This is a genomic window from Sphingopyxis sp. UBA6723 (assembly GCF_002454115.1).
Classification (GTDB): domain Bacteria; phylum Pseudomonadota; class Alphaproteobacteria; order Sphingomonadales; family Sphingomonadaceae; genus Sphingopyxis.
Window position 1 is genome coordinate 57,177 of sequence record NZ_DKIH01000010.1, and the last position, 56,141, is coordinate 113,317.

At 64.4% G+C, this 56,141-nt stretch carries 56 protein-coding genes (1 of these 56 only partly in view); 23 read left to right on the plus strand and 33 right to left on the minus strand.

Annotation, left to right across the window (positions count from 1 at the left end; all coding sequences use genetic code 11):
* The 5 genes from B4F07_RS08765 to B4F07_RS08785 form a co-directional block, all read right to left on the minus strand.
* Nucleotides 1–577: the 5' portion of a riboflavin synthase gene (locus B4F07_RS08765; protein ID WP_293701482.1), read on the minus strand. It extends 38 nt beyond the left edge of the window; the window shows 577 of its 615 coding nt (coding positions 1–577); the start codon lies at nt 575–577; the stop codon falls past the left edge of the window.
* Nucleotides 578–586: 9 nt separating this feature from the next.
* On the minus strand, nt 587–1,561 hold the full coding sequence (gene ribD / locus B4F07_RS08770) for a bifunctional diaminohydroxyphosphoribosylaminopyrimidine deaminase/5-amino-6-(5-phosphoribosylamino)uracil reductase RibD (RefSeq protein WP_293701479.1): 975 nt from the start codon (nt 1,559–1,561) through the stop codon (nt 587–589).
* 4 nt (nt 1,562–1,565) lie between these two features.
* The gene (locus B4F07_RS08775) at nt 1,566–2,033 is read right to left on the minus strand and encodes a hypothetical protein (protein WP_293704729.1); all 468 of its coding nucleotides are present in this window, start codon (nt 2,031–2,033) and stop codon (nt 1,566–1,568) included.
* Nucleotides 2,034–2,295: 262 nt separating this feature from the next.
* Complete coding sequence (locus tag B4F07_RS08780) at nt 2,296–2,757, minus strand: acyl-CoA thioesterase (RefSeq protein WP_293701474.1); 462 nt, start codon at nt 2,755–2,757, stop codon at nt 2,296–2,298.
* A 7-nt stretch (nt 2,758–2,764) separates the two neighbouring features.
* Nucleotides 2,765–4,591, minus strand: a complete 1,827-nt coding sequence (locus tag B4F07_RS08785) for an aminopeptidase P family protein (RefSeq protein WP_293701471.1) — start codon at nt 4,589–4,591, stop codon at nt 2,765–2,767.
* A gap of 69 nt (nt 4,592–4,660) precedes the next feature.
* Between B4F07_RS08785 and B4F07_RS08790 the strand changes: the two genes are divergently transcribed.
* Together B4F07_RS08790 and B4F07_RS08795 are read left to right on the plus strand one after the other, a co-directional pair.
* Nucleotides 4,661–6,823, plus strand: coding sequence for a S9 family peptidase (locus B4F07_RS08790; protein WP_293701469.1), 2,163 nt, complete (start codon nt 4,661–4,663; stop codon nt 6,821–6,823).
* 7 nt (nt 6,824–6,830) lie between these two features.
* Nucleotides 6,831–7,268, plus strand: coding sequence for a DUF4279 domain-containing protein (locus B4F07_RS08795; protein ID WP_293701466.1), 438 nt, complete (start codon nt 6,831–6,833; stop codon nt 7,266–7,268).
* On the opposite strand, the gene B4F07_RS08800 is transcribed toward B4F07_RS08795, so the two are convergent.
* From B4F07_RS08800 to B4F07_RS08825, 6 genes are all read right to left on the minus strand, one after another.
* Complete coding sequence (locus B4F07_RS08800; RefSeq protein WP_293701463.1) at nt 7,250–7,864, minus strand: HAD family hydrolase; 615 nt, start codon at nt 7,862–7,864, stop codon at nt 7,250–7,252. The two genes, B4F07_RS08795 and B4F07_RS08800, sit on opposite strands and share 19 nt — an antisense overlap.
* A gap of 97 nt (nt 7,865–7,961) precedes the next feature.
* On the minus strand, nt 7,962–8,087 hold the full coding sequence (ykgO, locus tag B4F07_RS08805) for a type B 50S ribosomal protein L36 (protein ID WP_003046794.1): 126 nt from the start codon (nt 8,085–8,087) through the stop codon (nt 7,962–7,964).
* Between the two features lie 274 nt (nt 8,088–8,361).
* Complete coding sequence (rpoN, locus tag B4F07_RS08810) at nt 8,362–9,831, minus strand: RNA polymerase factor sigma-54 (protein ID WP_293701461.1); 1,470 nt, start codon at nt 9,829–9,831, stop codon at nt 8,362–8,364.
* 139 nt (nt 9,832–9,970) lie between these two features.
* Nucleotides 9,971–10,789: an LPS export ABC transporter ATP-binding protein gene (gene lptB / locus B4F07_RS08815; RefSeq protein WP_293701459.1), complete on the minus strand. Its 819-nt coding sequence runs from the start codon at nt 10,787–10,789 to the stop codon at nt 9,971–9,973.
* Between the two features lie 224 nt (nt 10,790–11,013).
* Nucleotides 11,014–12,396: a phosphoglucomutase/phosphomannomutase PgmG gene (gene pgmG / locus B4F07_RS08820; RefSeq protein ID WP_293701458.1), complete on the minus strand. Its 1,383-nt coding sequence runs from the start codon at nt 12,394–12,396 to the stop codon at nt 11,014–11,016.
* A 28-nt stretch (nt 12,397–12,424) separates the two neighbouring features.
* On the minus strand, nt 12,425–13,234 hold the full coding sequence (locus tag B4F07_RS08825) for a division plane positioning ATPase MipZ (protein WP_414711715.1): 810 nt from the start codon (nt 13,232–13,234) through the stop codon (nt 12,425–12,427).
* A 97-nt stretch (nt 13,235–13,331) separates the two neighbouring features.
* Between B4F07_RS08825 and panC the strand changes: the two genes are divergently transcribed.
* A complete protein-coding gene (panC, locus tag B4F07_RS08830; RefSeq protein WP_293701453.1) occupies nt 13,332–14,171 on the plus strand; it encodes a pantoate--beta-alanine ligase in 840 nt (279 codons plus the stop codon).
* Nucleotides 14,172–14,311: 140 nt separating this feature from the next.
* The gene (locus B4F07_RS08835) at nt 14,312–14,626 is read left to right on the plus strand and encodes a hypothetical protein (RefSeq protein ID WP_293701451.1); all 315 of its coding nucleotides are present in this window, start codon (nt 14,312–14,314) and stop codon (nt 14,624–14,626) included.
* Between the two features lie 114 nt (nt 14,627–14,740).
* Here B4F07_RS08835 and B4F07_RS08840 read toward each other — a convergent pair whose 3' ends face one another.
* Genes B4F07_RS08840 through B4F07_RS08855 form a run of 4 tightly spaced genes read right to left on the minus strand, consistent with a single transcriptional unit; the run spans nt 14,741 to nt 17,268 of the window.
* A complete protein-coding gene (locus B4F07_RS08840) occupies nt 14,741–15,889 on the minus strand; it encodes a GNAT family N-acetyltransferase (protein ID WP_293701449.1) in 1,149 nt (382 codons plus the stop codon).
* Complete coding sequence (locus B4F07_RS08845; protein ID WP_293701446.1) at nt 15,890–16,354, minus strand: RidA family protein; 465 nt, start codon at nt 16,352–16,354, stop codon at nt 15,890–15,892.
* Nucleotides 16,355–16,366: 12 nt separating this feature from the next.
* Complete coding sequence (locus B4F07_RS08850) at nt 16,367–17,008, minus strand: HAD family hydrolase (RefSeq protein WP_293701444.1); 642 nt, start codon at nt 17,006–17,008, stop codon at nt 16,367–16,369.
* Nucleotides 17,005–17,268: a DUF3572 family protein gene (locus B4F07_RS08855; protein ID WP_293701441.1), complete on the minus strand. Its 264-nt coding sequence runs from the start codon at nt 17,266–17,268 to the stop codon at nt 17,005–17,007. The genes B4F07_RS08850 and B4F07_RS08855 overlap by 4 nt, the downstream gene beginning before the upstream one ends.
* 89 nt (nt 17,269–17,357) lie before the next feature.
* Here B4F07_RS08855 and B4F07_RS08860 point away from each other — a divergent pair, with 89 nt between their 5' ends.
* Complete coding sequence (locus tag B4F07_RS08860; protein ID WP_293701438.1) at nt 17,358–17,720, plus strand: response regulator; 363 nt, start codon at nt 17,358–17,360, stop codon at nt 17,718–17,720.
* A 342-nt stretch (nt 17,721–18,062) separates the two neighbouring features.
* On the opposite strand, the gene rpmG is transcribed toward B4F07_RS08860, so the two are convergent.
* From rpmG to B4F07_RS08885, 5 genes are all read right to left on the minus strand, one after another.
* Nucleotides 18,063–18,230 (minus strand): 50S ribosomal protein L33, encoded by a 168-nt coding sequence (rpmG, locus tag B4F07_RS08865; protein WP_058818055.1) that lies wholly within the window; start codon nt 18,228–18,230, stop codon nt 18,063–18,065.
* A gap of 214 nt (nt 18,231–18,444) precedes the next feature.
* Nucleotides 18,445–19,176 carry an energy transducer TonB gene (locus tag B4F07_RS08870; RefSeq protein WP_293701435.1) on the minus strand — a complete coding sequence of 244 codons (732 nt, stop codon included), beginning with the start codon at nt 19,174–19,176 and terminating at the stop codon, nt 18,445–18,447.
* Nucleotides 19,177–19,325: 149 nt separating this feature from the next.
* Complete coding sequence (gene gltX / locus B4F07_RS08875; RefSeq protein WP_293701432.1) at nt 19,326–20,636, minus strand: glutamate--tRNA ligase; 1,311 nt, start codon at nt 20,634–20,636, stop codon at nt 19,326–19,328.
* A 52-nt stretch (nt 20,637–20,688) separates the two neighbouring features.
* Nucleotides 20,689–21,108, minus strand: coding sequence for a DoxX family protein (locus B4F07_RS08880; protein ID WP_293701431.1), 420 nt, complete (start codon nt 21,106–21,108; stop codon nt 20,689–20,691).
* 97 nt (nt 21,109–21,205) lie between these two features.
* A complete protein-coding gene (locus tag B4F07_RS08885; RefSeq protein WP_293701429.1) occupies nt 21,206–22,873 on the minus strand; it encodes an NAD+ synthase in 1,668 nt (555 codons plus the stop codon).
* A gap of 145 nt (nt 22,874–23,018) precedes the next feature.
* On the opposite strand from B4F07_RS08885, the gene B4F07_RS08890 reads away from it, so the two are divergent.
* Nucleotides 23,019–23,954 carry a ribose-phosphate pyrophosphokinase gene (locus B4F07_RS08890; protein ID WP_293701428.1) on the plus strand — a complete coding sequence of 312 codons (936 nt, stop codon included), beginning with the start codon at nt 23,019–23,021 and terminating at the stop codon, nt 23,952–23,954.
* A 4-nt stretch (nt 23,955–23,958) separates the two neighbouring features.
* Here the strand turns inward: B4F07_RS08890 and B4F07_RS08895 are convergent, their stop codons facing one another.
* Nucleotides 23,959–24,501 (minus strand): TetR/AcrR family transcriptional regulator, encoded by a 543-nt coding sequence (locus B4F07_RS08895; RefSeq protein WP_293701425.1) that lies wholly within the window; start codon nt 24,499–24,501, stop codon nt 23,959–23,961.
* Between the two features lie 116 nt (nt 24,502–24,617).
* Here B4F07_RS08895 and hisN point away from each other — a divergent pair, with 116 nt between their 5' ends.
* Nucleotides 24,618–25,400 (plus strand): histidinol-phosphatase, encoded by a 783-nt coding sequence (hisN, locus tag B4F07_RS08900; protein ID WP_293701423.1) that lies wholly within the window; start codon nt 24,618–24,620, stop codon nt 25,398–25,400.
* A gap of 18 nt (nt 25,401–25,418) precedes the next feature.
* Here hisN and B4F07_RS08905 read toward each other — a convergent pair whose 3' ends face one another.
* Entirely contained in the window at nt 25,419–27,629 is a 2,211-nt protein-coding gene (locus tag B4F07_RS08905) for an AsmA family protein (protein WP_293701420.1), read from the minus strand.
* 158 nt (nt 27,630–27,787) lie between these two features.
* Between B4F07_RS08905 and rpmI the strand changes: the two genes are divergently transcribed.
* The 8 genes from rpmI (at nt 27,788) to B4F07_RS08945 (ending at nt 37,053) form a co-directional block, all read left to right on the plus strand.
* Complete coding sequence (gene rpmI, locus B4F07_RS08910; protein ID WP_106000796.1) at nt 27,788–27,991, plus strand: 50S ribosomal protein L35; 204 nt, start codon at nt 27,788–27,790, stop codon at nt 27,989–27,991.
* A gap of 13 nt (nt 27,992–28,004) precedes the next feature.
* On the plus strand, nt 28,005–28,370 hold the full coding sequence (rplT, locus tag B4F07_RS08915) for a 50S ribosomal protein L20 (protein ID WP_293701417.1): 366 nt from the start codon (nt 28,005–28,007) through the stop codon (nt 28,368–28,370).
* Nucleotides 28,371–28,884: 514 nt separating this feature from the next.
* Nucleotides 28,885–29,787, plus strand: a complete 903-nt coding sequence (locus B4F07_RS08920) for a helix-turn-helix domain-containing protein (protein ID WP_293701414.1) — start codon at nt 28,885–28,887, stop codon at nt 29,785–29,787.
* 79 nt (nt 29,788–29,866) lie between these two features.
* The gene (pheS, locus tag B4F07_RS08925) at nt 29,867–30,964 is read left to right on the plus strand and encodes a phenylalanine--tRNA ligase subunit alpha (protein ID WP_293701412.1); all 1,098 of its coding nucleotides are present in this window, start codon (nt 29,867–29,869) and stop codon (nt 30,962–30,964) included.
* Nucleotides 30,961–33,348, plus strand: a complete 2,388-nt coding sequence (gene pheT, locus B4F07_RS08930; RefSeq protein WP_293701409.1) for a phenylalanine--tRNA ligase subunit beta — start codon at nt 30,961–30,963, stop codon at nt 33,346–33,348. The genes pheS and pheT overlap by 4 nt, the downstream gene beginning before the upstream one ends.
* Before the next feature lie 113 nt (nt 33,349–33,461).
* Nucleotides 33,462–34,460 carry a GlxA family transcriptional regulator gene (locus B4F07_RS08935; protein ID WP_293701407.1) on the plus strand — a complete coding sequence of 333 codons (999 nt, stop codon included), beginning with the start codon at nt 33,462–33,464 and terminating at the stop codon, nt 34,458–34,460.
* Nucleotides 34,461–34,685: 225 nt separating this feature from the next.
* Nucleotides 34,686–35,093 (plus strand): helix-turn-helix domain-containing protein, encoded by a 408-nt coding sequence (locus B4F07_RS08940; RefSeq protein WP_293701404.1) that lies wholly within the window; start codon nt 34,686–34,688, stop codon nt 35,091–35,093.
* A gap of 172 nt (nt 35,094–35,265) precedes the next feature.
* Nucleotides 35,266–37,053, plus strand: a complete 1,788-nt coding sequence (locus B4F07_RS08945) for a putative bifunctional diguanylate cyclase/phosphodiesterase (RefSeq protein ID WP_293701401.1) — start codon at nt 35,266–35,268, stop codon at nt 37,051–37,053.
* Between the two features lie 124 nt (nt 37,054–37,177).
* On the opposite strand, the gene B4F07_RS08950 is transcribed toward B4F07_RS08945, so the two are convergent.
* The 4 genes from B4F07_RS08950 to B4F07_RS08965 are packed head-to-tail and all read right to left on the minus strand — an operon-like array spanning nt 37,178 to nt 39,385.
* Nucleotides 37,178–38,149 (minus strand): NAD(P)H-dependent flavin oxidoreductase, encoded by a 972-nt coding sequence (locus B4F07_RS08950; RefSeq protein WP_293701398.1) that lies wholly within the window; start codon nt 38,147–38,149, stop codon nt 37,178–37,180.
* Nucleotides 38,150–38,152: 3 nt separating this feature from the next.
* Nucleotides 38,153–38,374: a tautomerase family protein gene (locus B4F07_RS08955; RefSeq protein ID WP_293701395.1), complete on the minus strand. Its 222-nt coding sequence runs from the start codon at nt 38,372–38,374 to the stop codon at nt 38,153–38,155.
* A 10-nt stretch (nt 38,375–38,384) separates the two neighbouring features.
* On the minus strand, nt 38,385–38,762 hold the full coding sequence (locus tag B4F07_RS08960) for a nuclear transport factor 2 family protein (RefSeq protein WP_293701392.1): 378 nt from the start codon (nt 38,760–38,762) through the stop codon (nt 38,385–38,387).
* Nucleotides 38,759–39,385: a glutathione S-transferase C-terminal domain-containing protein gene (locus B4F07_RS08965; protein ID WP_293701389.1), complete on the minus strand. Its 627-nt coding sequence runs from the start codon at nt 39,383–39,385 to the stop codon at nt 38,759–38,761. Before B4F07_RS08965 ends, B4F07_RS08960 begins: the two co-directional genes overlap by 4 nt.
* A gap of 120 nt (nt 39,386–39,505) precedes the next feature.
* Here B4F07_RS08965 and B4F07_RS08970 point away from each other — a divergent pair, with 120 nt between their 5' ends.
* A complete protein-coding gene (locus B4F07_RS08970; RefSeq protein ID WP_293701386.1) occupies nt 39,506–39,868 on the plus strand; it encodes a winged helix-turn-helix transcriptional regulator in 363 nt (120 codons plus the stop codon).
* 657 nt (nt 39,869–40,525) lie between these two features.
* Here B4F07_RS08970 and B4F07_RS08980 read toward each other — a convergent pair.
* The 7 genes from B4F07_RS08980 to B4F07_RS09010 form a co-directional block, all read right to left on the minus strand.
* Nucleotides 40,526–42,199: a flavin-containing monooxygenase gene (locus B4F07_RS08980; RefSeq protein ID WP_293701380.1), complete on the minus strand. Its 1,674-nt coding sequence runs from the start codon at nt 42,197–42,199 to the stop codon at nt 40,526–40,528.
* 57 nt (nt 42,200–42,256) lie between these two features.
* Entirely contained in the window at nt 42,257–43,414 is a 1,158-nt protein-coding gene (locus B4F07_RS08985; RefSeq protein ID WP_293701377.1) for a CaiB/BaiF CoA transferase family protein, read from the minus strand.
* A gap of 263 nt (nt 43,415–43,677) precedes the next feature.
* Entirely contained in the window at nt 43,678–44,382 is a 705-nt protein-coding gene (locus tag B4F07_RS08990; protein WP_293701375.1) for a TetR/AcrR family transcriptional regulator, read from the minus strand.
* A complete protein-coding gene (locus B4F07_RS08995; protein WP_293701825.1) occupies nt 44,379–46,010 on the minus strand; it encodes a long-chain-fatty-acid--CoA ligase in 1,632 nt (543 codons plus the stop codon). The genes B4F07_RS08990 and B4F07_RS08995 overlap by 4 nt, the downstream gene beginning before the upstream one ends.
* Nucleotides 46,010–47,041, minus strand: a complete 1,032-nt coding sequence (locus tag B4F07_RS09000; protein WP_293701374.1) for a phosphotransferase family protein — start codon at nt 47,039–47,041, stop codon at nt 46,010–46,012. The genes B4F07_RS08995 and B4F07_RS09000 overlap by 1 nt, the downstream gene beginning before the upstream one ends.
* Nucleotides 47,029–47,727: an SDR family NAD(P)-dependent oxidoreductase gene (locus B4F07_RS09005; RefSeq protein ID WP_293704731.1), complete on the minus strand. Its 699-nt coding sequence runs from the start codon at nt 47,725–47,727 to the stop codon at nt 47,029–47,031. Before B4F07_RS09005 ends, B4F07_RS09000 begins: the two co-directional genes overlap by 13 nt.
* Before the next feature lie 47 nt (nt 47,728–47,774).
* On the minus strand, nt 47,775–50,036 hold the full coding sequence (locus tag B4F07_RS09010) for a TonB-dependent receptor (protein ID WP_293701369.1): 2,262 nt from the start codon (nt 50,034–50,036) through the stop codon (nt 47,775–47,777).
* 276 nt (nt 50,037–50,312) lie between these two features.
* On the opposite strand from B4F07_RS09010, the gene B4F07_RS09015 reads away from it, so the two are divergent.
* The 7 genes from B4F07_RS09015 to B4F07_RS09045 all read left to right on the plus strand — a co-directional run bounded on the left by B4F07_RS09015 (nt 50,313) and on the right by B4F07_RS09045 (nt 56,113).
* Nucleotides 50,313–51,065: an SDR family NAD(P)-dependent oxidoreductase gene (locus tag B4F07_RS09015; protein WP_293701367.1), complete on the plus strand. Its 753-nt coding sequence runs from the start codon at nt 50,313–50,315 to the stop codon at nt 51,063–51,065.
* 31 nt (nt 51,066–51,096) lie between these two features.
* Nucleotides 51,097–52,389: an acyl-CoA dehydrogenase family protein gene (locus tag B4F07_RS09020; protein WP_293701364.1), complete on the plus strand. Its 1,293-nt coding sequence runs from the start codon at nt 51,097–51,099 to the stop codon at nt 52,387–52,389.
* Between the two features lie 25 nt (nt 52,390–52,414).
* Nucleotides 52,415–52,882, plus strand: coding sequence for a nuclear transport factor 2 family protein (locus B4F07_RS09025; RefSeq protein ID WP_293701362.1), 468 nt, complete (start codon nt 52,415–52,417; stop codon nt 52,880–52,882).
* An 8-nt stretch (nt 52,883–52,890) separates the two neighbouring features.
* Complete coding sequence (locus tag B4F07_RS09030; protein WP_293701360.1) at nt 52,891–53,697, plus strand: alpha/beta fold hydrolase; 807 nt, start codon at nt 52,891–52,893, stop codon at nt 53,695–53,697.
* A complete protein-coding gene (locus B4F07_RS09035; RefSeq protein WP_293701358.1) occupies nt 53,694–54,839 on the plus strand; it encodes a 12-oxophytodienoate reductase in 1,146 nt (381 codons plus the stop codon). The genes B4F07_RS09030 and B4F07_RS09035 overlap by 4 nt, the downstream gene beginning before the upstream one ends.
* A 159-nt stretch (nt 54,840–54,998) precedes the next feature.
* A complete protein-coding gene (locus B4F07_RS09040; protein WP_293701356.1) occupies nt 54,999–55,526 on the plus strand; it encodes an alpha/beta hydrolase in 528 nt (175 codons plus the stop codon).
* A 362-nt stretch (nt 55,527–55,888) separates the two neighbouring features.
* Entirely contained in the window at nt 55,889–56,113 is a 225-nt protein-coding gene (locus B4F07_RS09045; protein ID WP_293701822.1) for a GMC oxidoreductase, read from the plus strand.
* Nucleotides 56,114–56,141 lie beyond the last annotated feature (28 nt).

Below are 56,141 nucleotides of genomic sequence, written 5' to 3' on the forward strand. Positions count from 1 at the left end.
GAATGTCGATCTCCAGATTGACCGGCCGCCCCGCCGCCGCTTCGTCGAGCGTTGTCATCGCCTGCGTGTGCGGGATGATGTTGAGGGTGAAATAAGCGCTGCCGTCGGGCTGGTCGGTGACGTCGTTCACGGTCAGCGATACCCCGTCGACGGTGATCGATCCCTTCGGCGCGATATGCGCCGCCAGCGCAGCGGGCGCCGCGACGGTGACGGTCACGCTGTCGCCGATCGGCACGACCGACACGATCGTCCCCACCGCATCGACATGCCCGGTAACGATATGCCCGCCCAGCTCATCGCCGACCTTCAATGCACGCTCGAGGTTCAGGCGGCGCCCCGCGTCCCACATGCCCGGCGCGGTACAAGCGAGCGTTTCGGCGCTGGCGTCGATCGCAAACCAATGCCCGTCTGCATCGGCGCCCTTATCGACCACGGTCAGGCACGCGCCCGAACAGGCGATCGACGCCCCCAGATCGACGGTGGTGGTGTCATAGGTCGTGCCGATGATCAGCCGCGCGTCGCCGCGATCCTCGCGCGAGCGAACAGTGCCGATGTCGGTGATGATGCCGGTGAACATGGGGAGCGCTTATCCTTCTCTGACCCGCTCGTAAACGTCGAGCCGGTCGCTGCCAAGCGGGCGGCTGTCGGTCTGGCGCCAGCGGCCATGCGCGTCGGCCAGATCGGTCAGGCCGATGTCGCCGAGCGCGGGCTTGCCGCCGCCGATCAGGATCGGCGCGCGGTAGAGCAAAAGCCGATCGACGCGGTCGGCGGCGAGGAAGGCCGCAGCCGCCCCGGCGCCGCCCTCGACCAGCACCGAATCGACATCGTCGATCGCTTCGGGCGAAGAAACCGCACTCCAGCCTTCGGGCGCTTTGCCCGAGGTCAGCAGCAGCTTCGCCGGGCTGCGATCTTCCAACCCCACCAACCGCACATTGAGGCTGGGGTTGTCAGCCACCAGCGTGCCGCGCCCGACGAGGATCGCCTGATGGTTCGCGCGTTCGAGGTGGCCGTGCGCGCGCGCGCGCTCCCCGGTGATCCAGCGGCTCGATCCGTCGCCCATCGCAATGCAGCCGTCGAGCGAGGTCGCCAGCTTGAGCGTGACGAAGGGCCGACGGGCCGCCTGCCGGGTCCACCAGGGCGCCATCGCGGCGCGCGCCTCGGCGGGCAGGACGCCCTCGATGACCGCGATCCCCGCCGCACGGAGGCGCGCGATACCCTTACCGTCGGTGCGGGCATCGGGATCCTGCGCCGCGACAACGACGCGCGCGATGCCCGCGGCGATCAGCGTGTCGCTGCACGCCGGGCCGCGCGGGCTGGCGTGCGCGCAAGGTTCCAGCGTGACATAGGCGGTGGCGCCGCGCGCTGCTTCGCCCGCTGCCGCCAGCGCAACCGCCTCGGCATGGGGGCGCCCGCCCGCTTGCGTCCAGCCGCGCGCGACAACGCGGCCGTCGCTCACGATCAGGCAGCCGACATTGGGATTGGGCGCCGACGCCGGGCGACCGCGCCGCGACAGCGCGATGGCGGCCGCCATCCAGTCGGCATCGGCGGGCGGGCGCTGCATGCGCTCAGTCGGCGGCTTGGGCTTGCGGTCCGCGCGCCGCGCGCTCGGCGAGGGTCGAGCGCGGGACGGCCACCGGCTTTTTTTGCTTGGCCGCCGCCGCCTCGGCTTCGCCCAGCGTTTCGCGGGTCACCTTGTCGGCTTCGGCCGAATCATATTCGACCCCCATCATGTCGGCCAGCCGCTGATACTCGGCGCGCTTTTCGGCATTGGCGCGCGTCGTGGCCTTGGCGCGCGCGACCCATTCGGCGCGAATCTCTGCCGCGCTGCGGTCTTGCGTCCAGTTTTCGAAATAGATGATCTTGGTCTTCTCTTTCTCATATGGGATGAGATGCTCGGAAAAGCCGTAGAAGATCACGATGGGCAGGGTGATCGCCACCCCCCAGCTGGCCCAGCGATGCGGGCGTGGTTCGCGGATATAGGCCCAGAAATCCGACAGGCCGCCACCGACATCGACAGTGTTGAACATTCCCATGCGACCAATTTAGGCGATCTTGTCGCAATTTGCGAGAGGGCGGGCGATTGCGCCGGACGATTGCAAACATGCTGACGATTGCAAAAAATGCAAGTGCAGATGCTTATTTCGCAGTTGCACAATTTTTTGTGCGCTGCAATATGAGCATGCCTTTTAGGCATCCTCTCCCAAAACTTTCATGGGCCACCCTCGGGTGGCCCTTTTTTTTCGACCTTTTTGGTTGAGAGATGGGGATATTCTCCATCGGCCGGTGATTCGCGAATCACGCCTGAAGCGGTGTCCGCTTTTCGAAGCGGCGCACTTCGGCGATAAAGCTGCCCGGCAGCGCGGTTGCGCCACCACTGTCGAGGTCGATATGCGCATAGCTGATCGCGATATCGGTCAACCGTTCGGCATCGCGAAAAATCGCGCAATGCACCGTGAAACTGCTCCGTTCAAACCGGCTCACCCGTGCCGCGATGGTGATCCGCTCATCGAGCCGCGCGGGGGCATGATATTCGATTTCGCACCGCGTCTCGCGAATGTCTGTACCATATTGGTGAAAATAGGGGCCAGGCTGCCCTTCGCCCAGAGCGCGGAAATACTCGGTCACTCCGATATCGGCATAGACCAGATAATTGCCATTGAAGACGATGTTCTGGCCGTCGATCTCGTTGAAACGTACGCGCACCGTTTCGCGGACGCGAAAATCGTCCAGCGGCACGTCCCAGTTGCTGCGGTCCATCACCGCGTCAGGCCGCGAGCGCCGCGGGGGTGCGATCTAGCGGTGCGCACGCCGCTTCGAGCCAGGCCCGCTCGTCTGCATCCATTCCCGGCGACAGCTTGGCGAACACCGCGGCATGATAAGCGTCGAGCCAGTCGGCCTCGGCGAACGACAACAACGCGGTTTCGACCAGATTCTGGGCGATCGGGGCAAAGGTGATCGTCTCGAACCCCAGCATATCCTCTTCGGCGCCGTCGATACTGACCGGGACGACGATGACCAGATTTTCGATCCGGATGCCGAACGCGCCCGCCTTGTAATAGCCGGGCTCGTTCGACAGGATCATCCCCGCGTGCAGCGGCTCCTCGGTCCCCGCTTGCCCACCCGCGGGCTTGGCGATGCGCTGCGGCCCCTCATGGACCGCCAGATAGGCGCCGACGCCGTGGCCGGTGCCATGCGCATAATCGACCCCGTCGGCCCACAGATATTGGCGCGCGAGAATGTCGAGCTGGCTGCCGCGCGTCCCCTTGGGAAAGCGCGCGGTGGCGAGCGCGATATGTCCCTTGAGCACCTGGGTGAAGCGACGGCGCATTTCGGCGGTCGGCGCGCCGATCGCGATCGTGCGCGTGATGTCGGTCGTGCCGTCGGCATATTGCCCGCCCGAATCGACCAGATAGAGCGTGCCGGTCTCGATCGCGCGGTTGGTCGTCGCATCGACCTTGTAATGCGGCAGCGCGCCGTTCGGCCCCGCGGCCGAGATCGTGTCGAACGACAGGTCGACAAGCCCGCCGCCCTCCTCGCGAAATTCGCGCAGCTTCGCCGCGGCGCCGAGTTCGTCGAGCCCGCCCTGCGGCGCAACATCCTCCATCCATTGCAGGAAGCGCGCCACCGCGACGCCGTCGCGGACATGCGCGGCGCGCGTACCGCCCAGTTCGACATCGTTCTTGATCGCCTTGGGCAGCACCGCGGGATCGCGATGGCGCTCAATCTTCGCGCCGGCCGCTTCCAGCGCGGTAAAGATCGCGGCGACCGCGCGGTCGGGATCGACCGCGACTTGTCTGTCCTTCAGGTTAGCAAGCGCCGCCTCGAACGCATCGCGGTCATGGATCCGCACGCTGTTGCCCAGATGCGCGCGCACCGCGTCGGTGACCTTCTCGGGCGCAATAAACAGGTCGGCGGTCGCGTCGGCGTGGAGCAATGCGAAAGCCAGCCCGACCGGCGTGTGGCTGACGTCGGTGCCGCGAATGTTAAAGGTCCAGGCAATCGAATCGAGCGCGGTCATCACCGTGGTATCGATGCCGTTGGCTTTCAGCCAATCGGCGATCACTTCGCGCTTCTCGACCGCGCTCTGCCCCGCGAGCGCGACATCGTGCACAGCGATCGGCGCAGTGCTCGGTACCGGCTGGTCGTCCCACGCCGCGTCGAGCGGATTAACATCGACCGCAACCAGCTGCGCGCCCTTGGCGGTCAACGCCCGGCTCAGCGACCGCGCCCAGTCGATCCCGTGGAGCCAGGGATCGAAGCCGATCTTTTGTCCCGCGCGGACATGCGCCCCCAGCCATTCGGCAACGCTCGACTGCGGCACGCCGACATAATCGAACAGCGACCCGTCGACCTGGTCACGCACCTGCACCGTATAGCGCCCGTCGATAAACACCGCGGCCTTGGTCGGCAGCACCGCCGCCGTCCCCGCCGAGCCGCCAAAGCCGGTCAGCCACGCCATGCGCTGCGCATAATCGCCGACATATTCGCTCATATGCTCGTCGCTGATCGGCACGACAAAGCCGTCGAGGCCGCGCGCGGCGAGTTCGGCGCGGACGCGGGCGAGGCGTTCTGCATGGACGGGGCTGGACATGACGCGTTCCTTGTTCCTACATCGCTTACGATCCTGCCCAAATCGGGCGACACCGCAGGGGATTTATCGATGCGCACTATTTGGATGTTTCTGGCGGCAATTGCCACCCCGCTTGTCGCGTCATCGCCCCTGCTTGCTCAACAGAAAGACCCCGCCTTGACCAGCCCGACGCCTGCCCTGCCCGCCGCCCCGGTCGCCGAGAAGCGCCCGCACGAGACGGTGCTGCACGGCAAAACACTGTCCGATCCCTATCACTGGCTGAAGGACGAGAGCTATCCGGTGATCGATGACAAGGACGTGCTCGATTATGTGAAAGCGGAAAACGCCTATTTCGATGCCGCAATGAAACCGCATGCGGCACTCGTCGAAACGCTGTTCCAGGAAATGAAGGGCCGGATCAAGGAAGCCGATTCAAGCGTGCCGCAAAAGGACGGCGATTGGATCTATTGGGTCGAATATGAGGACGGCGCCGAATATAAGAAATGGTATCGCAAACCCGTCGCGGGCGGTGACGCGGTCCTGATCCTCGACGAAGTCGCGATGGCGAAGGACAAGGAGTATTTCCGCCTGTCCGACGTGGCGGTCAGCCCCAATGGCAAGCTGATGGCCTATGCGGTCGACGACAATGGCTCCGAACGCTTCGAAGTCCGCTTCACCGACCTGACCACCGGCAAGGCGCTGCCCGACGTCATCCCCGGCACCCTGTCGTCGCTGGTGTGGACCGAGAACAGCGACGCACTGCTCTACGGCCTCGCCAACGAAAACTGGCGCACCGATAATGTCCATGTCCATTATCTTGGTACCCCGGTGAGCGAGGATGTCCGCATCTACAAGGAAGCCGACATCGGTTTCGGGGTCGGCATCGGCAAGACCGCCGACGATGCCTATATCGTGATTGCGACCGGCGATAACGAAACCAGCGAGGTCTATCTGCTCCCCGCCGACGACCCGGGCGCCGAGCCGATGCTGGTGTCGGCGCGCAAGAAAGGCCGCGAATACAGCGTCGATGTGCGCGAAAAAACGCTCTATATTTATACCAACGACGAACATGCCAATTTCCGCATCGCCACGGCCAGCCTCGACAAGCCCGGCGAATGGAAAACGCTGATCCCCGGTTCGGACGCGACCTACATCACCGGGCTCGCGATCTTCCGCGACTATTTCGTCCTCGAGGCGCGCGAAAAGGGCGTCGATCAGGTCGATATCCGCAAATATGACGCGCCGCTGACCCCCGGCCGCATCCAGTTCCCCGAGACGACCTATGTCGCAGGGCTGGGCGACAATCCCGAATATCATCAGGACAAGCTGCGCCTCGATTATGAATCGATGGTCACCCCCGACACCGTGTATGATTTCGACATTGCGAGCAAAAAACTCGAAACGCTCAAGGTTCAGGAAATTCCATCCGGTTATAATCACGACGACTATGTAACCGAATTGGTGAACATCCCCGCGCGTGATGGCACGCCGGTGCCGGTATCGCTGGTGTACAAGAAAGGCACGCCGCGCGACGGCAGCGCGCCGATGCACCTCTATGTCTATGGCAGCTACGGCTATCGCGTGCCGCCGGGTTTCTCGACCACGCGCCTCAGCCTCGTCGATCGCGGCATGATCTATGCCATCGCGCACGTCCGCGGCGGCGACGATCTGGGCCGCGCCTGGTATCTCGCGGGCAAGACCACCGCGCGCAAGAACACCTTCAACGATTTCATCGACGTCGCCAAAGGCCTGATCGCCGCGAAATACACCAGCGCCGGCAAAATTTCGATCGAGGGCCGCTCGGCCGGCGGACAGGTGATGGGCGTCGTCTATAACGAAGCGCCCGAATTGTGGGGCGCGGTGCTCGCGGGCGTCCCCTTTGTCGATGTGATCAACACGATGGTCGACGAAACGCTGCCGCTGACCCCTGGCGAATGGCCCGAATGGGGCAATCCGATCACCGACAAGGCGGCGTTCGACTTTATGTTGAGCTATAGCCCCTATGACAATGTGACCGCCAAAGCCTATCCGCCGATGCTGGTGTCGGCGGGGCTCAACGACCCGCGCGTGACCTATTGGGAACCGGCAAAATGGGTCGCCAAGCTGCGCGCGACGCGCACCAACGACGCGACGTTGCTGCTGCGCACCAACATGGGCGCAGGCCATGCGGGCAAATCGGGCCGCTGGGGCGCGCTACGCGAGGATGCCGAGGAATTTGCGTTCGTGCTGACGCAGTTGGGGGTGGAGAAGTAGCAGCAATATGGTCGGGATACATGGAACAGCGGTCTCGCTGGGCTTCTTTGGCGACGATCTCGATCCAGACGAAATTTCCAATCGCCTTGGAGCAACGCCGACTTTCGGTGTTTTGAAAGGCGCTACTTGGAGGATGCCTCGCGGCAATGAGGGAATCGCCCGCACCGGATCTTGGAGGCTGCAGGTGCCGAGATCGGTCCCCGGCGACTTGCTAGGCCAGGTAGAGGCCATTTTTGCACTGCTGACGCGCGATACCGCCATTTGGCAGGAGCTTTCCGCGCGTTTTTCCGGGCGCCTTTTCTGCGGCCTTTTCCTTGAAGAAGGAAACGAAGGATTGCGAATCTGCTCCAAGACGCTGGCTGAAATCGCAGATCGTGGCTTGTATCTCGATTTCGATATCTACGCTGCCGAGGGGAAACAAGCCGATCAAGCGGCTGATAAATAGCCCTGCGCGACCAAGTCGCGCGCTAGCGTCTCCGCATCGACGAACCTGTGCCCGGCGATCCCGACCGACTCGGCGCCCGCGACATTCGCTGCAACATCGTCGATGAACAGCGCGCCCGCGGGGTCGATGCCGAATCGCTCGATCGCGAGGCGATAGATCGCGGGATCGGGCTTCATCAGCTTTTCGGTGCCGGAGACGATAATGCCCTGGAAGCGGTCGAAGATCGGCTGGGTCGGGCGGAAGCCTTCCCAGAATTCATGCCCGAAATTGGTGATCGCGAACAAAGGCACGCGCGCGGCATCGAGCCGCTCGACCAGTTCGAGGCTGCCCGGCATCGGGCCGGGGATCGTTTCGTTGAAGCGCGCCGCATAGACATCGATCAGCGGCGCATGATCGGGAAATTCCGCTTTCAGTTCGGGCAGCATCTCGGCGAGCGGGCGGCCCGCATCGTGCTGGAAATGCCACTGCGGCGTCACGACATGGGTGACGAACCATTCGAGCTCGTCCTGGTCGGCAATCAGCTTCGCGAAGAGATAGCGCAGATCCCAGTCGAACAGGACGCGGCCGACGTCGAAAATCACGCAACGGGCAATCATGAAGCCTCCAGACACGCGAAAGCGCCGCCGGAAGCATCCGACGGCGTTACGCTGTTCAGCAAAAGCAAACGGGGCGAAAACACCCCGCGCTGGGGCATCAGCCCTGGCGCGCCTTGAAGCGGCGGTTGGTCTTGTTGATCACATAGGTGCGGCCACGACGGCGGATAACGCGGTTATCGCGGTGGCGGTCCTTCAGCGACTTCAGGCTGTTGCGAATCTTCATGATCTCTGTCCGTAAATCTTGGCGTGTTGACGCGAAGCGGCGCAACTATGGGGATGCGCCGAAAAAGTCAACTGTCGCATGGAGTGCTAACGGCTCAAAAAGTTCACGCGGAGACGCGGAGGCGCGGAGAAGAGGATATTCGCGCAGAGAGCGCAGAGTCCGCAGAGAGAGAAAAGGGCGGCAAAGCCGCCAATCTCCTTCTTCCTCCGCGGCTCTGCGGCTCCGCGTGAACCAAAATTCTCTGCGATCTCTGCGCCTCTGCGCGAATCAAATTCTATCCCGCCAGCGCTTTCTGCCGCCGCCTTTGTACCGAAGATCCAAACCCCATCGCCTCGCGGTACTTCACCACCGTGCGCCGCGCGATGTCATGGCCCTCGGCCGACAATTTCTGCGCGATCGTCTCGTCGGACAGGATCGCCTTGGCATCCTCGGCCTCGATCATCGCCTTGATCCGGCTCTTGATCGATTCGGACGACACTGCGCCGTCGCCCTCGGTCGCCGAAATACCGCTGGAAAAGAAATATTTCAGTTCGAACAGCCCGCGCGCGCAGCTGAGATATTTGTTGCTGGTGACGCGGCTGACGGTCGATTCGTGCATCCCGATCTCCTCGGCGACCTGGCGCAAGGTCAGCGGGCGCATATGCGCGACGCCGTGCAGGAAAAACCCCTCCTGTTGTTTGACGATCGCGCTCGCGACCTTGACGATCGTGCGCTGGCGCTGGTCGAGCGCGCGGACCAGCCAGTTGGCACTCGCCAGCTGTTCGGACAGCCACGCCTTGCTCTTCGCCGCCGCCCCCGTCGCCAGTTCGGTGTAGTAACGCCGATTGACGAGCAGCCGCGGCAGGGTGCCGCTGTTGATCTCGACCGCCCAGCCTTTGGCGGTCTGGCGAATGAACAGGTCGGGGACGACCGCCTGCGCCCTATCACCGCCGAATTTCAGCCCCGGCTTGGGGTCATAACCCCGCAATTCGCGAATCATGTCGGCGAGATCCTCGTCATCGACGCCGCAGATGCGTTTGAGCTGCGGAAAGGCGCCTTTGGCGACCAGATCGAGATGCGCGATCATCGTCGCCATCGCGGGGTCGTAGCGGTCGGCCTCGCGCGCCTGAATCGCGATGCATTCGGCCAGATCGCGGCCGCCAACCCCCGACGGGTCGAAACACTGCACCCCCGCGAGCACGCTCTCGACCAGCGCGAGCGGTACCCCAAGCCGCTGCGCGACCTCGGCCAGGTCGGCGCGCAGATAGCCGGTCTCGTCGATCAGCGCGACGAGCTGCTCGGCGATCATCGCTTCCAGCCCGCCGAAACGCTCGCCGACCTGCGCGAGCAGATGGCCGTGCAGCGTCTCGTCCTCGCCCGCGAAGCTGTCGAAATCGATGCCCTCGCTGTCGCTGCCCGACAGGCCGACACTGTCGCTGGCGCTGTCGTGGTGAAAGCTTTCGGCGGTCATATCGACGTCGAGATCGTTGGCGGTGCCGCTATCGGACGACAGGGCATGGTCGGCATCGAGCGCCGCCGCCTCGGTCACCGGCGCGTCGTCACCCGGACCGTCATTCGTGTCGCCCGCGCTGCCGTCGCTATCGCCGGGCGTCGCATCGAGCAAAGGATTGCCCTCGAGCGCCTCGGCCAGATAGGTTTCGAGTTCGAGGTTCGACAGCGCCAGCAGCTTGATCGCCTGCTGCAACTGCGGCGTCATCACCAGCGATTGCGACTGGCGGAGATCGAGGCGCGGACCCAACGCCATGGCGCGCTAAATTATTTCCCGCCGTGCTCCCGCGAAGGCGGGAGCCCATCGCCGGTCGGTGCCATTTCGAACCCACCGGAGATGGGTCCCCGCCTTCGCGGGGACACACGGAAACTTTTCTGGCGGCGGGCCGCAAAACTCACAACGAGAAACCCTCGCCCAGATACAGCCGCCGCACTTCGGGGTCGGCGACCAGCTCCTCGGGCGAACCCGCGAGCAGCACCTTGCCGTCGTAAATGATGCAGGCGCGGTCGACGAGGTCGAGCGTTTCGCGGACATTGTGATCGGTGATCAGCACCCCGATGCCGCGCGTCTTCAGATCGGCAACGAGGTCGCGAATGTCGCTGATCGACAGCGGATCGATCCCGGCAAAAGGCTCGTCGAGCAGCATGATCGACGGGTTGGCGGCGAGCGCGCGGGCGATTTCGGCGCGGCGCCGTTCGCCGCCCGACAGCGCCATCGCCGCCGAATCGCGCAGCCGGGTCAGGCCGAATTCGTCGAGCAATTCTTCGAGCCGCCGTTCGCGCGACACCTTGTCGGGCTCCGCGAGTTCGAGCACCGCGCTGATATTTTGCGCCACGGTCATACCGCGAAAGATCGATGTTTCCTGCGGCAGATAGCCGAGGCCGAGGATGGCGCGGCGGTACATCGGCAGCGCGGTAATATCCGCGCCGTCGAGCATGATGCGCCCGGCGTCAGGCTTCACCAGCCCCATGATCGAATAGAAACAGGTCGTCTTGCCCGCGCCGTTCGGGCCGAGCAGGCCGACAACCTCGCCCTTGCCGACCGACAGCGACACGTCGGACAATACGGTGCGCTTGTCATAGCTTTTGGCGATCGAAATCACCGCGAGGCCATTGCCCGACGCGGCGTCGTCGCGCGCGTGTGCGCGATGTTCGGCAATGCCGTGGTCGCTGTCGGCGATCAGCGTGGCCGGGGTCGCTTCGTCATGGGTCATGCTGGATCGCTTCCTGAAGACATATGCAGGGGCGTTACCCGAGGAGCGCCGCCAAGGTCAATCTGGCAAGATTTTTGCATCTCTAAAGCCCCTCCCCTTCAGGGGAGGGGTTGGGGTGGGCTCTGTCGGCGTCGCGCAAGGCCGATGGACCCCACCCGCTGCGACTAGGGAGCAAGCTCCCAAGTCTCGCTGCTCTCCCCTGAAGGGGAGGGCAAGAATTCGCCTTAATGCCCCGCCTGCTCCCCGCGGGCGATCCCCGACAGTGCCAGCTGTTCGTCGATCGCCGCCAGCAGCCGCGCCAAGGCTGCGTCGTCGTTTGCCTCGGCGCGCGCCACCAGCACATCCTGCGTGTTCGACGCGCGGAGCAGCCACCAGCCGTCGTGGGTCAGCACGCGCGCGCCATCGGTGCGATCGACCTTGGCCCCCGACGCGGTCAGCCGCGCGAGAACCTCATCCACAATGGCGAATTTGCGCACCTCATCGACCTGGAAACGCAGCTCCGGCGTGTTGACCATCGGCGCCATCGCGCCGCGTAATTCGGTGACGCTCTGCCCCAGCTTCGTCGCCGCCTCGATCAACCGCACCGCGGCATAGGGCGCGTCGTCATAGCCATAATAGCGATCGGCAAAAAACACATGGCCGCTCATCTCGCCCGCCAGCGGGCTGCCCGTTTCCTTCATCTTCGCCTTGATCAGGCTGTGGCCGGTTTTCCACATCAACGGCGTGCCGCCGAGTTCGGAAACCCGGTCAAACAGCGCTTGGCTCGCCTTCACATCGGCGATGATTGTCGCGCCGGGCATGTCCTGCAACAGCGCCGCGGCATAGATTTGGAGCAGCTGGTCACCCCAGATCACCCGCCCTTCGCCGTCGATCGCGCCGATCCTGTCGCCGTCTCCATCGAAAGCGACGCCGAAATCGAGGCTCCTCTCGGCGACGAGCTTACGCAAATCGGCCAGATTCTTCTCTTCGGTTGGATCGGGATGGTGGTTCGGGAAATGACCGTCGATGTCAGTGAACAACAAATGGTGCTCGCCCGGCAACTTTGCAGTCAGCTTTTCGATCACCGTCCCCGCCGCGCCATTCCCTGCGTCCCAGCCGACCCGATAGGCGCCGCCGGCGAAACCCTCGACCAGCCGATCGACATAAGCGTCGATGATGTCGATGCTCTGCGTGGCACCTTCGCCAACTTCCCAATCCCCCGCGGCGGCCATTTCGCCGACCCGCTGAATATCGGCACCATAAAAGGGCCGCCCCTGCATCACGAATTTGAACCCGTTATAGTCGGGGGGATTGTGGCTGCCGGTTATCTGGATGCCGCCGTCCACATCCTCGGTTGAGGCTGCATAATAGAGCATCGGCGTCGGCCCCAGCCCGACGTTCAAGGCGTCGATACCCGCGGCGTTGATCCCGGCAACCAGCGCATCGCACAGCATCGGCGACGACAGCCGCCCGTCAAAACCGACCGCCACACGCTTGCCCCCAGCGCGCGCGACCAGCGTCGCGAAGCTGCGCCCGATCGCATAGGCATCTTTGTCCGACAGCGTGTCTCCGACGACGCCGCGAATGTCATATTCGCGCAGCATCGTGGGATGGAAGATATGAGTCATGCGGGAATCCTGATTGGTAAAGAGAAATTCAGGCGGCAGCGAACAGATCGCCGTCGGGATGGAAGCGCTCACGCGTCGGCAGGTTCAACCCGCCCATCGCCTCGCGCAGTTCCTGCCGCGCCACAACATGACCGATGCCCATGCCGCCCAGATGCGCCTTGTCGAGCAAGGTCAGCCCGGCGGGGAACAGCTCGCGATAAATCACGCGTTCGCCCAAGCCAGGGATGACGCGAAAGCCGACGCGGCGGGACAGCTGGCTCAGCGCCTCACCGACGCGGCGCATATTGTGAGCGTCGACATGCTGGAGGCGGTTGCGCAGGATGATCCAGTCGATCGTCCGCCCATCAGTCTTCGCGCGCGCCTTGCGCGTGTCCCAGATCAGTTCGGAATAAAAGCTCGGTCGGGTAACCTGAAACGTCTCGGGATCGACCTGCCCGATCAGGTCGAAATCGATAAAGCTGTCGTTGATCGGGGTGACCAGCGTGTCGGCGGTCATCGCGAGGTGGCGGGCAAACACGTCATCGCGCCCCGGCGTGTCGGCGACGAAATAGTCGCAATCGGCGATCAGCCGCGCGACCTGCGCGTCGAGTTCCTCGATCGTTGTCCCTTCGAACACTTCGAACTGCGGCATCGGCAGCTCGATATCGCGGCGCTTGGCGGTGTTGGTGCGATTTTCGAGATAGCGGTGAAAGGTGCGCTGGCGCGGATCGAGATCGAGCCCGGCGACCTTCCAGCCCTGGCTGGCCAGCGCGACCGCAAAATGCACCGCGCAGGTCGATTTGCCGGTGCCGCCCTTTTCATTGGCAAAGATGATGCGGTGCGGGGCGGGTTTGGTCACGCTGTTCGTCATGGGCAGTTGCGATTTTCCGGTTGGCGGCGCATGGCGGCGGCGCGAGTGGTGCTGTTGCGCCGCCAATATCGGAGGCAGGGCAAGCGTGCAAATCATCCGTGATATCGCGACGCTGCACCGCGCCATCGCCGCGCTGAAGCAGGACGGCAAAAGCGTCGCTTTGGTGCCGACGATGGGGGCACTGCACGATGGTCACCTTTCGCTTGTGCAGATGGGGCGGCGCGTTGCCGACCATGTCGTCGTGTCGATCTTCGTCAACCCGACCCAATTCGGTCCCAACGAAGATTTCGCCGCTTATCCGCGCGACGAGGCACGCGATGCGGCGCTGCTGATTGAGGAAGGCGTGGCGCTGCTCTGGGCGCCCGATGTCGGGGTCATGTATCCGGGTGGCCACAACACCCATATCGAGGTCGCCGAACTCGGCGCCGATTATTGCGGCGCCGCGCGGCCCGGTCATTTCGACGGAGTGGCCACCGTCGTCGCCAAATTGTTCAATCAGGTCCGTCCCGACATCGCGATCTTTGGCGAAAAGGACTGGCAGCAGCTCGCGATCATCCGCCGCATGGCGCGCGACCTCGATTTCGGGCTCGATATTTTGGGAGCGCCAATCGCGCGCGATCCAGACGGCCTCGCGCTGTCGTCGCGCAATGCTTATCTCTCGCCCGCCCAGCGCAGCGCCGCTGTCGCCTTTCCGAACGCGCTCAAGAGCGCCATCGCGGCGCTAGCGAACGGCGGCGATATGTACGAAACGCTCGCCAAAGCCGAGGCGGCGATCGTCGCCGGCGGGTTCGACAGCGTCGATTATATCGCGCTCGCCGATGCCGACAGTCTGGAAAGACTGGACAGTTTTCGCGCTCCGGCACGCCTGCTGGCGGCGGCTCGCATCGGAAATACGCGGCTTATCGACAATTATCCAGTGGGCTGACGGAAAACGAAAACTTTTCAATTCAGTCTTTTAGCTGCGCTATCCACAAGAAATTACCCGCGTCGTTAACGTTTTGTTGACCATAAGCCGCAAGGGTGGACCTCGAAGCTTCCTGTGGGGGGAAGCGACAGGGGGTTTTTATGGCCAACAGTCTGAAGTCCGGGCAATATCTGATCGAAAGCCGCTTGCTTGATGCGGCGCGCGGCGACGCCAATGCCTATTTCGATTTGGGGATCGCCTTTTCCACCGGCACCGGCGGGGTCGATGTCGATCTGATCCAGGCGCATAAATGGTTCAACCTCGCGGCGCTCGGCGGCAACAAGGAAGGCCAGCAATGCCGCGCCGACCTGTCCGATGAAATGAGCCGCGACGAAATCGCCGAAGCGCAGCGCCAGGCTCGCGCCTGGCTCGACGAAACCGCACGCCGTCCGGCGGCGAGGCGGTTTGCGGCCTAGTTCAACTTATCCCACCCCGTTCGCATCGAGCGAAGTCGAGATGCCCCTCGGGCTAAGGCTTACAGACCCGGGGTGTCTCGACTTCGCTCGACACAAACGGGATTTGAGGACGCTCTAGTTGGCCCGCCGAAATGGCGTGTGCCCCTCCAGCCAGTCCATTTCGGCTTCTTCGGCGCGCCGTTCCTGTTCCAGAAAATCAGCGACTGCGCGGCGGAACCCGGGATCGGCGATGAAATGCGCCGACCAGGTCGCGACCGGGCCATAGCCGCGCGCCAGCTTATGGCCGCCTTGCGCCCCCGCCTCGACCCGCGCCAGCCCGCGTCCGATCGCGATGTCGATCGCGCGGTAATAGCATAGCTCGAAATGCAGATAGGGGATGTCGATCAAGCAGCCCCAATAGCGCCCGTAGAGCGTATCGGCGCCCAGGAAGTGCAAAGCCCCTGCCACCGGTCGCTCGCCGTCATAGGCGAGCAGCAGGATGACCTGCTCCGCCATCCGCGCGCCGATCAAGTCGAAGGCCGCGCGCGTCAGATAGGGCTGTCCCCATTTGCGCGCGCCGGTGTCCTGATAGAAGAGCCACATCGCGTCCCAATGCTCGGAGCGAATCGCGGCGCCGGTCAATTCCTCGATCCGTAGCCCTTCGACCGCCCGTGCGCGTTCCTTGCGCAACTGCTTGCGCTTGGCCGAGGTCAGCGTGGCGAGAAAATCGTCGAAGCCGGCATAGCCCACGTTGGCGAAATGAAACTGGATGTCGCGGCGCACCAGCCACCCAGCGCCTTCGAACAGCGGCATCTGCTCGGGCGCGACAAAGGTCGCATGCGCCGACGACAGCCCGTTCTGGCGCACCACTGTTTCGGCGGCGCGGATCAACAGCCGCGCGTCGTCGCTGTCCGGCGCCAGCAATCGCGGCCCCGGTACCGGTGTGAAGGGCGCCGCAATCTGTAGCTTGGGATAATAGTCACCCCCTGCCCGCGTCCACGCGTCGGCCCAGCCCTGGTCAAAGACATATTCGCCCTGGCTGTGCGATTTCAGATAGCCGGGCGCAGCAGCGACCAACACGCCAGCCTCGTCCTCGACGAGCAGCGGCGCCGCTTGCCAACCGGTCCCCGGCCCGACGCTGCCCGATTCTTCGAGCAGCGACAGGAAAGCGTGGCCGACAAACGGATTGCCGCCGTCATGCAGCGCGTCCCACGCCGCGGCATCGACCGCGGCCACCCCCGTGCCGAGCGCTATCGTCCGCGCCGGGGGATCGGACTCGGCCATTTATGCCGGGCGCACCGCGACGATCGCGTCGGCCTCGACCGCAGCGCCCAGCGGCAGCACCGCGACGCCAACCGCGGCGCGCGCGTGACGGCCAGCCTCGCCGAACAGCGTTTCGAACAGGTCCGACGCGCCATTGGCGACCTTTGCCTGATCGGTGAAGCTAGGCGCGCTGTTGACGAACACGCCCAGCTTGATGACGCGCTCGACACGCGACAGATCGCCGCCCAGCGCCTGCGCAAGCTGCGCGATCAGCATCAGCGCGACGCGCTGCGCCGCATCCTGCCCGCCCCCGACATCCATGTCGTCGCCCAGACGCCCGGTCACGACCTGTCCGTCGCGAAAGGGCAGCTGGCCGCTGACGTACAGCAGCCCGCCATGTTCGACGACGGGAACATAAGCGGCAACCGGCGCGGCGGCCTTCGGCAGTTCGAGGCCGAGTTCGGTGAGCTTTGCGGTGATATCCATGGTCGTTCCTTCTTAAACGGGTTCGGGGGCCGGAGCGGGGACATTTTCGGCGAGCCGCGCGAGGATCCAGTCCTGCGCCGCCGCCCAGTCATCGATGCGCGCATGGGCATAAGGCGACGGCGCAATCTTGTTGGCGATGGCGGGCTCGCCAACCAGATGGAGCCGCCACACGTCGGGCGCTTCCTGCGCCACCGACTGATGATGTCCTGCCAGATCGTCGATGAATACGGCGACCGACGGCCGATATTGCTCGATCAGGCGGCACACCGGCTCCCCCTTGCCGCCGCGGCTGCCGATCACCGGCGCATGAAAATCGTGCAGCGCCAGTTGCTCGATCCGCGCCTGCTGATGGTCGGGGCCGACGTTGGTCAGCACGACGATGTCGGCCTGCTCGGCGATCACCGCCATTGCCGCGAGCGCGCCCGGAATCGGATATTGCCGCGCCATCTCGCCGCGGAAAAAGGCGTCGAGTAGCGGCCAAACCTCGGCTGCTTCCAGCGGGGTCCCGCATTCCTTGCGTTTCAGCGCCCCGGCAAAGCTGGCATCCTCGATGCGGAACAGCACGCCATGTTCGGCGTCGACCCATTCGGCAAAGGGGACGACCATGTGCATCAGCACCTCGTCGCAATCGGTGATGACGAGCGGGCGGGTCATAGGGTCATTCCTTCGAGGCGCTGCGCTGCGGCGGCTAGGGTGGCAGGCGGCACCTGCAACGCACCGGCGCAGGCGACAAGGTCGTTTTCATGGGCGGTCAGGAAGGACAGGATCGCCGCCAAGGTCGCGCGTTCGCTCAGCGACGCGCGCAACTCGCCCGGCGCGAGTCCCGTCAGCGCGAGCAGCCGCTCGGCGCGCGGTTCGTCGCGCAATATCCAGCCGAGCGCTTGAAGCGCCAAGGCTGCGTCGTCGTCGTGCAAGGCATTTTTCCCTTCAACGGGAGGCAATTGTGTCATGCGGCCGATTCGCCTAAACGGGCCGCGGACGCAAGGTGGGGAAGCGAATAATCATGGGCAAGACCATATTGGTCGTCGAAGATAATGAGCTGAACCTGCGCCTGTTCTGCGACCTGCTGAACGCCCACGGCTATACGGCGCACCCGGTACGCGACGGGCGCGACGCGCTGGCCAAGGCACGCGAGGTCGCTCCCGACCTGATCATCATGGACATCCAACTGCCGCATGTCAGCGGGCTCGAGCTGATCGGGCAGATGAAGGCGGATCTGACGCTGCGCGCGGTGCCGATCATGGCGGTCACGGCCTATGCCGGCAAAGGCGACGAGGAGCAGATCCGCGCCGCGGGCGCCGAAGCCTATGTGTCGAAACCGATTTCGGTGATCAAGTTCATCGAGAGCGTTGGGGCGTTTGCCTGACGCGAACGACTGGAAGCGACCGCTTGCGGACCTAAGGCATATTCCTCTCTCCCCTTGAGGGAGAGATACGAAGGCTTGGCAGCTTGCTGCCTAGCCATAGTTGAGAGGGGTTCTTCGCCCGCTGGCGCCCACCCCCTCACCAAGCTTCGCTAGCTCCTGACGGAGCAAGCTGCGCTATCCTCTCCCTCAAGGGGAGAGGAGTTCATGTCCGCTTCCCACCCCAAAGCTGACATCTAACCGGCGCACGAAAAAGGGCGGCGCAAATGGCCGCCCCTTGATCCCGGCTTTCGCCGGGATGTCGCATTTTCAATCCTGCGCGCTTTCAGGGCGCAGGAAAACGCGTCACTTGATCTTCGATTCCTTGAACTCGACATGCTTGCGCACGCGCGGGTCATATTTGCGCACCGACATTTTTTCGGTCATCGTGCGCGGGTTCTTTTTCGTGACATAGAAAAAGCCCGTGTCGGCGGTGCTCACCAGCTTGATCTTGACGGTCGTCGGCTTGGCCATGGCCCTGTTCCTCGAAATAACTGCACATCCGCCGGAGCTCCGAAGGATGCGGCGGGACTATGGCCCCGACGTTGGTGTGAAAAAACTCAGGGGCCGCGCACGAGGCGCCGCCCCCAATATCCGCGCGCCTCTGACGGGATTCGGTGCTTCTGTCAAGCAAAAGAGCGGGCGGACGGCGCAGCACCATCCGCCCGGGAGGGGGCTCGGTGGGCGGCTAAGCGGCCCTGATCTCAAAGCGAACCGTCATCGTCTTCCAGCTTTCCTCCGCCACGCCGCCGCGCGTCGCGGGCGTGAAGCGCCATTTGGCGAGAGCGCGGCGCTTGGTTTCGGCGAAAAAGCCCGGACTGTCGGTGCTGACCAGTTCGACCGCCTTCACCCGCCCGTCGGTGCCGATCAGGACGCGCACTTTGGCAACCCCCTCGATCTCGCGCCGCTGTTCGCTTGCCGGATAGTCGGGCTGGAACGCCCCGGCGTAGCGCGGATCGAGTTCCGCGAATACCAGTTTGGGCATAGGTGGTGGATCGGCGGGCCGGGCTGGAGGCCCAAGGTTGATCGGGCCAAGGTCGACGATGACCGGCCCTTCGACCACGCGATTATCGAAGGACGGCATTGTTTCGACAAGAGGTTTCACCGTGTCGGTCGCGGACGCGGTTCGCGGTGCGGGCTTTGCGTCGGGAGTCGGCTGGGGCGGCGGTGGAGGCGTCGGTAGCTTGATCAATGTTCCGACCATCGGGTCGGACTTGGGTATCGGATCAACGATCATCGGCGACAGCGCCACCGCGACGACAAGCGCGGCGGGCAGGCCGACGGCGAGGAGCGCCGCGACCGGGTGGCGGCCGTGATCACTGCCATAGATGTTGCGGGAAATGGTCGCCGATCGACCCGCGGGGGCCGTTGTCACCTCGGGGGCAGTCAGGATGGTCGAAATCAGGGGTATCAGGGTCATGGCATCTCTCCTTGCCTATCAGACCCGGCCCCGCCGTGTTTCGACCACCGCTATCGGCCAAGTCAGATATCAGTTATAGTATATCATACCTCACATTGTCAAGCGCAGCGGTAGGCAAAAATGGTGATGCATTTTCGCAGAGGGTCGGTTTAGCTGGCTGCGAGCCGCGCGACCGCCTGATCTTTTGCGATCAGCGGCAACAGTTCGGCCATGTCCGGGCCGTGATCGCGCCCGGTCAGCGCCCGGCGCATCGGCAGGAACAACGCGCGGCCCTTTGCCCCCGTCGCCTCTTTCACCGTGGCAGTCAGCGCGTGCCAGGCGTCGGCGCTCCAGTCGATCACGGGCGCCGCGGCGGCGGCAGCGGCGAGCACCGGGCGGTCGGCATCATCGACCGGTGGCGGCGCAAGTGGCCCATCAAATACCGCCACCCAATCGGCAGCCTCGGCGACGGTCATCAAATTGGGACGAATCGCGTGCCAGCGCGTCGCGGTGATCGCAGCGGGCAGCCTGTCCGCGACCGTTTCATACGCGGTGTGGTGCAGGATTTTCTGATTGAGCAGCGCCAATTCCGCCCCATCAAATCGCGCCGGGGCGCGGCCGAATCGTGCGAAATCAAGGCTCTCGATCAGCGGCGCCAGACTGGTCACCGGCTCGACCGGGTCGCTGGTGCCGAGCCGCGCGAGCAAGGCCGCGAGCGCGATCGGTTCCATTCCCGCATCGCGCAAACTGGCCATGCCGAGCGAGCCAAGCCGCTTTGACAATTTGCCTTCGGTTCCAACCAGCAACGCTTCATGCGCGAACTGCGGCGGCGCAGCCCCCAAAGCGGCGAACATCTGGATTTGCGTCGCGGTGTTCGACACATGGTCCTCGCCGCGTACGACATGGGTAATGCCCATCGCAATATCGTCGATCACGCTGGGGAGCAGATAAAGCCAGCTGCCGTCGGCGCGGCGGATCACCGGGTCGGACATGGTGCGCGGATCGAAATGCTGGTCGCCGCGGATCAGGTCGGCCCATTCGATCGGCGCGTCGTGGTCGAGCCTGAAGCGCCAGTGCGGCGCCACGCCTTCGGGCACCGGCGCATCCACCGGCTTGCGTTCATACACCGGCGGCAATCCGCGCGAGAGCAGGACCTTGCGCCGGATGTCGAGCTCTTCGGGGGCTTCGTAACAGGCATAGACGCGCCCCGCCGCCTTGAGCTTCTCGAATTCCGCCTCGTACAACGCAAAGCGCGCCGACTGGCGCTCCTCGCCGTCGATGTCGAGGCCGAGCCACGCGAGGTCGGCACGAATCGCGTCGACATATTCCTCTTTCGACCGTTCGAGATCGGTGTCGTCGATGCGGAGCAGAAAGCGCCCGCCATGCTTGCGCGCCCACAGCCAGTTGTGGAGCGCGGTGCGGACATTGCCGACATGCAGGGTGCCGGTCGGCGAGGGGGCAAAACGGGTCACGACAGTCATAGCGCGCGCCTATAACCGCTTCGCTGCTCGCGCGCGACCCCGTCGTACAGCGTCATACCGTGCGGCGACGCTCCGGCCAATAGGCCCACGCAATAGTCAGCAGCGAGACGATCAGGATGACGCTATATTCCATCCCGTTGCGCCCCGCGCCAACAACGAACCAGCCAAAGGGCAAATGGACCATGATCATGCCGAGAGACAGGACCGCGGCGTGGCCCAGCGCCACAAGACTGGTCCAGCGGCGCGCCAGCATTAGCACAGGGCCGACCAGTTCGAACAGCGTCACGCCGAGCGCCCAGCCAAAGCCCATCGGGAAGCCTTGGGTTTCGAGCCAGACGCCGAACGGCGCAATGCCGCCTGCGACGAGACGAAAAACCCCGTGGATCAAGATCAGCAACGCCACGGTGATCCGCAGCACGTCGAGCGCCCGCTCGGCCTTTTGCGGCGGCGCCTTTTCTCCCAGCAACCCCATATCCCGCTCCCCTTATTGCAGTGTGTCGATCGGCGACCTTAGCGCCGCCACACAGCGCGACGAAGAGACACCGACGTACCAGTATCCGCAGTATGGGTCAGCCAGTGCGGAATCCATGGGTGATCGGATAACGCCGGTCGCGCCCGAAGTTGCGCGTCGACAGCTTGACCCCCGGCGGCGCCTGTCGGCGCTTATATTCGGCCAGCATCAGCAGGCGCTCGATCCGCACCACCGCGTCGCGATCGAACCCATGGCGCGCCACCACATCGTCGACGCTAGCGTCCTCTTCGACCAGCATGTGCAGCATCCGGTCGAGGTCGGCGTATGGCGGCAAACTGTCCTCGTCCTTCTGGTCGGGACGCAGTTCGGCGCTCGGCGGTTTGGTGATGATCGTCTCGGGCATCACCGGCGCCACCGGGTTGCGCGACAGCCGCGGCACATTGTCGTTGCGCCATTTCGCGACCGCGAACACCGTCATCTTGTAGGCGTCCTTCAGCGGGTTATAGCCGCCCGCCATATCGCCATAGATCGTCGCATAGCCGACACTCATCTCGCTCTTGTTGCCCGTGGTCAGCAACATCGGCCCGAATTTGTTGCTGAGCGCCATCAAGGTCACCCCGCGGATGCGCGACTGGACATTTTCCTCGGTGATATCGACCTCGACATCGGCAAAGCTGCCCGCCAGCATCGTATCGAACGCCTCGACCGCCGGGACGATCGAGATCGTGTCGAGCTTGCACCCGATCAGCTCGGCACAGCCCGCGGCATCGTCAAGACTCGCCTGACTCGTGAAGCGGCTCGGCATCATCACGCACCACACCCGGTCGGGGCCGAGCGCGTCGGCGGCGATCGCCGCGCAGATCGCCGAATCGATCCCGCCCGACAGCCCCAGCACGACGCCGGGGAAGCGGTTGCGTTCGACATAATCGCGCAAGGACATAATCATCGCGCTGTAGATGTCAGCCGGGTGCGCTTCCCATTCGGCGATGGCGCCCGCTTCGCATGTCCAGCCGTTCGCGCCCTTGGCCCAGCGCGTCACGCGCTCCTCGGCTTCCCAGTCAATTAGCCGGTGCGCGGTCGATCCATCGAGGTTGAGCACGAACGAACAGCCATCGAACACCAGCTCGTCCTGTCCGCCGACGCGGTTGAGGAAAATCACCGGCAGGCCGGTTTCGGCGACGCGGCTGGCGAACACCTGGGTCAGCCGCCGTTCGTCCTTGTCGATTTCATACGGACTGCCGTTGACCGAGATCAGCAGCTCGGCGCCCAGATCGGCCAGATGCCGCGACACGTTGGGCAACCAGCCATCCTCGCAGATCGGCAAGCCGAGCCGGATGCCGCGCCAATCGACCACATCGGGGAGCGGACCGGGCACAAAAATCCGCTTCTCGTCAAATGTGCCGTAATTCGGCAGTTCGTGCTTGCGCCGCGTCGCGACAACATGGCCCCCGTCGAGCAGCGCGACGATGTTATACAGGTCCGCCCCATCGCGTTCGACCGACCCGACCAGCATAGCCGGACCGCCGTCGGCGGTATCCGCCGCCAGCTCGGCGAGCAACGCCTCGGCGCGTTCAGCGATGGCAGGCTTCAACACCAGATCTTCCGGCGGATAGCCGATCAGCTGAAACTCGGGATAGAGAATCAGGTCCGCCTGGGGGTGCCGCGCCCGCACCGCACGCATCGCGTCGGCATTGGCGGCCAGGTCGCCCACTACCTGCGTCATCTGGGCCAGGACGATGGTAAGCGTTTCGGCAGCGTCTGTCATGCCGCCGAGCCATACCCCCCGCCGCCGCGATTGCAATGACCCAAGGGGTCGGCGACCGCGCAGCGTCAACTTCACCCTTCCCCTATCGCCCCCCGCTGGCTAAGGGGCGCGCAATCCTATCCGCCGCGAAAGGGCCGCGCACCCCATGAAACTGATCTCCGGCAACAGCAACCTTCCCCTCGCCCGCGCGATCGCGGACTATCTGGAACTGCCGCTGACCGACACCAGCGTGCGCCGCTTTGCCGACGAGGAAGTGTTCGTCGAAATCCATGAAAATGTCCGCGGGCAGGATGTCTTCATCGTCCAGCCGACCAATTTCCCGGCCAACGACAATCTGATGGAGTTGCTGATCATCACCGACGCGCTGCGCCGCGCCTCGGCCAAGCGGATCACCGCCGTCGTTCCCTATTTCGGTTACGCTCGCCAGGATCGCAAACCGGGTCCGCGCACGCCGATTTCGGCCAAGCTTGTCGCCAACCTGATCACCACCTCGGGCGCCGACCGCGTCCTCGCGATCGACCTGCACGCTGGGCAGATCCAGGGCTTTTTCGATATCCCGACCGATAACCTGTACGCCGCGCCGGTGATGAGCGCCGACATCCAGGCGCGGTTCGCAGGCAAGAATCTGATGGTCGTATCGCCCGACGTCGGCGGCGTGGTTCGCGCCCGCGCCCTGGCCAAGCGGCTCGACAACGCGCCGCTGGCGATCGTCGACAAGCGCCGCGAACGTGCGGGTGAATCCGAAGTGATGAACATCATCGGCGATGTTTCGGGGCGCTTCTGCGTCCTGATCGACGACATCGTCGATTCGGCGGGGACGCTGTGCAACGCCGCCGGGGCGCTGAAGGCCGCGGGCGCCGAGGGCGTCGTTGCCTATTGCACCCACGGGGTGCTGTCGGGCGGCGCGGTCGCGCGCGTCGAGGCGAGCGAGCTGACCGAACTGGTCATCACCGATTCGATCCAGCCGACCGATGCGGTCAACGACAGCAAAAAGGTCCGCGCGCTGACCGTTGCGCCGCTGCTCGGCGAAGCGATCAAGCGCATCGCCGACGAATCGAGCGTTTCGTCGCTGTTCGATTAATCGATCACCGCGCCAGAACGGCGCCCACAATCAACTCCAGTTCGCGGCGAAAAGTCGCATGATCGGGCGCCGCGTGGACAAGCCCCTTCGCAGTCCAGCATAGTGCCTGCGCCAGGCTGCCGGCGCGAGCGACGGCGGTGCCCGGCCCGCCACGCCGGATGGCGTTCGCCATCGCCGCGACCAGCTTGCGTTCGGCCGCACGCACTGCTTCGTCCGGCGCGGGGGCCGCCATCGGGACGACATCAATCCCGTGCGGCGAGGCGCGCAGCGTCGCCATATGCTGGCCGACCCACGCATCGAGCGCGGCCAGCAGCCGCGCAACCAGCGCGGCGGCGGGATTATCCAGATGGGCCAGCGTCTCCGCCAGTGACCGGTCAATCCGCGATTGGACTGCCCAGTCAGCCAACGCGTCTTTCGACCCGAAGCGGTTGTAAAGCGCCTGCCGCGACACGCCGGTGGCCCGCGCCAGATCCTCCATCGATGCCTTGCGAAAACCGATGCGCGCGGCGACGGCCAACAGCGAATCGGCGGAAATGCGGTTGGTCATCGTCCAATTTTACGAAATATATGCTAATTGTAAAATTGATATATTCAGCGCATGGTAGGTCGATCATAAAGGTCTGGGGCTGGCGAGAGCGTGCGTGCTGCGCTAGCGCCAATAACATGACAATCACCTCCGACCTCGCTCTCGCCCATCGCCTTGCCGACGCCGCGGGCGCCGCGATCCGTCCACTGTTCCGGTCCGACTGGACGCATGAAGCGAAGGCCGACGCCTCGCCGGTGACCGAAGCCGACCGCGCCGCCGAAGCGGCCATGCGCCGCCTGCTCGATGCCGAGGCGCCGCGCGACGGCATCATCGGCGAGGAATTTGGCGCCGAACGTCCCGATGCGGCGCGGCAATGGGTGCTCGACCCGATCGACGGCACGGTCAGCTTCATGGCCGGACGCCCAATCTTCGGCACCCTGATCGCGCTACTCCAGGACGGCTGGCCGGTGCTGGGCATCATCGATCAGCCGATCAGCGGCGAACGCTGGGTCGGCGCGCTGGGACAACCGACCTTGTTCAACGGCAAGCCCGTTCGCACGCGGGCCTGCCGCGCCCTTGCCGATGCGGCGCTCGCCACGACCGGCCCGCAATATTTCGACGATCATGACGCCGAGCATTTCATGGCGCTCGCGGCCAAGACGGCGCACAAACGCCTGATCTTTGGCGGCGACTGTTACAATTATGGCCTGCTGGCGAGCGGTCATGTCGACCTGGTCGTCGAGGCGGGGCTAAAGCTGCACGACTTCGCCGCGCTGGTGCCGATCGTCGAAGGCGCTGGCGGGGCGATGTGCGACTGGAACGGCGACCCGCTCAACGCCGACAGCGCGGGCCATGTCATCGCGCTCGGCGATCCGGCGCGGCTCGAAGATGTGATCGAAGGCCTCGCCTGCGCCCACTGATAGTCGGCGGAATCGGCGTCAGAAAATGCCGAGGAACTTCTTGCGCTGCTTGCCGCCTTCGTCCTTCGATTGCTTGCCATCCTCGCCCTTCGCCGTCGTGCCTTTGCCGACGTCGTCGCGCACTTCGCCCTTTGTCGTGCGTTGCGCACTGGCGCGCGCACCAGCGAGGATCGGACCGCATTGCGCCGACTTCGCATCGCCCGGATCGACGAAGGGAATGATCGCCGCGACCGGGGTGGCAACGATCGCCAGCCCCAGCCCTGCGCCCGCGCGGCCCATCAGCTGGTCGCTGATCGGGTCGATGCGCGGCGCCGCGAAATAGCCGCCGACGCTGACCGGCGACTGGCCCGAAAACAGGCTGAATTTCTTGCCGTCAGCGCGCACCGCCATGTCGATTGCCTCGGTGCGGAAGGAAAAGCCACCGCGCCCGACCATGACATTCTTTTGCGTGTCGATCAGGATCGGATCGGCAGCGCCGACGCCATTGCGCACCGTAAAGGCGATCACGCCGCAATTGATCTCGACCGGCTTCTTCAGTTTGTCCTCGAACAGTTTCTGCACAAAGGTGCCGACGTCGAGTTCGGCCAGCTGCACATTGCGCGTCCAGAAACTTCCTCGCGGCAGGACGAACGCCATGCGGCCATTCGAACTGGCGAGCGATTGGCGCAGGCTGTCGCCGCGACCGACCATCTGGATGCGGCCGCTGACGGTGCCGGTGGTCCCCGATTCGGCCACCCCGAAGCGGGCCAGCAGGGTGCCGAGCCGCGTCGGCGACAGGCGAAAGTCATAAGCAGTGCGTACGACTGCGGGGCGCGAATCGATCGAAATATCACTCACCACCTTGCCTCCCGCGAGCAGGAAGGTCAGCGGCTTCATCTCCATCAGCCCGCCCTTGAGCGACAGCGTCAGATCGACATTGCTGACCGGAAAACTCTCGGCGCGGACGCGGGCCACCTTGTAGCGCAGATCGGCATCGAAGGCCTTAAGCGAGTCAGCACGCAGCGGCGAGTCGGGCAGCACGCGCGGGCGACCGCCAACGGTCTTGATCACACCATCGGTGCCCATCCGGTCGAGCCGGTCGACTTCGTAACCGATGAACGGCCCGGCATCGATGATGTTGAGCGACCGGGTGGTGAGGTCGGCGTTCAGATAGACGCGCCCGTTTGGCATACTGACCGCAAACGTCCCCGCCAGGTCGCTGTCGCCAAAGACACCCTTCAGACCCGTGAATTTCCAGATCGCACCGTCGTAGCCGAGCTTCGAGGTTGCGCGGTAGCGCCGGGTATCGGGGATGGCGACCCCCAGGAAATCGAACAGCCGCGACAGGTTCGCGCCGCGCGCGGTCAGCGCCAGATCGGCCCCCACCAGTTCGGTCGGGCCGGGCAGCGTGCCGACCAGATCGACTGTATTGCCCAACCCGATCGCGCGCATCGTCAGCCGGTTCTTGCCGCCCGCGACCGTCTGGTTGGGCGACGACAACCGCCCCGTCAGCGTGAACGGCTGCGCGCGCATCGTCCCGCGCCCATTGAATCCGATCGCCTTGTCGATCCGGCTGCCCGTCGAACGCACCGTGTCGATATCGATGTCTGCGAACAGGCGCAGCCGCGGGTCGCGGTACGTCAGCCCGCTCTTGGTGATCGCGGCGCGCTCGATCGTCGGCAGGTTCAGCGGCTGGGGCGGTCGATCGGGATCGCCGAACGTCCAGCTGTTATGCTTGTTCTGCGCATCCCATTCGAGCGCCACCTGCGCCTGATCGATGTCGGCAAAGGTCATCACGCGCTTGCCGAAAATCAGCGACAGGGTGGCCAGCCGGGCATCGACCTTGCGCGCGGTAAAAAACTGCTTCGCCTGCGCCCATTCAGGATTGGCGATGCGAATGTCTTCGGCGAGAAATTTGACGTTGAACGGCGCGAAATAGAGCTGGAAGTCGCCGCTGATCGCGACCCGTCGTTCCAGCTGCGAAGACGCGACGCTTTCGAACGTCCCTTTCAAAAAGCGCCCCTTGGTGATGAAAAGCACCAGCCAGATCGTAAAGAACAGCAGCAGAACGATAACCGCGGTCCGTGCCGCGATCCGCACCGCGCGCGGGCGCTTTTCCAGCCAGCGCGGGGTCCAGATGCGGCGCGCGACGGTAGACGGGACGGTGGACCGGCGCGAAACGGGCGGCTCGCCGCTGGGATCGGCAGTCGCGGCGGGCGCATGGCCCATCTGTCCGGTGGGCAGGTTCATGCTCTGTGAACGGCTGCGAACACCCTTGGTTCCGCTGGCCCAGCCCGGTAGGCTTGCATTTGCAGGCGAATCCCCCTAAGCGCCCCGCTTCCGATTGTGTCGGCTGGCTGAAAGGGCTGCCAGGCCGATACGCAAACGGACTTCCAAAGGAGACCAAAATGCCCAAATTGAAGACCAAGAGCGGTGTGAAGAAACGCTTCAAATTCACCGCCTCGGGCAAGGTGAAGCACGGCGTTGCCGGCAAGCGTCACCGCCTGATTTCGCACAATTCCAAATATATCCGCACCAACCGCGGCACCAGCGTGCTGAGCGATTCGGATGTGGCCCATGTGCGCCTCTGGGCGCCCTACGGCCTGAAGTAAGGAGCGCTAAGGCATGTCACGCATCAAACGCGGCGTCACCACGCGCGCCAAGCACAAACGCGTATTGGAACAGGCGAAGGGCTATTACGGCCGTCGCAAGAACACCATTCGTGTCGCCAAGCAGGCGGTCGAAAAGGCTGGCCAATACGCCTATCGCGACCGCAAGGTTAAGAAGCGCAATTTCCGCGGCCTGTGGATCCAGCGCATCAACGCCGCGGTTCGCGCCGAAGGCCTGACCTATTCGCAGTTCATGCACGGCGTGAAGCTGGCCGGGATTGATCTCGACCGGAAAATCATGGCCGACCTGGCGATGAACGAAGCAACGGTATTCACCACGATCATCGCCCAGGCGAAAGCGGCGCTGCCCAAGGCAGCCTGACGCTTTTCAGCTACGCGACAAGAAACAAGGGCGGTCCCGATGGGGCCGCCCTTTTTCGTTGGAGCTTGCGGTTTGGGATGGCGGGTTGTGCGGACAAGCCGTTCGTTAAATCCCGTTCGTGTCGAGCGAAGTCGAGACACCCATAGGTAGCGCACGCCTTTGGGGTGTCTCGACTTCGCTCGACACGAACGGAAATAGAGGACGATCCGCCCCTCCCCCAAAGCCGACACTGCATCCTAGCGCTAAACGAAGAAGCGGCGCGAAGCTCTCGCTCCGCGCCGCTTCGACAATGGCTCCAGTGAGAAACCATCGCCCCCCCGCCCGTTCCGAAAAGCCGTGGGTCGCAGAAAGCTGCCGGCCGGGTGAAGTTCTCAAGAGGTTGCCCGCTGGACGACACCCCAAATCAAGGTCGGCGCAACTATGGAAGCAGCGACGCGCAGAAAATTGTACAAACCCGACAAGAAACGACGTCAAAATGTTGTTTTTCGTCGTTAATGCTCGTTAGGGGAGAGGGATGCCTGAACGCAGCGCGCCCCAGCCTGAATCATCCGACGTTCGGATCGCCACTCGCTTTTTCGGGGTATCGTCAGCGCTGCGACCCTATCTCAGCACCATCTATCTGACCGAAGTATCGGTCCCGGCGGGCACCCGCGTTGGCGACTATCTCCATCCCGAATGGGCGAACTTGCGCTTCATCGAGGGCGAGACACCGCTGGCGTCGGTCGCCGGCGCTCCTGCGGTCGCGACGCCGCATTTCGTCGCCACCGGCCCGACCAGCACCGCGACCTATTTCGCCTCCGGCAACATGCGCGCCTGGGGGATTGGGATCGTACCGCTGGGCTGGGCGAAGTTCATCCCGCTGCCCGCCGACGATCTGGCTGACCGCTTTTGCGACGGCGCCACGCACCCCGCCTTTGCCGCGATCGCACCGCTGGGGGAGGCCTTGCGCGGGGTCAACGACATCGAAGCAGCCGCGGCGATGATCGACGATCATTTCTGCACGATGCTCAACGATGCCCCGCCCGACGATCCGATGATCCTTGCCGCGCATCGCGCGCTGGTGGACGATGACCTTTCGACCGTCGCCGACTTGTCGGAAAAACTGGGGCTATCCGAACGCTCGATCGAGCGACTGAGCCACCGCGCCTTCGGTTTTTCGCCCAAGCTTCTGCTCCGCCGCCAGCGTTTCCTGCGCTCGCTGGCGCGCTTCATGCTCGACCCGTCGATGGCGTGGATCGATACGATGGATCATAATTATTACGACCAGGCCCAATTCACCCGTGACTTTGCCAAATTCATGGGGATGAGCCCGCGCGAATATGCCGCGCGCCCCAAGCCGATCCTGGGCGCCGCCGCCAAAGCGCGCGCCGCCGCGGCGGGCGCCGCGGTGCAAGGACTGCACAAGCCCGCCGGTTGACCCCCGGGGCTTGACCCACAGGTCGCCTTCGGTGCAAGCGGCGGCGCGGCTTCTGGTCGCCGCTGCAGGACAAATGACGATGAGCGATATTCAGGCCATCCAGGCCCGGTTGGTGGACGACATAGCAGCGGCGAGCGATCTCGATACGCTCGAAGCGCTGCGCGTCGCCGCGCTGGGCAAAGCAGGCGGCATCACGGCATTGCTCAAATCGCTGGGCGGTATGACCCCCGACGAGCGGCAGGCGCAGGGACCGCAGATTCATGCACTCCGCGAAGCCGTCACCGCCGCGCTTGCCGACCGCAAGGCCGCGCTGGACGCCGCCGCGCTCGACATCAAGCTCGCGGCCGAAGCGATCGACATGTCGCTACCCGCCGACACCGCGCCGAAGGGCAGCGTCCACCCGGTCAGCCAGGTGATGGACGAACTCGCCGAAATCTTTGCCGACATGGGCTTTGCCGTCGCGACCGGGCCCGAGATCGAGGACGATTGGCACAATTTCACCGCGCTCAACATTCCCGAAACGCATCCGGCGCGGGCGATGCATGATACTTTTTATTTTCCGGAAGTTGGCGAAGGTGCCGCGCAGCGTATGTTGCTGCGGACGCACACATCGCCGGTGCAAATTAGGACGATGATGTCGGAAGCGCCTCCGATCAGGATCATAGCTCCCGGCCGCGTCTATCGCAGCGACAGCGACGCGACGCACACGCCGATGTTTCACCAGGTCGAAGGTCTCGTCATCGACCGCGGCATCCATATGGGGCATCTGAAGTGGACGCTCGAAACCTTCCTGAAGGCCTATTTCGAGCGCGACGACATCGTGCTGCGGCTGCGCCCGAGCTATTTCCCCTTCACCGAACCGTCGGCGGAAGTGGACGTCGGGTACAAACAGGAAAAGGGCCGCCGGATCGTCGGCGGGCACGGCGATGATGATGGCCATGCGTGGATGGAGCTGCTCGGCAGCGGGATGGTCAACCGTCGCGTCATTGCCAATTGCGGGCTCGATCCCGACGAATGGCAGGGCTTTGCCTTCGGGGTCGGGGTCGACCGGCTCGCGATGCTGAAATATGGCATGGATGACCTGCGCGCCTTTTTCGACGGCGACCTCCGGTGGCTCAGCCATTACGGGTTCGGCGCGCTGAGTGTCCCGACGCTGAGCGGAGGGATTTCGGCATGAAGATCACCCTCGACTGGCTCAAAGAGCATCTGGAAACATCGGCGAGCGTCAGCGATGTCGTCGATACCCTCAACCGCATCGGCCACGAAGTCGAAGGCGTCGAGAACCCCGCCGACAAGCTCAAGGGCTTTCGTGTGGCCAAGGTACTGACCGCCGAGAAACATCCGCAGGCCGACAAATTGCAGGTGCTCACCGTCGATACCGGCGACGGCGGCGCGCCGCTGACCGTCGTGTGCGGCGCGCCGAATGCGCGCGCGGGCCTCGTCGGCGTACTCGGCCTGCCCGGTGCGGTGGTGCCTGCGAACGGGATGGAACTGAAGGTCGCCGCGGTGCGCGGGGTCGAATCGAACGGCATGATGTGCTCGTCGCGCGAGCTGGAGCTGGGCGACGATCATGACGGGATCATCGAGCTGCCCGACGACGCCCCCGTCGGCACCCCCTTCGCCGACTATAGCGGCGCGGGCGATCCGGTGATCGACATTTCGATCACCCCGAACCGGCAGGATTGCATGGGCGTGCGCGGCATCGCGCGCGACCTGGCCGCCGCGGGGCTGGGCACGCTGAAGCCGCTCGCCGTTCCGACGATCGCGGGCGAAGGCGCCCCCGCGACCGAAATCGCTACCCTCGATCCCGAAGGCTGCCCCGCTTTCTATGGCCGCACGATCAGCGGCGTCACCAACGGCACCGCCCCCGAATGGATGCGCCGCCGATTGGAAGCGGTCGGGCAGCGCTCGATTTCGGCGCTTGTCGACATCAGCAATTATGTGATGTTCGACCTCGGCCGCCCCAGCCATATCTATGACCGTGCCAAGCTGACCGGGCCGCTCGTCGCGCGCCGCGCCAAAACGGGCGAGACGGTCACTGCATTGAACGGCAAGGATTACTCGCTCACCGACACGATGACGGTGATCGCCGACGACTGCGGCGTCCACGACATCGCGGGGATCATGGGCGGCGAGCATAGCGGGTGCAGCGAGACGACGAGCGACGTGCTGATCGAGGTCGCTTACTTCACCCCCGAACGCATCGCGCTGACCGGACAGGCGCTGGCGCTGACCAGCGACGCGCGCAGCCGCTTTGAGCGCGGGGTCGATCCGGCGTTCCTCGACGACGCGACCGCGATCGTCACCGCGCATGTGCTGGCGATCTGCGGCGGCACCCCCTCGACCGTCACCCGCGCCGGAACGCCGCCCGCCGAGGTCAAGACGGTCGATTACGACCCGGCGCTGTCGGCGACGCTCGGCGGCATCGCGATCGCGCCCGAGCGGCAGCAAGAGATTTTGGCTGCGCTGGGCTTTACCATCATCGAACAGGGCGGCCGCTGGCAGGTCGCGGTGCCGAGCTGGCGCCGCGACATCGACGGCGCTCCCGATCTGGTCGAGGAAGTCACGCGCATCACCGGTTTCGACGCAATCGCATCGGTGGCGTTGCCGCGCGTGGACGGCGTCGCCAAACCGACCGCGACCCCCGAACAGATGCTCGAACGCCGCATGCGCCGCGCCGCAGCAGCGGCGGGTTTCCACGAAGCGGTGACCTGGTCGTTCATCAGCGACCGCGACGCGGCGCCGTTCGGCGGCGGCGACTGGTCGCTCGCCAATCCGATCAGCGAAGATTTGAAGGTCATGCGCCCGTCGCTGCTCCCCGGCCTGCTCGCCGCGGCGCAGCGCAACCAGAACCGCGGCGCGGATAGCATCCGCCTGTTCGAAATCGGGCGGCGCTATCTGGCCGATGCCGAGCATCCGACGCTCGCGATCCTGATGGCGGGCGACAACCGCGCGCGCGGTTGGCAGGCGGGCAAAGCGGCGCCGTTCGACGCGTTCGACGCCAAGACCGTAGCGCTGGCGCTGCTCGAAGCCGCGGGCGCCCCCGCCGACCGCTTGCAGGTGATGGACGCGGTCGCCGAGGGCAGCATCTGGCACCCCGGCCAGTCGGCGACGCTGCGGCTCGGCCCCAAAGCGGTCCTCGCCGAGTTCGGCGCGCTCCACCCGCTGCTGACGCGCCATTTCGACGTCGACGGCCCGGTGATGGCGGTGCAGATCTTCCTCGACGCCATTCCCGCCAAGCGCGCCAGCGGCCCGGCGCGCGCGGCGTTCACCCCGCCCGCGCTGCAATCGGTGCGCCGCGACTTTGCGTTCCTGGCCCCGACCAGCCTGACCGCCGCCGATCTGGTGCGCGCGATCCGCGGCGCCGACAAGGCGAGTATCGTCGATGCCCGCCTGTTCGACCGCTTCACCGGCCAGGGTGTGCCCGAGGGTCAGGTGAGCCTGGCGGTCGAGGTCGAATTGCAGCCGGTCGAGAAAAGCTTCACCGACGCCGAGCTGAAAGCGATCGCCGACAAGGTCGTTGCCGCCGCGGCGAAGTTCGGAGCGGTGCTGCGCGGGTAGGTCGCTCCGCCGGGCGCGTCGCGGCAGCGTCAAATCGATAGGTGATCGGGTCATAGCGGACTATCGTGTATCGGATCGGCGCCCTGGCGGTGCCGCCGAGCGGAGTTCCGCCTATGCGCATCACGATCTTTGCCCCCGGCAAGGTGCACCTGCTGGAGATCGCTGGCGTGCGCGACGCGCTGTTTGAGGCAAATTGCAAAATGGGGCCTGGCCGCGCCTATCGCGTCCTGCTGGTGACCGAACAGGGCATCGCCGAGGAAAGCGCTTCGGGCGTAACCTATGTCCCCGACGCGGGGATCGCCGATGCGATCCAAGCCTGTGACACGCTGATCGTCGTCGGACCCTATGGCCTTCCCACCCGTCCGAGCGACGACGTTATAAGGTGGCTGCGCAAGCAGGCGCTGAGTTCGCGGCGCTACGGCTCGACCTGCACGGGCGCCTTCCTGCTGGCGCAGGCCGGGCTGTTGTCGGGACGCCGCGCGACAACGCACTGGCAATATGCCGAACGCCTGGCGTCCGACTTTCCCGACATCCGGGTCGAACCGGACCGTATCTTCGTTCGCGATGGCCCCGTGTTCAGTTCCGCCGGGGTTACCGCGGCCATCGACCTCGCCTTTTCGCTGATCGAAGAGGATCATGGCCGCGCGCTGGCGCTGTGGGTGGCACGCCGGTTGGTCGTCTTTCTGAAGCGACCCGGCGGGCAGTCGCAATTCAGCGAGGCCTTGACCTCGCAGGCGGTGGGCACCGGCCCGATCGATCGGGTCAGGTTGCACATCCTGGAAAGCCCGCGCGCGGATCTGGGCCTCGAGGCGTTGGCCGACGTCGCCAGCGTCAGTCCCCGCCATCTTTCGCGACTGTTTCGGGCGGGGTTAGGCATGAACCCGGCCGCCTATGTCGAATTGACCCGGGTCGATATGGCCCGGCACCTGCTGGAAAACAGCAGTGCGCCGATCAAGGCGATTGCCCACGCCGCCGGTTTCGGATCGACCACCACGCTCCGACGAGCCTTTTTGCGCATCATCGGCGTCACCCCGGTCGATTATCGCCAGCGCTTTCAGACCACCGAGTCGCGGGATACGCGCGCGGACGAAAGTGACTCTGTTTTGTCCTGAACTGTCGCACGGCCGCCGTTGAAGCCTTGGCAGCGGTGCCGCATCGTCATCCCGGGAGATGACGATGCGACTAGCCCCTGACCTGCGTAGAGAAGCGATTACCGAAAAACGGCTGAGCGAGAGGATGGGGCTGGGTCCGCCGCGAACACCACCACTGCCGGACCGGATCAGCAGGTCGCGCCATAGATGACGAGCTGCGTGGACGGACGCAGGCTGATCGTATGTTTGACGCTTCCCGGTGAACAGTCGCAGATCAACGCGACGCTGGCCGTTCAGGTCGTCGCCACGCGCCCGATCGACCGGGTTCGGCTTCACATCCTCGAAAATCCTTGCCTGAACCTGGGGCTTACGGCGCTGGCCGATATAGTCGGGGTCAGCCCCCGCCATCTGTCGCGCCTGTTTCGCGCCGAGCTGGGAATCAGCCCGATCGCCTATGTCGAATGGACCCGGATCGATATCGCCCGGCGCCTGCTCGAAGAATGCTCGCTGCCGATCAAGGCGATCTCGCATGCGGTCGGCTTCGGATCGACCGCGACGCTCCGGCGGGCGTTCCAGCGCCGGATCGGCGTCTCTCCGCTGGAATATCGTCTGCGATTTCAGGCGGCAGGATCGTCAGAAGAAAGGAAAGACTAAACTGCTGCCATTTTGTCCTGAAATGCTGCCCAGCCGACGTTGAAGCGCCGGTCAAGGAGCCGCATCCTCATATCCGGAGGCCATGACATGCGACTTGATCCCGCCGCGTATCGCGCGGTTCAAAAATGGAAAAATACGTTGGCTTCGCCGACGTGCAGGGCACGACCACGCCATGACGCTTGAAATCGAGCCGGGCCGCCGCCCGGTCGGCAATGCCGGGGCATTCACTCCGGCGCGGTGGCCCCGGTTGGCGCGGCGCCCGAGCGAACCGGCGGGACTTTCTGTCGCCTCCTTGCTCGCGCTTGACCATATCAGCGACGGTGTCCTGGTCGCCGACGTACGGCAGCGGGGACAGCCGATCGTCCAGGTGAACCCGGCATTCGAGGCGATCACCGGCTATACGGCGGCCGAGGCGATCGGCAAGAATTGCCGCTATCTGCAGGGCAACGACCGGCTTCAGCCCGAGATCGCCGAAATGCGGGCCGCGCTGGCCGAAGGTCGCGAATGTTCGGTGACGCTGCGCAACTATCGCCGCGACGGGACGATGTTCCGCAACGCACTTCGCTTGGTGCCTTTTCGCAGTGGCGGAGGACCGGTAACACATTTTGTCGGGATCATCCGCGATGTGACGCATGCGCCCGGCATCGATCGCCTGACCGGCCTGCTCGATCGCTATGGCCTGCTCGACCGGCTCGCCGCGATCGACGTCCCGGCAACTTCCCCGGTGCTGCTGGTCAAGCTCGACATCCTGCGGTTTCACGATGTCAACAACGGGTTCGGTTACGACGTCGGCGACGCGCTGCTGCGTTCGGTAGCGACGCGCCTCGCGACCCTCACGGCCGCGGCGATCGCCCGCGTCGGGACGAACAGTTTCACGCTCGCCTTCGAACTCGGCGATGTCGAACATGCGGGGAGCATCGTCGATGACATTCTCGCGCTGTTACGGCCTCGTTTCGTCCTGCCCGGCGCGTCGATTGCGGTCCAGTTCGCCGCCGGCTTTGCGCTCGGCTGCCCCGGTCTCGATCCGCTCCAGCTAGTTCGCCAAGCCGGCGCGGCGTTGCAGCGATCGAAGGCGATGCCCGGTCATCCGCCACATCCCTATGCCGCGGCGGACGAACGCGATGCGCACAATCGCATCCGGCTGGCGAGCGACCTGCAGACCGCCGTTGCGAACCAGGAACTGCTGTTCCATTATCAGCCCCAGGTCGATCTCGGCTCGGGCGACATCGTCGGCGCCGAAGCGCTGCTGCGATGGGACCATGGAGCATTCGGGCTGCAACAGCCCGGCCGCTTCATCGGCGTTGCCGAAGAAACCGGCGCCATTCTCGACATCGGCGCCTGGGGTCTGCGCACGCTTGCGGCCTATGCGGTCAAGGTCAACCGCCACCGCCGCGCGCCGATCCGCTTTTCGTTCAACGTGTCGGTCGTCGAGTTCACGCGGCGCGACATGGTGGCTTTTGTCGAGCAGGTGCTGGGCGAGACAGGTTGCCGGGCCGAATGGCTGACGCTGGAGCTGACCGAGAATCTGATGGTCCCCGAGCCCGAAGCGATCCGCCGCACGTTCGAAAATCTGCGGCGCCTGGGCGTCGGAATCTCGATCGACGACTTCGGCACCGGCTATTCCAATCTGCGCTATCTGGAAAGCTTCCCGCTCAGCGAGATCAAGGTCGATCGCAGCTTCGTGCATGACGTCGCGCATAGCGCGGCCAAGCGGGTGATCGCCGAGAGCATCGTCAAGCTCGGCGCGGCGCTGGACATTCGCGTCGTCGCCGAAGGGATCGAGACCGAGGCCGAGCGCGCCATCATGCGGACGCTCGGCTGTTCGGTGGGCCAAGGCTTTCTCTTTGCCACGCCCATGGATACTTTGGCTTTCCAGCGGCTGCTCGACGACGGGCTGGCCTTGCGCGAGGGATGGGACGCACGCCGCCTTTTGACGATGCTCGACGGCGATAGCACTTAGACCCGCCCGATGAAATTTGGGTTGCATGGTTGGTCCCTTGCGACCCAATAGATGCCCCGGCGCCCCACCGCCGGGGCATCGCCATGTCCGATGACGGGATCGACGCGCTGCGCTGCGTCGGGCGTCAGTCCAGTCCTGCCACCTCCGCCATCCGGGACGTGGTGTCGGCCCATAGCCGCGCGACGATGGTGGCCGCTGCGCCGGTGTCCGCAATCAGCCCCGCCGCTTCGCCCACGATGACCGGCGCAACGGCTGTATCGCCGTGCCGGGCCGCGGCTTCGATCGTGTCGGGCGCGGCATCGATCTGGCGTTTCAGCCCGTCGGGGTCGTCCACCCAGCGGTCGAAGAAGCGGTTGCGCAGAGTACGGATCGTCCAATCCGCAGGCCAGGCGCGGCGGCGGGCGATGTCGAAGACGCGGCCCTTGACCGTATGGTCGCCGGTCGCCGCGAGCAGCGCCGCCCGGCCGGCGGCGTGGGCCAGCGATTCGTCGGCGGCATAGAAAGCCGTCCCGCACAGCGCGCCGCTGGCCCCGAGCATGAAGGCGGCGGCAATGCCGCGGCCGTCGGCAATGCCGCCCGCCGCGACCACCGGGATGGCGCCGACGGCATCGACGACTTCGGGGACCAGCGCCATCGTGCCGCGCGTCCCGCCGTGCCCCCCCGCCTCGCCGCCCTGGGCGACGATGACGGCGGCGCCCTCGGCGGCGGCAAGGCGCGCGTCGGCCACGGTCTGGACCTGGACGATCAGCGGCACCCCGGCCCGGGCGATCGCGGCGGCGAAGGGCGCGACGTCGCCGAACGACAGCAGGATGGCGGCGGGCCGATGGTCGAGAGCGACCGCCAGCAGGTCAGGCGACTGCGCCAGCGCCCAGGTGATGAAGCCCACCCCGACGCGCGCATCGCCGGCGATGGCAAGCTCGCGTTCGAGCCACGCGCGGTCGCCGTAACCGCCGCCGACCAGCCCGAGCCCGCCGCCGCGCGACACCGCAGCGGCGAGCGCGCCCCCGGCGATGCCCGCCATCGGTGCCGACAGGATCGGTACCGTCAGCGGCAGGCATTGGGCAAGCGGCCCAGCGAGCCGCGCGGCGCGGTCCACAGGTCAGCCGTCCGCAGCGGCTGCCGCGGCTGCGGCGCGATATTCGGTCACGGGCAGGCCGCCGATCCCCCAATCCTCCATCGCCACTTCGTCGATGACGACGAAAGTGGTCGCGGGTTTCTTGTCGAGCACGCGCACGAGCAGGTCGGTGACGCCGGCGATCAGTTCCGCTTTCTGTTCGGCGGTCGCGCCTTCGCGCGTGATCTTGATATTGACGTAGGGCATGGCGTTCTCCTCAGGCAGCGCGCTCGATGATCTGGAATATCTTCGCGATGATCCTCCATTCGCCCTCAACCCGGACGAGGGTCAAGAGGTCGACGAAATCGCGCGCGCCAATCGAGCAGCGGACGCGCGCCAGGGCGGTGTTATCGCCCGCAAGCTCGATCGCGTCGATATGGTCGCGACGCTCCTCCCCGCGCGAAGCCGGCGATTCGCGCGCCGCGACGACGGGGAAGTAGACGTCCATGGTGCGATGCAGGAACGGCGTTTCATCGGCGGTGGCGTAAATCGCCGCCGGATGAAAGACGCGTTCCAGCCGGTTGACGTCGCAATGATAGAGCGCGTCGAAATAGTCCTGCAGGACGGCACCGATTGCCTGGAATGCGTCGCTCATGCCGCCCCCTCGGCAGGTGCGAGCCCTTCGGCCACCAGTGCGGCGCGGACCGCGGGACGATCACGGATGCGCGCGACATAGGCAGCGACGCCGGGCCACGGTGCCAGATCGAGACCGATGAAACCGCTCCAGCTGAGCACCACGAACAGATAGGCGTCGGCGACGGTGAAGCTGTCACCGACGATGAAGGCGCGGCCGTCGGACAGCGCCTGCTCGACATCGCCGATGCGGCGGTCGCGCATCGCCTGCGCGCGTTCCAGCGCCTCGCCGGTAAGCTCGCGCCCGCTGAACCAAGGGCTGAACGCCTTGTGCAGTTCGGAGGAGGTGAAGTTCAGCCATTCCTGCAGGCGGACGCGGCCGATGGTGCCCGGCGCTGGCGCGAGCGACGGCACGCCGCGGTCGGCGATATATTGCAGGATGGCGGGATTTTCGGTGATGACGGTGTCGGGCTCAACCGCCAGCGCGGGAACATAGCCTTTGGGATTGACGGTGCGGAAGTCGACGCCCCGATCGGTCTGGCCCGTGGCCATGTCGACCTTGGACGCCTCGAACGGCAGGTTGAGCTCGATCAGCGCGATCCGCGACGCCAGCGAGCAGGCGCCGGGCATGAAATATAGCAGCATGACATGTCCTTTCAGAGGGGGAGAGCGGTGTTCCGGCGAGCTAGGCTTGTCGGTTTCCGATATCAATATGGTAACCAATGGATACCTTGTTTTCAGGTTTCCCTGTGGTAACCTGGCGCCATGAGCCTGAAAGTCCGCAAAAGCCGCGCCATGCCGCCGCCCGCGCCGTGCGAGCTCACCGAATGCATGGCGATCATCGCCGGTGCATGGGCGCCGAACGTCATCTGGCAGCTGCGCGCGGGGCCGCGGCGCTTCAGCGAGCTGCGCGTCGACATTCCGCCCGTGTCGGCAAAAATATTGTCGCAGCGGCTGAAGGAGTTGGAACAGCGCGGCGTGGTGTCGCGCACTGTCCAGCCGACGAGCCCGCCGTCGGTGGACTATGCGCTGACGCCGCTAGGGGCGGAGCTGATCCCGGCGCTGATCGCGATCGTCGAAGTCGGTCACCGGCTTAAGGGTGCCCGGGGCGGGGATCAGGCGACCTAAGCGGCCACGGCCTCTTCGCTGCGGCACGCCGCCGCTTCCAGCAAGCCGCGTTTCTTGATTGACCGGGGGCCGCGGGCTTGCGCCCTCCCCGTGGGAGCGGGCCTTGGCCCGCTCCCCTTCCTTTGGTGCCGGCCGCTGGCAGCTGGTCAGCTTTTGAGACGACGGCGGCATCAAGCGGACCATGACATCGCGACGCTAACGGCCATCAAGCTTTGATTCGGCGCGTTCGGGGAAGGCCTTGCTGACCTTGCCGAGGCGATAATCGCCTTAGGTCCCGATTGGGCATGAAGGTCGATATCATCCCAGCGCGCCTCGCCGGTCGTCGCCGACGCTGCAATCGGTAACGGTTCAACGGGCGGGACAAAGTTGGGATCGAAAAAGAGCGGAAAGGAATAGCGGGAAACGCCCGCGCGGTTAACGACGCGGTGCGACTGTACCAGACGCAGTCGTTCACGAACTTTCGCGACGGGGGAACCATGCGTACCAGGCTCAGCATCTGCAAAAAGAAGCAGTCCTATCGATCGGGCGAGGAAGCGCTCGCAGCCGCGCAGCGCGCCGACATCCCGCTCCGCCCCTATCGCTGCGACCGCTGCCGACTATTCCATTTGACGAGCCGCACCAAAGGCAAGCTGGTGCTGCGACGCGGCGCCCGCCCCCCTAAGACAGTTTTTTGAAGGTGAGCTCGGGAAAACCCTCCGCCGCCGATTGGTCCAGCGCGTCATAATAGAGGTTGGCGCCGCCGAAATAGATCAGCACGCGCGCACCTTTGTCGTCGCGATTGGCGCCCATCATCCAGGAATTGACCTTGTCGCCTTCGGCCATCAGCGTCTGACCATGGATGTTCGCAGTCGCGGCGGTCCATTCCTGCTCCGCCTCTTCACGCGGCTCGAACACATCCAGCCCCTCGCGTTCCATCTTCGCGACGCAGCGCGAGATCCAGATCGCATTCTGCTCGATCGACGTCGGCAGGTTGGCGAACGGCGCCTGCGGACCGGTGACGACAAACATGTTGGGGAAACCAGCGACGCACACCCCCATGATCGACGACGATTGCACCTGCCATTTTTCGCGCAGCGTCTGGCCGCCTTCGCCGCGGATCGGAAAGGCTTCGAGCGCGCCGGTATAGGCCTTGAAGCCCGTCGCCAACACGATGATGTCGAATTCATAATCGTTCAGCGTGGTGCGCACCCCGGTCTCGGTGATCTCGACCAGCGGTTCGCGCTTCTTGATGTCAACCAGATGCACATTGTCGCGATTGAAGGCTTCGAAATAGCCGTGATCGAGCGGCGGGCGCTTGGCGAACAGAGGATAATCGTCGAAGCTCGGCGTCAGCAGGTCGGCGAGCGCGGGGTCCTTGACCCGTTCGCGCATCTTGGCAGCGATGAAGTCGCCCGCCATCCGATTGGCTTCGGGACTGGCGAGCAGGTCATCGAAGGTTTCGAAAACCCAGCGGAAACTGCCGGTCCAGTTTTCCTCAAAGATGCGCTGCCGTTCCTCGGGCGGCGTGTCGATCACGTTGCGTCCGACCGGGCTGTCGAACGCCATGCCGAACACATGATTGCGGCACTTGGCGACAATCGCCGGGTAGTTGTCCTTGATCTCCTTTTCCCACTCGGGCGTCATCTCTTTCTGCATGGCAGGCAGGACATAATTGGGGGTGCGCTGAAACACCGTCACGCTGCCTGCGGTTTCCGCCACGACGGGCAGCATCTGCACGGTGGTCGCGCCCGCGCCAATAATGCCGACCTTCTTGCCCGCATAATCCAGCCCTTCGTGCGGCCAGCGCGAGGAATGAAATATCGGTCCCTTGAAGCGGTCCATGCCGGGGATGTTTGGAATCATCGGTTCCGAAATCATCCCCATCCCGCTGATGAAATATTTGCAGCGATAAACGTCGCCGTCGACGGTTTTGACCTGCCAGCAGCCAAGCGATTCCAGATACTCCGCCTCGACAATTTCGGTGTTGAACTGGATGTGCGGCCACATGTCGCATTTGTCGGCGACGAACCGCATGTAATTTTGCGTCTCCTCGCGGCCCGGATAGCGCTTCGACCACGACCATTCCTGCAGCAACTCTGGCGAAAAGGTAAGGCAGTAATAATAGCTTTCGCTATCGGTGGCCGCGCCCGGGTAACGGTTCCAGGTCCAGGTGCCGCCAATGTCCGATGCGCGGTCGAACACGCGGACGTTGAGCCCCTCCTTGCGCAGATAATGGATCAGCGCCAGCCCGGCAAAACCGGCGCCGATGACGATCGCGTCATAGTCTAGGGCGGGTCGGCCTGCGCGATTTTCGGCAGTCACGCTGGCATCTGCGTTCGTCGTCGTCATCATACTCTCCAATATCCTGACGGCACCTTGGCTGGCGCCCGCCATTTTCCGTCAAAGCGTCTATTCGGTGACCACGCGATCGGGATCGGCGACCCCGATCTCGGCGAGAATTTGTGTGCGATCGGAATCGCGCTGCCACATCCGGGGGGCGACGACCCGGGTGCCGGCAAAGCGCGGCGCTGGATGCGGCTGTATCCAGCCATCGGCCTCCAAATAGCTGCCCCTCGCCCGGTTGTGATCGTGCATCGGCGCCTCGGCCATCGTCAGCACTTCGGTGTAACAGCAGTCGCGATGCAACAATTGATCGGTCCAGCTCGCCCGCGGGGCCGACGCGAAAATTTCGGCCAGCCGCGCCTTCATCGCGGGCCATCGCGCGTGATCGTGCTGCGCGGCAAACAGCGGGTCGCCGACCAGGCCCAGCGCCTCCACCAGCCGCGCGTAAAATTGCGCCTCGATCGCGCCGATCGCGACGAAGCCTCCGTCGGCGCAGGCATAGCAGGCGTAAAAGGGCGCGCCCCCGTCGAGTAGGTTCTGGCCGCGTCCCTTGTCCCACATCCCATTGTGCGTCAGCGACCACATGCCGGCCATCAACGCCGCCGATCCCTCGGCCATGCTGCAATCAATCACCCGCCCCTCGCCGCTCTGCCGCGCCGCGAGCAGCGCCGCCACAAAGCCGAAGGCCAGCATCATGCCGCCGCCGCCATAGTCGCCGATCAGGTTCAGCGGCGGCGGTGGCGGCGTACCATCCGACCCCAGCGCGCCTAGGCAGCCGTTGATCGAGATATAATTGAGGTCGTGGCCCGCCTTGTCGGACAAGGGGCCATCCTGCCCCCAACCGGTCATCCGCCCATACACCAGCGCCGGATTGCGCTGCATCAGGATGTCGGGACCAAGCCCCAGTCGCTCGACGACGCCGGGCCGGAACCCTTCGATCAGGCCGTCGGCGGTTTCGACCAGCCTGGCCACGATCTCGACCGCCTCGGGCTGCTTCAGGTCGAGTGTGATCGAGCGCCGCGAACGCAGCAGCACATCGCGCCGCTGATCCTGCGCCAGCGGGTCGCTGCCGCCGGGTCGGTCGATCCGGATGACCTCCGCGCCATGGTCGGCGAGCATCATGGCGCAGAAGGGCGCGGGGCCGATCCCCGCCAGTTCGATTACGCGCACTCCGTCGAGCACCGGTCGCAATAGACCGCCGTCGATGCGATCCGGGCCTGTCATCCGTTCTGCTTTTCGAAAATGCGAGATTCCGGCCAGCGCCAAGCAGCCCGCATCGGTGCCAGCACGGCGGCCAAATGGCTCCACATGCTCCGCAGCCGCGGCGGATCGACAGCCTTTGCCAAGCCAACTCTCCCACATTTCAGGGTGCCGTCATCGGCATCTCACTATTTACTTGCTAGCGTCTAGCAAATATAAAATCAAGCACAAAAACTGGCATGTAAGCTGTTGGTTTTGTCGATTTTATTGCGATCTGAAACAGAGAATCAGTACGGGATTCCAAAGGCTTTCGCGGTCGAACGGCGAAAGGCTTCGAACTGTTTTGGCAGGTCGACGCTGTCGGACGCGACAAGCCATTGATAGATCGTCCCAAAGATGAAGCTGCAGAAGCCGAAAGCGTAGCATTCGGCGTCGACCCCTGCGTCGATCTCGCCGCTGGCGATGCCCTCCTCGACCCAATGGGCGACATCGCGGCGATAAATCTCATGATAGGCGGCAAGATGGTCGCGCACGTCATTGTGCGAGCTGATCGATTCAAACCACAGGATATACATTGCCTGCATGTAACCGGAGTGGCTCGCCAGAAAGCCCTCGACCGCGCGCAAGGCGGCCAGACACGCTTGGGCACCGCCGCGCGTCCCGACCTTGTTCGCCAGTTCGCGCGTCCAGCTGGTGTTGAAGTGCAGCACCAACTGGCCAAACAATGCGTCCTTCGATCCGAAACGGCTCGACGCCAAGCCGCGCGAATAACCGGCCCGCTCGCCCACTTCCTTCAGCGTGGTCGCGTGCGTTCCCTGCTCGATAATTAACTGCATCGCCGCGTCGAACATCCGCGCGTCCGACAGCGCGGTGCGTTCGGCCTGTGTGCGGCGAACGGCGCGCGGCTTGGCGCGAACCTTGGCGGGCGTGGGATGGACCTCCGTCACCTCACGCAGCGAGGCCTTGCCTTTCATCGACGACGGCGCGTTCATGAAAATTCATCAATCCTTTCAAAAGCCGTTTTGCCCGTCGCGACGGCCGCGCGCAGCGCCTGCTTGTCAATCTTGCCGACGCTGGTCAATGGCAGCGTGTCGGCATGCGCCCAATATTCGGGAATCCAGAAGCGCGCGACCTGCCCCTGCAAGGCCGATCGCAGACGCGCGAAATCGGGGGGAATGCCGTGGGGCGTGGTAACGATCGCCAGCGGTCTTTCCTCCCAGCGCGGATCGGCAACGCCGATCACCGCGGCAAGATCGACGCCGGGCAGACTGGCAACATGGTTCTCCAGCTCGGCCGAAGGAATCCATTCGCCGCCCGACTTGATCAGATCCTTCAGCCGGTCGGTGACCTGGACATAGCCGCGCGCGTCGATCGTCCCGGCATCGCCGGTGTCGAGCCAGCCGTCGTCGGTCAGCACACCCGCGCCCGCGCCGCGGTGATAGCCGCGCGCGATCCATGCGCCGCGCAGCTGCAACCGCCCGACGCTCTTGCCATCTTCGGCGACCGGCTTGCCCTGATCGTCAACCAGCCGCACCCGGACCCCGGCAACCGGACGCCCGCTTTTGGCGCGCAAATGGCGCGCCTCTTCGGGCGCAACATCGGCGGGGGGATGCGACAGGACGCACAGCGGGCTGGTCTCGGTCATGCCCCAGCCCTGGATCAACGGTATGGCCCAGCGGCGCTCGACATCAGCGATCAGCCCTTCCGAAACCGCCGATCCGCCCGCCACGATGACACGGAAGCTGGTCATATCCACCGGGTCAGCAGCGTCGGCGCGCAACAGGTCGTTGAGGATGGTCGGCACGGTCGCGGTAAAGGTCGGCGCGGTGGCGCGGATCATCTGGCGAATGGACTGGGGCTGTAAATGCGGACCCGGCAGCACGAAATCGGCGCCCGCGAGCCAACCCGAATAGGGCAGCCCCCACGCATTGGCATGAAACATCGGCGGCAGCAGCAGGATCGTGTCGCGGTCGCTGAGGGCAAAGGCGTTGGCGGCCATCGACGCGAGGCTGTGGAGGAATATCGTGCGGTGCGAATAAACGACGCCCTTGGGATCGCCCGTCGTTCCCGACGTGTAACAGGTTGCCGCGGCGGCGGTTTCGTCCACGTCCGGAAAATCGGCGATCGGCCCGTGATCGGCAATGAACGCCTCATAAGCGGCCCAGGGCTTCGCAAGCCCCGACAGCCCTTCGGTGTCCCCAGTGACAATGATTTGCGCCAATGTTTCCAGCGAATTGATCTGCGGAACCAACCCAGCCAGCAAGCTGCCGTCGGCGATCAGGAAAGCGTCTTCGGCATCGGCCATGATGTAACGCAGCTGATCGGGATGCAGCCGCAGGTTGAGCGTGTGGAGCACCCCGCCCATCGCCGGGACCGCCAGATAGGCCTCAAAATGGGCAAAATCATTCCAGCTGAGCGTTGCGACGCGGGTGTTTGTCCCAACGCCCGCGGCCCGCAACGCCGCGGCAAGACGGCGCGCGCGCTCGGCCGTCTCCGCATAGCTGCGCCATGTCACCTGCTCGCCGTCGAACAGCCCGATGCGGCTGGCCGCGTGGATATGTTCGCCGTGCGCAAAGATCGTCGCGGTGCCCAGCGGCTCGTGCATCATGGTCGCGTCCATCACGCCATCCCCTCGCGCGCCGCGATCCGCCATGCCGCGTCGAGCAGCGCCGGGACATCCTGCTCAAGCCCGCGCTCATACGCCCCGTCGACTTGCCCTTCGCGAAACAGCACATAAGCGCCCTCGACGATCGCCGCGAGGCGCCAGAGCGCGAAAGCCTGAAAATAGCCGAGATGATCGATTGAAAGACCCGTCGCACGCGTCCAGCGCTGCGCCAGACCGGTGCCGTCGATCACGCCGGGTACGTTCGACACGCGCTGGACGAAGCCGAAACCGAGCGGCAGGCTTTCATCGCGGTTCCACATTGCAGTGACCAGCCCGACATCGACCAGCGGATCGGCCAGCGTCGCCATTTCCCAATCGAGGATCGCCCTGACTTCCGGCACAACGGGATCCATCAGCACATTGTCGAGGTGATAGTCGCAGTGGACGATACGCACCGCTTCGGGCGGCGGCGCATTCGCCGCAAGCCAGGCGCCGAGCGTTTCGATCAGCGGCAGATCGCGCACCGCGTGCGCCGATCGCACCGCGCGCCAGCGCTCGATCTGGCGCACAACAAACGTCCGCGCCTTGTCGGCATCGCCAAGTTCAGCGGGGACCGGCGCGATCGCGTGAACGCTGGCGAGCGCGTCGATCAGCGCGTGACCGACCGCGTCGAGCGTATCGACACTGTCCGGATAGGCGGATGGCAGCGTATCGGTGATCGCCGTCCCGCTCACAAAGCGGGTCAGCGAAAACGGCGCGCCGAGCACCGCGAGATCGTCGCAGAAGAGGATCGGCTCGGCCACCGGCGCCTTGCCCGCGATCGCCGAGATGAAACGAAATTCGCGCGCGATGCCTGCACCGGCAAGGTCCGACACCGTGTCGGCGGGCGGATGGCGCAGAACCATGGGACCGCTCGCCGTTTCCACGAGGCTCGTAACATTGGCGTTACCGCCGGTCAGCGGTCGGACGATGCGCGCGTTGGCAATCCCGGCTTGACGGTCCAGCCAGCGGGCGAACCGCTCGGCCGGATCGCTCACAATCTGCACAGCAGGCCGCCGTCGTTCGAGATGATCGAACCGGTCATATAGGGCGACCCCGCGACCCACCAGACGACATCGGCCAGCTCCTCGGCCGTGCCTTCGCGACCGAGCGGAATGCTGGCCACCAGCTTGGCCTTGGCGCGCGCCGGTATCCCCGCCGTCATTTCGGTCGAAATCATGCCCGGGATGACCAGATTGACCCGCAGACCGCGCCGCGCCAGCTCGACCGCCAGCACTTGCGTCAGCCCGGCCAGTCCGGCTTTTGACGCTCCATAAGCGGCGTCGCCGGCAAAGCCGCGCAGCCCGACGACCGCGCCGATATTCACGATCGATCCCCCTTCACCCATATGTGGCAAGACGGCGCGAACGAAGTTGAGAGGGCCTGACAGGTTGGTATCGAGCACCGCCTGCCAATCATCCTGCGACAGCGAGCCAAGCAAACCGCCGCGATGAAGACCGGCATTGTTGATCAGGACATCGATGCCGCCCCATTGTTCGGCAACCCGCGCGCATGCGTCGGTGACCGATGCCGGATCGGTCACGTCGGCGACCAGCCCGATGGCCTCGCCGCCGATCGCCTTCGCCTGGACATCAATGTTGTCACCCCGCGCAATCAGGGCAACGCGGTCCCCCCTGCTGGCGGCCAGCCGAGCGATCGCGAGGCCCAGGCCTCGCGATGCTCCGGTGACCACCCATCGGCGTGACTCAGGTGTCGACGATGTCGTCATCCCGGCCCTGCTCAGAAGGCCTGGGTCAGGGCAATGCCCCACGTCCGCCGCGGCCGCGGCGCGGCGTAGCTCCAAACGCCCTGCACGTCATAGCCGATCGTCCAACCCTTTTCGTTCGCCAGATTCTTGCCGAACAGGCTGACCGTCGTCTGGTTGAACCGCGCGTTGATCGACGCGTCGACCAGATATTGGCCGCTGTTGCGCAGGTTCGGGTTGTTGAGGAAGGTGATCTCGTGCCCCCCGATATAATGAACATCACCCGCAATCCATGCCGACGCATTGCTGCCGATGTCGGCCTCGTAAATCCCGCCCAGGCTCCAGGTCCATTTCGGCGCTCGGCGGATCTTCAGGAACGAGGCATCGACGGGGGTGCCGGTGCTGTAGATGTCGCCGAAGAAATCCTTATATTTCGCATCGAGATAGCCCATGTTACCGCTGAGCGTGAAACCATCGAAGAGGCGCGCGGTCAGGTCGAGTTCAACCCCCTTGAACTCCGCCGAAGAAGCGTTGATCGTGCGGTTCTCGCGGCCCGTCGATGTGCCGGGCGCCGGAACGTCCAGATCCTGCTGCATATCCTTGTATTTCATCAGGAACGCCGCGCCGTTCAGGCGCACGCGCCCGCCAGCGAACTCGGTCTTGAAACCGGCCTCGTAATTGTCGAGCGTTTCGGGATCATAGGGGATCGTCGCCGCGCCAAGCGTTGCGGGGCGTCCGTTGAATCCGCCACCGCGATAGCCGCGCGACCACAAGGCATAGACCATCGCTTCGTCGGTCAGTTCGTAGCGGAGCGAAACACGCGGGGTGAATTTCTTCCAGCTCTCCTTGACCGGAGCGGCCATGACAATCGAACCCGGAAGCGTTGCAATCGGGTTCGCTTCGACCGTGGTGCCATAGATTAAGACCGGCAGATCGTTGACGATGCTGGACTTCTTGTCCTTCGTATAACGCGCGCCGACGGTCAGCGTCAGCTTGTCGAACAGTTCGTAGTCGCCTTCGCCATAAATCGCCCACGACTTGTTCGTCTGCGTCACGTCCTGCGCGCTGGTCAGCAGCGGCGGTCCAGCAAAGCCGATATAGTTTTTGAGATTGATCGTATAACGCGAATCCCAGAAATAGGCGCCAAGCACGAAGCTCAGCGGACCAGTTCCGCCCTTCGTCAGGCGCAGCTCATTAGTCGTCTGGCGCCAGCGCGCAGGCCGGTCGGTGTGATAAAGCGTCTGCGGTCCGGCGTCGAAATCCTGGTTGATTTCCTCGTCGGTTTTCAGCCAGCCGAAAATATAATCGACCTGCATGTCGGATCCGACGTCATAGGTCGCCTTGGCGATCGCCATGTCGAGCTTGAACGTCGCATTGCGCTCCAGCCGCCCGTCCGAAACGCTGACATAGCGATCGCCTGAAGTCGGCTCGCCCGGCGACGGCGAGCATTGCGCGTAAGCGACGCAGAACAGGTCGGTCGGCCGGTTGACCGCTAACAGCTGCGGCGGATCCTGCCGTGTTTTCTGATGGTCGTAACTCAGCTGGATGTCGAGATTGTCGGTCGGCTCGAACAGCAACGCAGCCGACAAGGCATAGAATTTCGAGCGCTGGCCGGGCTGGTCCTGAACGCGGTTATAGATATAGCCGTCGGACTTTTCATAAGCGCCGCTGACCTTGACCGCGACATTCTCGGACAATCCGGTGCTGGCAACGCCTTCGATCTTCCAGGTGTCGAACCGCCCATAAGTCAGCCGCGCCTTGCCGGTCAGGTCATAGGTCGGGCGCGAACGGGCGAGGTTGATAACGCCGCCGGTGGCATTGCGCCCAAACAGCGTCCCTTGCGGGCCACGCAGCACTTCGACCCGGTCGATGTCGATTGCTTTCAGCAAGCTACCCGAGCTTTGACCGATATACACATCGTCGAACACCACGCCGACCGCCGGATCGACCGATTTTTCGACATCGGCGACACCGATACCGCGAATGTAGACGGCGGCCACGCCGCCCGGCCCCTGCTGGGTATCGTCGATGACAATGTTGGGCGAGGAATCGGCGAAGTCGCGGACGTCGGAATCGAAACGCCGGTCGAGCTCGCCGGCCGACAGCGCGCTGATCGACGCCGGCACGTCCTGCATGCTTTCTTCGCGCTTGCGCGCGGTAACGACAATTTCTTCGAGTCCGCCCGACGATGCCGCCGAGGTCTCGCCGCTCGCGTCCTGCGCGCTCGCGGCCGATGCCGGACAGATTATCATTGCAGCGGTAGCGAGCAGGCTCGCGGTTTTGACGCGATCGGTCATGATCATTTCTCTCCCATCGACGGGCGTATGATTTTCTCGCGAATGCGGTGTGCATCTGTTGCGAGTCACGCTCCGAGGACAGATTGACGCACTTGCTTGCTTTCGACAAGCAAATTTTATTCAGCGCCAGTGATGGTTACGCCAATGTCAATCTATCCATATGATTCATCTGTATTTTAAATGGTATCCAAACGGTCCATAACATTCTTGCTTGTTCTCATCTAGTAAGTGTGCAACAAGATTCGTAACGATAAAAACGGATTGGGAGAGAGCATAATGGCAGGCCGGCTGGACGGTAAGTCGGCGTTGATCTCGGGCGGCGCGAGCGGTCTGGGCGAAGCGCAAGCGATTCTGTATGCACGCGAGGGCGCGTCGGTGCTGATCGGCGATGTGCAGGCGGAAAAGGGCCATGCGGTCGTCGCCGCGATCACCAGCGAAGGCGGCAAGGCGGCCTTCATCCACCTCGACGTGACCGATTCCGGCAATTGGGACAGGGCCGTTGCCGATGCCGTCGCGCGCTTCGGCCAGTTGACGACGCTGGTCAACAATGCGGGCATCTTCCACCCCGGCGGGATCGTCGATGAAACGCAGCAAGGTTGGGACCGCATGATCGCGATCAACCAGACCGCGGTGTTTCTGGGGATGAAAGCCGCCGCCCCGGCCCTGCTCGCCTCCGGCAACGCGGCCATCGTCAATATCAGCTCGCTCTATGGCCTCATCGGCAGCCCGAACGCCATCTCCTACCACGCCTCGAAAGCGGCGGTGCGCGTGATGGGAAAGGCCGGGGCGCTCGAATTTGCCAAGCAGGGCATTCGCGTCAACACCATCTTTCCCGGCCAGATCAAGACCCCGATCCTGGGTGACATCACCCCCGAACAGGATGCCGCGATCAAGGCCTCGATTCCGATGGGCATCGTCGGCGATCCAATGGATATCGCCTACGCCAGCCTCTACCTCGCATCGGATGAAGCCAAATATGTGTCCGGGGCCGAACTGTGGGTCGATGGCGCCTGGTACGCGGGACAATGATTGTGGCCGCGCGCGCAAGGAAGAACCGCTGATGGCTTGGGATTTTTCGACCGACCCCGAATTTCAGGCCGAACTCGACTGGATGGTCGCGTTTGTGCGCGAGGAGGTCGAGCCGCTCGACCTCGTATTTCGCGGGCCAGCAGACCCATTTGATCCGGCGGGCAAGGCGCGCAGGATCATGCGACCGCTCCAGCAAATCGTCAAAGATCGAGGCCTGTGGGCCTGTCATCTCGGCCCGGAACTCGGCGGCGCGGGATTTGGCCAGGTCAAGCTTGGCCTCATGAACGAAATCCTCGGACGAAGCAGATTTGCCCCGGTCGTATTCGGAACGCAGGCGCCCGACACCGGCAACGCCGAAATCCTTGCGCGCTTCGGTACTACCGAACAAAAAGCAAAGTATCTCCAACCGCTGCTCGATGGCGAGATCGTCTCCTGCTATTCGATGACCGAACCGCAGGCGGGCGCCGATCCTGGTGAATTCACCTGTCAGGCGCATCTCGATAGCGACGAATGGATCATCAATGGCGAAAAATGGTTCGCCAGCCACGCCTGCATCGCCGAATTCCTGATCGTCATGGTCATTACCGACCCCGAAGTTCCGGTGCATAACGGCTCGACGATGCTGATCGTCCCGCAGGGCACCCCGGGGCTGGAGATCGTCCGCAACACTGCGGTGGGTCCGAAAGACGAGATCGGCAGCGGCGTGCACGGCTATCTGAGGTTCACCAATTGCCGCGTGCCCGAGGCAAGCCGACTCGGCCCGGTCGGCGAAGGCTTCAAGGTCGCGCAGTCGCGGCTTGGCGGCGGCCGCATCCATCATGCAATGCGCACTGTTGGCATGCTGAACAAGGCGATGGACTATATGAAGGAACGTGTCGTCAGCCGCACCACCAAGGGCGAACGCCTGGCCGACAAGCAGATGGTCCAGGAAAAGATTGCCGACAGCTACACCCAGATTCTGCAATTCCGGCTGCACGTCCTCTACGCCGCCTGGCTGCTCGACCGCGACAAAAGCTATACGCGTCCGGTGCGCCGTGAAATCAGCGCGATCAAGGCGGCGATGCCCGGCGTGCTGAAAGACGTCATCTATCGCGCGCTCCATCTCCACGGCTCGCTCGGCATGTCGAACGAAACCCCGCTGATGGACATGTGGCAATATGTCCCGGAAATGGGGATCGTCGACGGCCCGACCGAGGTCCACAAGATCGGCGTCGCCAAGGACATCTTGCGCGACGTCATCCCGTTCGATGGCCCTTTCCCCAGCTATCATGTGCCGGCGCAGCTCGCCGCTGCGCGCGAGAAATTTGCTGCCTACCTCGATTGACGCACGACCGCGCAAGGAGCCCGACATGACCGAACCCACCGACCTTGAACAGCGTCTCGACCGCGTCGAAAGCCGCTTTGCGATGCACGACCTGGTCAGCGATTATTGCCATGGCTTTGACAAGCACGACTGGGACCGCTTCAGCGCGATCTGGTGGCCCGACGCGGTGTGGGACATCGGCCCGCCCTTTGGAAAATTCGAAGCCAGCGAGGGCATCGCGCATGTGACCAAGGAAATTCTTTGGCCTGCCTGGCGTGCATCGAGCCACTTCACCACCAATCTCGTTGTCGCCTTCGAAGGCAACGACCGCGCGACCGGCATGTGCGACGTCGACTGCATCGGCACGACCTCAGACGGACAAGCACAAACGGTGAGCGCGAGCTATTTCGATACCTTCGAGCGGCGCGACGGCGTCTGGAAGATCGCGCACCGCAAGGTGAAGATGTACCACTTCAACCCGCTGCCCGGCGTGACATTGTCCGCCCCGCAATAGGAGCATTCATGGCGTATCTCGAAACCGATGACGGCGGCCGCGTCTATTATGAGCACCACCGCGCGCCCCAATTGCCGGTCGTACTGATCCACGGCTGGGGCATGTCGGGCGATTATTGGGCCTCGGCGATCGAAGCCCTGCTGGCGGACGGCCATGGCGCAATCGTCGTCGATCACCGCGGCTGCGGCCGCTCCGACCGCGACTTTGCCGATATGTCGATCGGCGCCATCGCGCGCGATGTCGCGGCGATCGTCGATCGCTGCGGCGCATCGCGCGTCGCGCTGAACGGCTGGTCGCTCGGCGGCGCCGTCGCTGTCGCGGCCGCCGAGCTACTTGGCGATCGGGTCGCCGGCCTGATCCTCACCTGCGGTGCATCGCCGCGCTATGTGCAAGGCGACGGTTTTCCGCACGGCGGAATGCCCGAGGACGTGCTCGGCATCGGCGCCGCGATCACTGCCGACCGCCCCGGCTTTTTCCGCGCCCTCGCCGAAGGGGCATCGGGCGAAGGCGCGAGCGAGGCGATGATCGGCTGGGTCGAGCGCGGTTTCCTCGCCACCGGCCCGCGCGCCAGCGCCACTCTCGCCGGCCTTGCAACGCTCGACCAGCGCGACCTGCTGGCATCCTTCGCCTTTCCGGTGCTGTCGATCGGCGGCGCGAACGATACCATCGCCGATCCGGCGATCGCGGGATTTGCCGCGAATTGCGCCGCGAACGGCACGCTGCTCACGATGGACACCGGCCACTCGCCCCAACTGGAAAACCCCTCGGCCTATAACGAGGCGTTGCTCGCATTTGTCAGGAAGCTTGCCCGATGACCACCGCGCCGCTCGACGATCTCGCTGCCCTGCTCGCCCCGTTGCACGCGCCCTTCACGTGCAAGTCGCTCAAGGCGCCGAACCGCTTCTGCATGGCGCCGATGTCGCGCTATTTCGCGCCCGGCGGGGTGCTGACCGACGACGGCGCCGAATATTATCGCCGCCGCGCCGCTGCGGGGATCGGCACAATCATCACCGAGGGCACCGGCGTTGCGATCGATCACACCGTCTCCGCCGACACCGTACCGATCTTCGCTGGCGAAACCCCTCTCGCCGCCTGGAAAGGCGCGGTCGACGCCGTCCATGCCGAAGGCGGCATGTTCGTCCCGCAATTATGGCACGTCGGCGGCTGCGCCGACTTCAACTATCCTGACTCGCCGCACGCGCCGCTGGTCAGCCCGTCGGGATTTGCCGGCCCCGATGTGCCGGGCGGCCGCGCGATGACCGATCGCGACATCGCCGATACCGTTGCTGCCTTCGCCGAATCGGCGCGCGCGGCCAAGGCTATCGGATGCGACGCGATCGAGCTTCACGGCGCGCATGGCTATATCTTCGACCAGTTCTTTTGGGACAAGACCAACCTGCGCAGCGATCGCTATGGCGGCCCGGACATCGCCGACCGCGCCACCTTCGCCGCCGAAGTGGTTGCCGCCTGCCGCGCCGCAGTCGGTGAGGATTTTGCGATCATCTTCCGCGTGTCGCAGTGGAAAACCTACGATTATGACGTGAAACTGGCGCGCGATCCCGACGAAATGCACCGCTGGCTCGACCCGCTGGTGCGTGCGGGCGTCGACATCTTCCACGCCTCGCAGCGCCGCTTCTGGGAACCCGAATATGCGGGCGATCCAAAGAATCTCGGCGGCTGGATCAAGGAAGTCACTGGCAAGCCCGTGATCACCGTCGGGTCAATCGGCATGGACCGCGATCTGATGCAGGATTTTGTCGAAGGTATTTCCTCGCCGATGCTGGGACGGCTGGAAGATCTGGCGGCGATGTACGAGCGCGGCGAATTCGACCTAGTGGCGCTGGGCCGCGTGCTCCTCGCCGATCCCAACTGGCTCGAAAAGGTCGAGCAACGCCGCTTCGAAGAACTGACCCCATATGACCGCGCAACGGCGCTCAAACAATATGAGCATGATTGATATCGATGTTGGGCAAGGCCAGACGTTCGATCTGCGCGTCGTCGAAAGTCAGCATGCGGAAGCCGCCCGATCGCCCGGCCGGATGATAAAGGATTTTGCCAGGTCGTGGCGCAAGCGCCCGCGAGAGCTATCGCAAGGTAAAAGCGCGCGATCGCTCGGATGGACGGGCCAGCCATCCTCGTCGGCCATAGCTGGGGCGGCACGGTCATCACCGAAGCCGGGGTCGACTCAAAGGTAGCGGGCCTCGTCTATGTGTCCGCGCTCTCCCCCGATACCGGCGAGACAACCGCGCAGCAATATCAGGGGTTCGTTACACCGCCCGAGTTCGTTATCGACACCCAGAGCGACGGTTTCGGCTTCATCGATCTCGCGAAGTTCAAGGCCGGGTTCGCGGCGGATACGACCGATAGCGATGCAGCGTTTATGCGCGACTCGCAGGTCCCCATCAACATGTCGGCCTTCGGCACGACGCTGACTCAGGCCGCCTGGCGCAGCAAGCCGAGTTGGGCGGTGATCGCGACCGACGACAAGGCATTCGATCAGCGTATGCTCCAGCATATGGCGAAGCGCATGGGCGCCAAGGTCACCGAGGTTGCTGCCAGTCACGCCGTCTTCATGACCCAGCCGAAAGTCGTCGCGGACGTGATCGACCAAGCTGCACAGGTAGCTTCGCGCAAATCCAAATAACGGACTTGCGCCCTTCCTTTCCCCCGGTGGCAGGGCGCCGGTAGGCGGGACCGACAGGTCTCGCCTACCTCCGATAATCGCCAGTCTTCGACCGGTTTTTCCGGTCAGATCAACAGCGGACGCGACGGGTCAGGCCGCGACGCCACTGCACGCGGTCGCACCGGTTCGGCGTGGCGGCCGAACGGGGGAACCTTCGGTCTCCAACCCTCCCCAAAGCATAAGTAAAACATGATGATCACCGAGGCTTTCCCCGGCTAGGACTCCCACTTTGCCCGGCGCGCTCGCAAGAATCAGACAAAGCCCAATGCCGAACTCAAGCGCAGCTATGACTTCATTGTCTATGGTGCAGGCTCATCGGGTTCATTCGCAATTCTACGGTCACCTATTGGCACCAATGCGGTACCGCCAAGATGGGACAGAACGACATGTCGGTCGTTGATGCCTCGCTCAGCGTCTACCGGATCGAAGGACTGCGCATCACCGACGCGTCGATCATGCCGCGTGTGACAACCGGGAATACGCAGGCGCCCTGCGCGATCATTGGCGAACAGGCCGCGACGCGTCTACGCCCAGAGCATGGCCTCTAGAGCTGCCCCTCATCCAAAGGCCTTTGAT

What these genes read in the sequence shown, in the direction of transcription:
- B4F07_RS09040 (WP_293701356.1), top strand. Translation starts at nt 54,999, where the DNA reads ATGGACGGGCCAGCCATCCTCGTCGGCCATAGCTGGGGCGGCACGGTC.
- B4F07_RS08985 (WP_293701377.1), bottom strand. Translation starts at nt 43,414, where the DNA reads ATGACAGGCCCGGATCGCATCGACGGCGGTCTATTGCGACCGGTGCTC.
- B4F07_RS08955 (WP_293701395.1), bottom strand. Translation starts at nt 38,374, where the DNA reads ATGCCCTACGTCAATATCAAGATCACGCGCGAAGGCGCGACCGCCGAA.
- B4F07_RS08840 (WP_293701449.1), bottom strand. Translation starts at nt 15,889, where the DNA reads ATGGCCGAGTCCGATCCCCCGGCGCGGACGATAGCGCTCGGCACGGGG.
- B4F07_RS08775 (WP_293704729.1), bottom strand. Translation starts at nt 2,033, where the DNA reads ATGGGAATGTTCAACACTGTCGATGTCGGTGGCGGCCTGTCGGATTTC.
- B4F07_RS08835 (WP_293701451.1), top strand. Translation starts at nt 14,312, where the DNA reads ATGGCCAACAGTCTGAAGTCCGGGCAATATCTGATCGAAAGCCGCTTG.
- gltX (WP_293701432.1), bottom strand. Translation starts at nt 20,636, where the DNA reads ATGACTGTCGTGACCCGTTTTGCCCCCTCGCCGACCGGCACCCTGCAT.
- B4F07_RS08920 (WP_293701414.1), top strand. Translation starts at nt 28,885, where the DNA reads ATGCCTGAACGCAGCGCGCCCCAGCCTGAATCATCCGACGTTCGGATC.
- B4F07_RS08795 (WP_293701466.1), top strand. Translation starts at nt 6,831, where the DNA reads ATGGTCGGGATACATGGAACAGCGGTCTCGCTGGGCTTCTTTGGCGAC.
- B4F07_RS08960 (WP_293701392.1), bottom strand. Translation starts at nt 38,762, where the DNA reads ATGAGCGACGCATTCCAGGCAATCGGTGCCGTCCTGCAGGACTATTTC.
- B4F07_RS08790 (WP_293701469.1), top strand. Translation starts at nt 4,661, where the DNA reads ATGCGCACTATTTGGATGTTTCTGGCGGCAATTGCCACCCCGCTTGTC.
- B4F07_RS09035 (WP_293701358.1), top strand. Translation starts at nt 53,694, where the DNA reads ATGACCACCGCGCCGCTCGACGATCTCGCTGCCCTGCTCGCCCCGTTG.
- B4F07_RS08850 (WP_293701444.1), bottom strand. Translation starts at nt 17,008, where the DNA reads ATGACCCGCCCGCTCGTCATCACCGATTGCGACGAGGTGCTGATGCAC.
- B4F07_RS08965 (WP_293701389.1), bottom strand. Translation starts at nt 39,385, where the DNA reads ATGCTGCTATATTTCATGCCCGGCGCCTGCTCGCTGGCGTCGCGGATC.
- hisN (WP_293701423.1), top strand. Translation starts at nt 24,618, where the DNA reads ATGACAATCACCTCCGACCTCGCTCTCGCCCATCGCCTTGCCGACGCC.
- ykgO (WP_003046794.1), bottom strand. Translation starts at nt 8,087, where the DNA reads ATGAAGATTCGCAACAGCCTGAAGTCGCTGAAGGACCGCCACCGCGAT.
- B4F07_RS08870 (WP_293701435.1), bottom strand. Translation starts at nt 19,176, where the DNA reads ATGACCCTGATACCCCTGATTTCGACCATCCTGACTGCCCCCGAGGTG.
- B4F07_RS09025 (WP_293701362.1), top strand. Translation starts at nt 52,415, where the DNA reads ATGACCGAACCCACCGACCTTGAACAGCGTCTCGACCGCGTCGAAAGC.
- B4F07_RS09010 (WP_293701369.1), bottom strand. Translation starts at nt 50,036, where the DNA reads ATGACCGATCGCGTCAAAACCGCGAGCCTGCTCGCTACCGCTGCAATG.
- ribD (WP_293701479.1), bottom strand. Translation starts at nt 1,561, where the DNA reads ATGCAGCGCCCGCCCGCCGATGCCGACTGGATGGCGGCCGCCATCGCG.
- B4F07_RS08895 (WP_293701425.1), bottom strand. Translation starts at nt 24,501, where the DNA reads ATGACCAACCGCATTTCCGCCGATTCGCTGTTGGCCGTCGCCGCGCGC.
- pheS (WP_293701412.1), top strand. Translation starts at nt 29,867, where the DNA reads ATGAGCGATATTCAGGCCATCCAGGCCCGGTTGGTGGACGACATAGCA.
- B4F07_RS08885 (WP_293701429.1), bottom strand. Translation starts at nt 22,873, where the DNA reads ATGACAGACGCTGCCGAAACGCTTACCATCGTCCTGGCCCAGATGACG.
- B4F07_RS08780 (WP_293701474.1), bottom strand. Translation starts at nt 2,757, where the DNA reads ATGGACCGCAGCAACTGGGACGTGCCGCTGGACGATTTTCGCGTCCGC.
- B4F07_RS08995 (WP_293701825.1), bottom strand. Translation starts at nt 46,010, where the DNA reads ATGGACGCGACCATGATGCACGAGCCGCTGGGCACCGCGACGATCTTT.
- B4F07_RS08880 (WP_293701431.1), bottom strand. Translation starts at nt 21,108, where the DNA reads ATGGGGTTGCTGGGAGAAAAGGCGCCGCCGCAAAAGGCCGAGCGGGCG.
- B4F07_RS08845 (WP_293701446.1), bottom strand. Translation starts at nt 16,354, where the DNA reads ATGGATATCACCGCAAAGCTCACCGAACTCGGCCTCGAACTGCCGAAG.
- pheT (WP_293701409.1), top strand. Translation starts at nt 30,961, where the DNA reads ATGAAGATCACCCTCGACTGGCTCAAAGAGCATCTGGAAACATCGGCG.
- B4F07_RS08970 (WP_293701386.1), top strand. Translation starts at nt 39,506, where the DNA reads ATGAGCCTGAAAGTCCGCAAAAGCCGCGCCATGCCGCCGCCCGCGCCG.
- B4F07_RS08785 (WP_293701471.1), bottom strand. Translation starts at nt 4,591, where the DNA reads ATGTCCAGCCCCGTCCATGCAGAACGCCTCGCCCGCGTCCGCGCCGAA.
- B4F07_RS08800 (WP_293701463.1), bottom strand. Translation starts at nt 7,864, where the DNA reads ATGATTGCCCGTTGCGTGATTTTCGACGTCGGCCGCGTCCTGTTCGAC.
- pgmG (WP_293701458.1), bottom strand. Translation starts at nt 12,396, where the DNA reads ATGACTCATATCTTCCATCCCACGATGCTGCGCGAATATGACATTCGC.
- B4F07_RS08945 (WP_293701401.1), top strand. Translation starts at nt 35,266, where the DNA reads ATGACGCTTGAAATCGAGCCGGGCCGCCGCCCGGTCGGCAATGCCGGG.
- B4F07_RS08935 (WP_293701407.1), top strand. Translation starts at nt 33,462, where the DNA reads ATGCGCATCACGATCTTTGCCCCCGGCAAGGTGCACCTGCTGGAGATC.
- B4F07_RS09020 (WP_293701364.1), top strand. Translation starts at nt 51,097, where the DNA reads ATGGCTTGGGATTTTTCGACCGACCCCGAATTTCAGGCCGAACTCGAC.
- B4F07_RS08905 (WP_293701420.1), bottom strand. Translation starts at nt 27,629, where the DNA reads ATGAACCTGCCCACCGGACAGATGGGCCATGCGCCCGCCGCGACTGCC.
- B4F07_RS08890 (WP_293701428.1), top strand. Translation starts at nt 23,019, where the DNA reads ATGAAACTGATCTCCGGCAACAGCAACCTTCCCCTCGCCCGCGCGATC.
- B4F07_RS08860 (WP_293701438.1), top strand. Translation starts at nt 17,358, where the DNA reads ATGGGCAAGACCATATTGGTCGTCGAAGATAATGAGCTGAACCTGCGC.
- B4F07_RS08990 (WP_293701375.1), bottom strand. Translation starts at nt 44,382, where the DNA reads ATGAACGCGCCGTCGTCGATGAAAGGCAAGGCCTCGCTGCGTGAGGTG.
- B4F07_RS08980 (WP_293701380.1), bottom strand. Translation starts at nt 42,199, where the DNA reads ATGATGACGACGACGAACGCAGATGCCAGCGTGACTGCCGAAAATCGC.
- lptB (WP_293701459.1), bottom strand. Translation starts at nt 10,789, where the DNA reads ATGACCCATGACGAAGCGACCCCGGCCACGCTGATCGCCGACAGCGAC.
- rplT (WP_293701417.1), top strand. Translation starts at nt 28,005, where the DNA reads ATGTCACGCATCAAACGCGGCGTCACCACGCGCGCCAAGCACAAACGC.
- B4F07_RS09015 (WP_293701367.1), top strand. Translation starts at nt 50,313, where the DNA reads ATGGCAGGCCGGCTGGACGGTAAGTCGGCGTTGATCTCGGGCGGCGCG.
- rpoN (WP_293701461.1), bottom strand. Translation starts at nt 9,831, where the DNA reads ATGGCGTTGGGTCCGCGCCTCGATCTCCGCCAGTCGCAATCGCTGGTG.
- rpmG (WP_058818055.1), bottom strand. Translation starts at nt 18,230, where the DNA reads ATGGCCAAGCCGACGACCGTCAAGATCAAGCTGGTGAGCACCGCCGAC.
- B4F07_RS09030 (WP_293701360.1), top strand. Translation starts at nt 52,891, where the DNA reads ATGGCGTATCTCGAAACCGATGACGGCGGCCGCGTCTATTATGAGCAC.
- rpmI (WP_106000796.1), top strand. Translation starts at nt 27,788, where the DNA reads ATGCCCAAATTGAAGACCAAGAGCGGTGTGAAGAAACGCTTCAAATTC.